This is a genomic window from Actinomadura sp. CNU-125, assembly GCF_001942465.1.
GTDB lineage: Bacteria > Actinomycetota > Actinomycetes > Streptosporangiales > Streptosporangiaceae > Spirillospora.
Genome location: NZ_MKJY01000565.1, coordinates 1 through 41,647, shown reverse-complemented (window position 1 = coordinate 41,647; position 41,647 = coordinate 1). Strand labels below are relative to the sequence as shown.

The 41,647-nt window shown below is 72.7% G+C and carries 39 protein-coding genes and 5 pseudogenes; 26 read left to right on the top strand and 18 right to left on the bottom strand.

Annotated elements, in window-relative coordinates:
- A partial coding sequence (locus tag BJF79_RS42245; RefSeq protein WP_187357139.1) for an acyl-CoA dehydrogenase family protein occupies window positions 1-155 on the bottom strand: 155 nt, incomplete at its 3' end.
- 188 nt (window positions 156-343) lie between these two features.
- Here BJF79_RS42245 and BJF79_RS42240 point away from each other — a divergent pair.
- The 6 genes and pseudogenes from BJF79_RS42240 (at window position 344) to BJF79_RS42220 (ending at window position 7,087) form a co-directional block, all read left to right on the top strand.
- A pseudogene (locus tag BJF79_RS42240) lies at window positions 344-1,621 on the top strand (UDP-glucose dehydrogenase family protein).
- An 85-nt stretch (window positions 1,622-1,706) separates the two neighbouring features.
- Window positions 1,707-2,255 (top strand): TetR/AcrR family transcriptional regulator, encoded by a 549-nt coding sequence (locus tag BJF79_RS42235; RefSeq protein ID WP_075905882.1) that lies wholly within the window; start codon window positions 1,707-1,709, stop codon window positions 2,253-2,255.
- Between the two features lie 123 nt (window positions 2,256-2,378).
- Window positions 2,379-2,627, top strand: coding sequence for a hypothetical protein (locus BJF79_RS64255; protein WP_262403404.1), 249 nt, complete (start codon window positions 2,379-2,381; stop codon window positions 2,625-2,627).
- 23 nt (window positions 2,628-2,650) lie between these two features.
- On the top strand, window positions 2,651-4,543 hold the full coding sequence (locus BJF79_RS42230) for an MMPL family transporter (protein ID WP_262403403.1): 1,893 nt from the start codon (window positions 2,651-2,653) through the stop codon (window positions 4,541-4,543).
- A gap of 161 nt (window positions 4,544-4,704) precedes the next feature.
- Window positions 4,705-6,056 (top strand): annotated as a pseudogene (locus BJF79_RS67905) (hemolysin family protein).
- Window positions 6,053-7,087 (top strand): CNNM domain-containing protein, encoded by a 1,035-nt coding sequence (locus BJF79_RS42220; protein WP_075905880.1) that lies wholly within the window; start codon window positions 6,053-6,055, stop codon window positions 7,085-7,087. Before BJF79_RS67905 ends, BJF79_RS42220 begins: the two are co-directional and overlap by 4 nt.
- 71 nt (window positions 7,088-7,158) lie before the next feature.
- On the opposite strand, the gene BJF79_RS42215 is transcribed toward BJF79_RS42220, so the two are convergent.
- From BJF79_RS42215 to BJF79_RS42205, 3 genes are read right to left on the bottom strand one after another with little or no spacing between them, the layout of a single operon-like run.
- Entirely contained in the window at window positions 7,159-7,932 is a 774-nt protein-coding gene (locus tag BJF79_RS42215; RefSeq protein ID WP_410050214.1) for a 2-keto-4-pentenoate hydratase, read from the bottom strand.
- Between the two features lie 4 nt (window positions 7,933-7,936).
- Entirely contained in the window at window positions 7,937-8,128 is a 192-nt protein-coding gene (locus tag BJF79_RS42210; RefSeq protein ID WP_075905878.1) for a tautomerase family protein, read from the bottom strand.
- Window positions 8,129-8,142: 14 nt separating this feature from the next.
- Window positions 8,143-9,387 carry an MFS transporter gene (locus BJF79_RS42205; protein ID WP_075905876.1) on the bottom strand — a complete coding sequence of 415 codons (1,245 nt, stop codon included), beginning with the start codon at window positions 9,385-9,387 and terminating at the stop codon, window positions 8,143-8,145.
- A gap of 158 nt (window positions 9,388-9,545) precedes the next feature.
- Between BJF79_RS42205 and BJF79_RS42200 the strand changes: the two genes are divergently transcribed.
- Window positions 9,546-10,229 carry a cupin domain-containing protein gene (locus tag BJF79_RS42200; protein ID WP_075905874.1) on the top strand — a complete coding sequence of 228 codons (684 nt, stop codon included), beginning with the start codon at window positions 9,546-9,548 and terminating at the stop codon, window positions 10,227-10,229.
- 172 nt (window positions 10,230-10,401) lie between these two features.
- The gene (locus BJF79_RS42195; protein WP_075905872.1) at window positions 10,402-11,055 is read left to right on the top strand and encodes an IclR family transcriptional regulator; all 654 of its coding nucleotides are present in this window, start codon (window positions 10,402-10,404) and stop codon (window positions 11,053-11,055) included.
- A gap of 4 nt (window positions 11,056-11,059) precedes the next feature.
- Here BJF79_RS42195 and BJF79_RS42190 read toward each other — a convergent pair.
- Window positions 11,060-11,805, bottom strand: a pseudogene (locus BJF79_RS42190) (SDR family NAD(P)-dependent oxidoreductase).
- A gap of 53 nt (window positions 11,806-11,858) precedes the next feature.
- Between BJF79_RS42190 and BJF79_RS42185 the strand changes: the two are divergent.
- From BJF79_RS42185 to BJF79_RS42160, 5 genes are all read left to right on the top strand, one after another.
- Window positions 11,859-12,194, top strand: a complete 336-nt coding sequence (locus BJF79_RS42185; RefSeq protein WP_075905870.1) for an ArsR/SmtB family transcription factor — start codon at window positions 11,859-11,861, stop codon at window positions 12,192-12,194.
- 271 nt (window positions 12,195-12,465) lie between these two features.
- Complete coding sequence (locus tag BJF79_RS42175) at window positions 12,466-12,723, top strand: hypothetical protein (protein ID WP_075905866.1); 258 nt, start codon at window positions 12,466-12,468, stop codon at window positions 12,721-12,723.
- A 222-nt stretch (window positions 12,724-12,945) separates the two neighbouring features.
- Complete coding sequence (locus BJF79_RS42170; protein WP_075905864.1) at window positions 12,946-14,103, top strand: sensor histidine kinase; 1,158 nt, start codon at window positions 12,946-12,948, stop codon at window positions 14,101-14,103.
- On the top strand, window positions 14,100-14,753 hold the full coding sequence (locus BJF79_RS42165) for a response regulator (RefSeq protein WP_075905862.1): 654 nt from the start codon (window positions 14,100-14,102) through the stop codon (window positions 14,751-14,753). The genes BJF79_RS42170 and BJF79_RS42165 overlap by 4 nt, the downstream gene beginning before the upstream one ends.
- A 115-nt stretch (window positions 14,754-14,868) precedes the next feature.
- On the top strand, window positions 14,869-15,291 hold the full coding sequence (locus tag BJF79_RS42160) for a CoA-binding protein (RefSeq protein WP_075905860.1): 423 nt from the start codon (window positions 14,869-14,871) through the stop codon (window positions 15,289-15,291).
- 8 nt (window positions 15,292-15,299) lie between these two features.
- On the opposite strand, the gene purE is transcribed toward BJF79_RS42160, so the two are convergent.
- Window positions 15,300-15,791: a 5-(carboxyamino)imidazole ribonucleotide mutase gene (gene purE, locus BJF79_RS42155; protein WP_075905858.1), complete on the bottom strand. Its 492-nt coding sequence runs from the start codon at window positions 15,789-15,791 to the stop codon at window positions 15,300-15,302.
- Entirely contained in the window at window positions 15,788-16,975 is a 1,188-nt protein-coding gene (locus BJF79_RS42150) for a 5-(carboxyamino)imidazole ribonucleotide synthase (RefSeq protein WP_262403401.1), read from the bottom strand. The genes purE and BJF79_RS42150 overlap by 4 nt, the downstream gene beginning before the upstream one ends.
- A 230-nt stretch (window positions 16,976-17,205) precedes the next feature.
- Here BJF79_RS42150 and BJF79_RS42145 point away from each other — a divergent pair, with 230 nt between their 5' ends.
- Window positions 17,206-17,766, top strand: coding sequence for a GtrA family protein (locus BJF79_RS42145; RefSeq protein WP_083734647.1), 561 nt, complete (start codon window positions 17,206-17,208; stop codon window positions 17,764-17,766).
- Between the two features lie 33 nt (window positions 17,767-17,799).
- Here BJF79_RS42145 and BJF79_RS42140 read toward each other — a convergent pair whose 3' ends face one another.
- From BJF79_RS42140 to glgX, 6 genes and pseudogenes are all read right to left on the bottom strand, one after another.
- Window positions 17,800-19,071 (bottom strand): ATP-binding protein, encoded by a 1,272-nt coding sequence (locus BJF79_RS42140; RefSeq protein WP_075905856.1) that lies wholly within the window; start codon window positions 19,069-19,071, stop codon window positions 17,800-17,802.
- Between the two features lie 94 nt (window positions 19,072-19,165).
- Entirely contained in the window at window positions 19,166-19,837 is a 672-nt protein-coding gene (locus BJF79_RS42135; RefSeq protein WP_026402549.1) for a response regulator transcription factor, read from the bottom strand.
- A 125-nt stretch (window positions 19,838-19,962) separates the two neighbouring features.
- Window positions 19,963-20,322 carry a DUF3459 domain-containing protein gene (locus BJF79_RS66155; protein WP_316043557.1) on the bottom strand — a complete coding sequence of 120 codons (360 nt, stop codon included), beginning with the start codon at window positions 20,320-20,322 and terminating at the stop codon, window positions 19,963-19,965.
- Entirely contained in the window at window positions 20,256-21,785 is a 1,530-nt protein-coding gene (treZ, locus tag BJF79_RS42130) for a malto-oligosyltrehalose trehalohydrolase (RefSeq protein WP_316043556.1), read from the bottom strand. Before treZ ends, BJF79_RS66155 begins: the two co-directional genes overlap by 67 nt.
- A 16-nt stretch (window positions 21,786-21,801) precedes the next feature.
- Window positions 21,802-24,135 carry a malto-oligosyltrehalose synthase gene (treY, locus tag BJF79_RS42125; protein ID WP_143220857.1) on the bottom strand — a complete coding sequence of 778 codons (2,334 nt, stop codon included), beginning with the start codon at window positions 24,133-24,135 and terminating at the stop codon, window positions 21,802-21,804.
- Window positions 24,128-26,284 (bottom strand): annotated as a pseudogene (glgX, locus tag BJF79_RS42120) (glycogen debranching protein GlgX). The gene treY and the pseudogene glgX overlap by 8 nt, the downstream one beginning before the upstream one ends.
- A 184-nt stretch (window positions 26,285-26,468) precedes the next feature.
- Here glgX and BJF79_RS42115 point away from each other — a divergent pair.
- Window positions 26,469-26,858: a bacterioferritin-associated ferredoxin gene (locus BJF79_RS42115; RefSeq protein WP_075905854.1), complete on the top strand. Its 390-nt coding sequence runs from the start codon at window positions 26,469-26,471 to the stop codon at window positions 26,856-26,858.
- Window positions 26,859-26,989: 131 nt separating this feature from the next.
- Window positions 26,990-27,487 carry a bacterioferritin gene (bfr, locus tag BJF79_RS42110; protein ID WP_075905852.1) on the top strand — a complete coding sequence of 166 codons (498 nt, stop codon included), beginning with the start codon at window positions 26,990-26,992 and terminating at the stop codon, window positions 27,485-27,487.
- A 3-nt stretch (window positions 27,488-27,490) separates the two neighbouring features.
- On the opposite strand, the pseudogene BJF79_RS42105 reads toward bfr, so the two are convergent.
- Window positions 27,491-28,499, bottom strand: a pseudogene (locus tag BJF79_RS42105) (adenylate/guanylate cyclase domain-containing protein).
- Between the two features lie 90 nt (window positions 28,500-28,589).
- Complete coding sequence (locus BJF79_RS42100; RefSeq protein ID WP_262403400.1) at window positions 28,590-29,450, bottom strand: biotin--[acetyl-CoA-carboxylase] ligase; 861 nt, start codon at window positions 29,448-29,450, stop codon at window positions 28,590-28,592.
- 49 nt (window positions 29,451-29,499) lie between these two features.
- On the opposite strand from BJF79_RS42100, the gene BJF79_RS42095 reads away from it, so the two are divergent.
- Entirely contained in the window at window positions 29,500-30,276 is a 777-nt protein-coding gene (locus BJF79_RS42095) for an enoyl-CoA hydratase/isomerase family protein (RefSeq protein WP_075905848.1), read from the top strand.
- A gap of 276 nt (window positions 30,277-30,552) precedes the next feature.
- On the opposite strand, the gene BJF79_RS42090 is transcribed toward BJF79_RS42095, so the two are convergent.
- A complete protein-coding gene (locus BJF79_RS42090) occupies window positions 30,553-30,909 on the bottom strand; it encodes a hypothetical protein (RefSeq protein ID WP_143220856.1) in 357 nt (118 codons plus the stop codon).
- Window positions 30,910-30,950: 41 nt separating this feature from the next.
- Complete coding sequence (locus BJF79_RS42085) at window positions 30,951-31,616, bottom strand: TetR/AcrR family transcriptional regulator (protein ID WP_075905844.1); 666 nt, start codon at window positions 31,614-31,616, stop codon at window positions 30,951-30,953.
- 150 nt (window positions 31,617-31,766) lie between these two features.
- Here BJF79_RS42085 and BJF79_RS42080 point away from each other — a divergent pair, with 150 nt between their 5' ends.
- Genes BJF79_RS42080 through BJF79_RS42070 form a run of 4 tightly spaced genes read left to right on the top strand, consistent with a single transcriptional unit; the run spans window position 31,767 to window position 35,113 of the window.
- Complete coding sequence (locus BJF79_RS42080) at window positions 31,767-33,329, top strand: bifunctional 3-(3-hydroxy-phenyl)propionate/3-hydroxycinnamic acid hydroxylase (protein ID WP_075905842.1); 1,563 nt, start codon at window positions 31,767-31,769, stop codon at window positions 33,327-33,329.
- Complete coding sequence (locus BJF79_RS64250) at window positions 33,326-33,886, top strand: hypothetical protein (RefSeq protein ID WP_262403399.1); 561 nt, start codon at window positions 33,326-33,328, stop codon at window positions 33,884-33,886. Before BJF79_RS42080 ends, BJF79_RS64250 begins: the two co-directional genes overlap by 4 nt.
- A complete protein-coding gene (locus BJF79_RS64245) occupies window positions 33,769-34,251 on the top strand; it encodes a VOC family protein (protein WP_262403406.1) in 483 nt (160 codons plus the stop codon). The genes BJF79_RS64250 and BJF79_RS64245 overlap by 118 nt, the downstream gene beginning before the upstream one ends.
- A complete protein-coding gene (locus tag BJF79_RS42070) occupies window positions 34,232-35,113 on the top strand; it encodes an alpha/beta hydrolase (protein WP_316043558.1) in 882 nt (293 codons plus the stop codon). The genes BJF79_RS64245 and BJF79_RS42070 overlap by 20 nt, the downstream gene beginning before the upstream one ends.
- Here BJF79_RS42070 and BJF79_RS42065 read toward each other — a convergent pair whose 3' ends face one another.
- The gene (locus BJF79_RS42065) at window positions 35,114-37,696 is read right to left on the bottom strand and encodes a phosphoenolpyruvate carboxylase (RefSeq protein WP_075905884.1); all 2,583 of its coding nucleotides are present in this window, start codon (window positions 37,694-37,696) and stop codon (window positions 35,114-35,116) included. It abuts the gene before it with no gap.
- A gap of 133 nt (window positions 37,697-37,829) precedes the next feature.
- Here BJF79_RS42065 and BJF79_RS42060 point away from each other — a divergent pair, with 133 nt between their 5' ends.
- The 5 genes from BJF79_RS42060 to BJF79_RS42045 form a co-directional block, all read left to right on the top strand.
- Window positions 37,830-39,422, top strand: a complete 1,593-nt coding sequence (locus BJF79_RS42060; RefSeq protein ID WP_075905840.1) for an acyl-CoA carboxylase subunit beta — start codon at window positions 37,830-37,832, stop codon at window positions 39,420-39,422.
- A 79-nt stretch (window positions 39,423-39,501) separates the two neighbouring features.
- Window positions 39,502-39,846: an acyl-CoA carboxylase subunit epsilon gene (locus BJF79_RS42055; RefSeq protein ID WP_262403398.1), complete on the top strand. Its 345-nt coding sequence runs from the start codon at window positions 39,502-39,504 to the stop codon at window positions 39,844-39,846.
- Window positions 39,847-39,875: 29 nt separating this feature from the next.
- A complete protein-coding gene (locus BJF79_RS42050; RefSeq protein ID WP_262403397.1) occupies window positions 39,876-40,649 on the top strand; it encodes an NYN domain-containing protein in 774 nt (257 codons plus the stop codon).
- Window positions 40,604-40,945, top strand: a complete 342-nt coding sequence (locus tag BJF79_RS67900) for a hypothetical protein (RefSeq protein ID WP_262403396.1) — start codon at window positions 40,604-40,606, stop codon at window positions 40,943-40,945. Before BJF79_RS42050 ends, BJF79_RS67900 begins: the two co-directional genes overlap by 46 nt.
- Before the next feature lie 158 nt (window positions 40,946-41,103).
- Window positions 41,104-41,647 (top strand): hypothetical protein (locus tag BJF79_RS42045; protein ID WP_262403395.1); only part of this gene is annotated, 544 nt, incomplete at its 3' end.

The following is a 41,647-nucleotide window of genomic DNA, read 5'->3' as shown; positions in this document are numbered from 1 at the left end:
GCCACCAGCGCATCCAGCGCCTCGCGCGGGAACCGGGACTCCTCGTCCACCTCCGCCGCGAACGGAGCGATCTTCGCGTCGGCCAGCTCGCGCACCGTGCTGCGCAGCAGCTCATGCTCCTCCGACGGAGCGTACGTGGGAAAATCAGAGCTCATGCGCTCGATGTTACCGGCAAGTACGATTCGCCCGGCCGTGCAGTGACCGACGACACGGGGAATGCCCGTAAGGTCCGAAAATCGCGCTGTGGGTATGTCCGTAAGGTCCGACCTGAGAGGAGCCCGCCTTGGCCCACCGGCTGACCGTCATCGGAACCGGTTACCTCGGTGCCACGCACGCCGCCTGCATGGCGACCTGGGCTTCGACGTGCTCGGCCTGGACGTCGACGAAGGCAAGATCGCGCGGCTGGCGAGCGGCGACCTGCCGTTCTACGAGCCCGGCCTCGAACCCGTCCTGCGCCGCAACCTGGAGAACGGGCGCCTGCGCTTCACCACGTCCTTCCAGGACCTCGCGGACTTCGGCGACGTCCACTTCCTCTGCGTCGGGACGCCGCAGCAGGCCGGCTCGTACGCCGCCGACCTCGGCCACCTGGACGCCGCGGTCGAGGCGCTCGCGCCGCTGCTGCGCCGCCCGTGCCTGGTCGTCGGCAAGTCGACCGTGCCGGTCGGCACCGCCGGACGCCTCGCCGACCGGCTCGCCGGGCTCGCGCCCGTCGGTGGCGACGCGGTGCTCGCGTGGAACCCCGAGTTCCTGCGGGAGGGCTTCGCCGTCCGGGACACGCTGCGCCCCGACCGGATCGTCGCCGGGCTGCCCGCCGAACAGGGCGCCGCCGAGCACGCCGAGAAGGTGCTGCGCGAGGTCTACGCGGCGGCGCTCGCGGACGGCGTCCCGTTCGTCACCGCCGACCTGCCCACCGCCGAACTCGTCAAGACGGCGGCGAACGCGTTCCTCGCCACCAAGATCTCCTTCATCAACGCGATGGCCGAGGTGTGCGAGGCGGCCGGCGCCGACGTGACGCGGCTCGCCGCGGCGCTCGCCCACGACGACCGCATCGGCGGCCGGTTCCTCGGGCCCGGCCTCGGCTTCGGCGGCGGCTGCCTGCCCAAGGACATCCGCGCCTTCATGGCCCGCGCCGACGAGCTGGGCGCCTCGCACGCGCTCACGTTCCTGCGCGAGGTGGACGACATCAACGGGCGGGGGCGCCGCGTCCGGACGGTCGACCTCGCCCGCCGCGCCCTCGGCGGCTCGTTCGCCGGACGGGCTCGTCGGCGTGCTCGGGGCCGCGTTCAAGCCCGACTCCGACGACGTCCGCGACTCGCCCGCCCTCGACGTCGCCGCGTCGATCCGGGCGGAGGGCGGCGCCGTCACCGTGCACGATCCGAAGGCGAACGCGAACGCCCGCCGCGCGCAGCCGTCGCTCGCCTACGCCGACTCCGCGCTGGACGCCGCCCGCGGCGCCGACGCCGTCCTGCTGCTCACCGAGTGGCGCGAGTTCCGCGCGCTGACGCCGTCCGAGCTGGCCCCGGTCGTCGCCGGACGCGTCATCGTCGACGCCCGGGGCGTGCTCGATCCGGACGCCTGGCGCGCCGCCGGCTGGACCTTCTGCGCGCTGGGCCGCCCCTGACGAAGGGCCGCGTGACGAAGGCCGCGTGACGAAGGACACTGTCCGATCGGTCAGGGCTGACCGATCGGACAGTTACCGTTGAGGCATGACACGTCCGTCCAGCGGGTTGCACGACCGGATCCTCGGCGCGGCGCTGCATTTGTTCGTCGACCACGGGTACCGGGGAACGTCGCTGCAGGACATCGCGACCGACGTCGGCTGCTCCAAGGCGTCGCTGCTCTACCACTTCAGCAACAAGGAGGCGATCCTCACCGAGCTGATGGTCCCCGTGCTGCGCGAAGCCGTGGAGTTGGACGCGCGGCTTGAGAAGCTGGACGGCGCCGACGCCGCCATCACCGCGGTCACGGAATTCGCGACCCTCGCCATGCGGTTCCGGCGCGAGGTCAAGCTGCTGTTCGACAACCTCGCGGAGGCCACCACCCTCGACGCCGGCTTCCCGGAACTCGACGGCTTCGGCGAGGGGCTGGTCGACGCGCTCGCGGGCCGCTCGTCCGCGCCGGCCGACCAGGTGGCCGCCCGGATGGCCCTCGGCGGCATCTTCCTGACCGCCGCCGACCTGTCCCTGGACGACTCGATGCTGCGCGAGGCGCTGGTCACCACCGCCTTGCGGACACTGGGGCACACCCCCGGCTGATCCTCGACCGAGCACGACCGACCCAGCACGACCTCCCTACCTCGACCGAACCCCCACCGGCGAGACGCCGCACCCGCGGCCGTTTCGTGCTGCCCTCCAATCGACTGAAAGGTCTGTTCCCTCATGGCGACCTTGCTCTACCGGCTGGGCCGCTGGTGCTTCGGGCGCCGCGGCACCGTCGTGGCGATATGGCTGCTGCTCCTGGGCGTGCTCGGCGGCGCCGCCGCCGCGTTCATGGGCCCGACGTCCGACCAGTTCAAGATGCCGGGCACCGAGTCCCAGGAGGCCATGAACTCCCTGCAGAAAGACTTCCCGCAGGCCACGGGCGCTCCGGCACGATCGTCATCGCCGCGCCGGAGGGCTCCAAGCTGAGCGCGGGCGAGGTCGCGCCCGTCGTGCGCGAGGCCGCGGCCGTCCCCGGGGTGATCTCGGCCACCGACCCGTTCCAGAGCAGGTCGGTCTCGCCGGACGGGCGGTACGCGCTCGTCCAGGTCCAGTTCGAGGACGAGGCCGCCGAGCTGACCGACGCGCAGCGCGAGGCGTACGGCGAGGTCGGGCAGGACATCGACGGCCTGCGGGTGGAGGCGGGCGGCGAGCCCGCCACGTCCGTCCCGGCGATGGGCAGCGCCGAGATCATCGGCGTGATCGTCGCCGCGGTCGTCCTGCTGATCACCTTCGGTTCCCTGGTCGCCGCCGGAATGACGCTGCTCAACGCGCTGATCGGCGTCGGCGTCGGGATGGCCGGGCTGTACGCGCTGACCGGCGCGATCGAGCTGAGTTCCACCACGCCCGTCCTGGCGCTGATGCTGGGGCTCGCCGTCGGCATCGACTACTCGCTGTTCATCACGTCCCGCTACCGGCAGAACCTCCTCGACGGGCTGGAGGCCCGGGAGGCCGCCGGACGGGCGATCGGCACCGCCGGATCGGCGGTGGTGTTCGCCGGTGTCACCGTGGTCATCGCGCTGGCCGGGCTGTCGGTCGTCGGCATCCCGTTCCTGTCCGCGATGGGCCTCGCCGCCGCCGCGACCGTCGCCGTCGCCGTGCTGGTCGCGCTGACGCTGCTGCCCGCCGTCCTGGCGTTCGCCGGGTCCAAGGTGCTGCCGCGCGGACGGCGCGACGGTGCGGGCGCGGCGAAGAAGCGGGAGAACTTCGGCTACCGGTGGGGACGCGGCGTGCTGAAGGCGCGCATCCCCGTGCTGATCGTCGGGATCGTGGGGCTGGGCGCGCTCGCCCTGCCCACCCTGGACATGCGGCTGGCGCTGCCGGACGCGGGCACCTCCGCCGAGGAGTCGTCCCAGCGGCAGGCGTACGACATGATCAGCGAAGGGTTCGGCGAGGGGTTCAACGGCCGGCTCATCACCGTCGTCTCCGGGCCGGACCAGGCGTCCACCCAGGCCGCCGCGCAGCAGACCGCCCGGCTCATCGGGGGCATGGACGGGGTGACCGCGGCCGCGCCGCCGCAGTTCAACCAGGCCGGGACGACCGCGCTCGTCGCCGTCATCCCCGAGACCGGGCCGACCGACGCCGCCACCGAGGACCTCGTCCACGAGATCCGCGACCAGGTGGACGCCGTGCAGGGCGCCGACGTCGCGCTGACCGGCATGACGGCGATGGGCATCGACATCTCCGAGAAGCTCGCCGACGCCCTGCCGATCTACCTGGTGCTGGTGGTGGGCCTGTCGGTGCTGCTGCTGATGCTGGTGTTCCGGTCCCTGCTCGTCCCGCTCAAGGCCGCGCTGGGCTTCCTGCTCACGGTCGGCGCGACGTTCGGGATCACCACGGCCGTCTTCCAGCAGGGCCACCTGGCCGGGCTGGTCGGCGTCGACACCCCGGGCCCGCTGATCAGCTTCCTGCCGATCATCCTGGTCGGCATCCTGTTCGGCCTGGCCATGGACTACGAGGTCTTCCTGGTCTCGAAGATGCGGGAGGACTACGTCCACGGCGACACGCCGCGGCAGGCCACCATCAACGGGCTCGGGCAGAACGCCCGCGTGGTCACCGCCGCCGCGATCATCATGATCGCGGTCTTCGGCGGGTTCGTGTTCGCGCACGACCCGATCATCAAGTCGATCGGGTTCGCGCTCGCCGTCGGCGTCTTCATCGACGCGTTCATCGTGCGGATGACGATCGTCCCGGCCGTCATGTCGCTGCTCGGGCGCGGCGCCTGGTGGCTGCCCCGGTGGCTCGACCGGGCCATGCCGAACCTGGACATCGAGGGCGAGAAGCTCCGCGGTGCCGCGCCGGTGCCCGCGCCGCAGGCCGAGCCGGAGTACAGCGGCCGACGCTGACCACTTTTGCGACAAGAAACCGTCAAGGGCGGGGAGGTCCGGTGACCTTCCCGCCCTTGTGGCAATGATCACGTCACCGGCGGAACCCGGCCGGGCGTCCCGTCGTTGGAACCGGTGAGTCACATGTACGAACATCATTCTTCTTCGCCGGCCGGCCGCCGTTGATCACTCTGCTGTCGCTGGTGCTCGGCGTCGTCGTGATCCTCCTGATCACCGCCCTCACCGGTTACTTCGTCGCGCAGGAATTCGCCTTCATGGCGGTGGACCGGTCCCGCCTCCAGGCCCGCGCGGGCTCCGGGGACGGCGCCGCGGGCCGCGCCCTCACCGTCACCCGCCGCACCTCGTTCATGCTGTCGGGCGCGCAACTCGGCATCACCGTCACCGGACTGCTCGTCGGCTACGTCGCCGAACCGCTGGTCGGCGAGGCCCTCGGCGACATCCTCGGGTTCGCCGGGGTCCCCGCCGCGGTCGGCATCGCCGTCGGGACCGTCCTCGCCCTGGTCCTGTCCACGCTCGTGCAGATGGTGTTCGGGGAGCTGTTCCCGAAAAACCTCGCCATCGCCCGGCCCGAACCGGTCGCGCGCAGCCTGTCGCGGTCGACGCTCCTCTACCTGAAGGTCTTCGGGTGGCTGATCTGGGTGTTCGACCAGTCCTCGAACCTGCTGCTGCGGGCCCTGCGGATCGAACCCGTCCACGACGTGGAGCACTCCGCCACCGAACGGGACCTCGCGCACATCGTCGCCGACTCGCGGCGCAGCGGCGACCTCCCGCCCGACCTGTCGTTCCTCCTCGACCGCATCCTCGACTTCCCCCGCCGCGACGTCGAGCACGCCATGATCCCCCGCCCGCAGGCCGACACCGTCGACGACAGCGCGACGATCGCCGAGGTCAGGACCGAGATGAGCACCGGCCACTCCCGCTACCCCGTGCTGGACGACGAGGAGCGCGTGATCGGCGTCGTGCACCTCGACGACGTGCTGGCCGCCGACCGCGGCACCGCGCCGGTGTCGACGATCATGCGTCCGGTCACCGTCGTCCCGACCCTCATGCCGCTGCCCGCCGCCCTCAACCACCTCGCCGAGGACCGCGCCGAACTCGCCTGCGTCATCGACGAGTTCGGCGGCTTCACCGGCATCCTCACCCTGGAGGACCTCGCCGAGGAACTCGTCGGCGAGATCACCGACGAGCACGACACCGCCGCCGACGAGCCCGCGATCGTCCGCGACGGCGACGCCTGGATCATCCCCGGCGCGTCCACATCGACGAGGTCGAGCGGGCCGTCGACCACCGGCTGCCCGAGGGCGGCTACGAGACCCTCGCCGGGCTCGTCATCGCCGCCCTCGGCGACCTCCCGGAACCCGGCACCGAACTCGACGTCGAACTGCCCGCCGACCCCGCGGACCTCGCCTACGACGAGGAGCCGCCGGTCCGGTTCGTCCACGTGGAGGTCCTCGAAGTCGACAACCACGTGCCGTCGTCGGTCCGGCTCGCGATCGTCGAGGGGGGCCGGTGAGCAACCCGTGGGCGGTCGCCGCCGCCACCGTCGCGATCATCGTGCTCAGCGCGTTCTTCGTCGCCGTCGAGTTCGCGCTCATCGCCGCCAAGCGCCACCGGCTGGAGGACGCCGCGCCGTCGAGCCGCTCCGCGCGCGCCGCACTGCGCAGCTCGTCCGAGCTGACGGTCCTGCTCGCGGGCGCCCAGCTCGGCATCACGGTCTGCACCCTGGCGCTCGGCGCGATCACCAAACCGGCCGTGCACCACTGGCTCACGCCCCTGTTCACGTCGTGGAACGCCCCGCTGTGGCTGGCGGACGCCGCCGGGTTCGTCCTCGCGCTGATCCTCGTGACGTTCCTGCACCTGGTCGTCGGGGAGATGGCCCCCAAGTCGTGGGCGATCGCCCACCCGGAACGCTCGGCCACCCTCCTCGCGCTGCCGATGCGCGGCTTCATGTGGCTGACCCGGCCGCTGCTGCGAGCGCTGAACGAATCGGCGAACTGGTGCCTGCGCAAGGTCGGCGTCCAGGCCGCCGACCAGGTCGAGTCCGGCCAGGACCCGGACGCCCTGCGCCACCTCGTCGAGCACTCCGCGAACGTCGGCGCGCTCGACGCCCGCTACTCCGCGCAGCTCTCCGAGGCCCTCGACCTGCGCAACCTCAAGATGGGCGACCTGGTCAGGCGCGACGCGGCCCCCACCGCCGTCGCCCCGGACGCCACCGTCGCCGACGTGCAGGCCGCGGCCCGCGCGTCCGGCCACCTGCGCATCCTGATCACCGGCCCCGCCTGGAGCGTGGTGCACGTCCGCGACACCCTCACCTCCCCCGACACGGCCCCCGCCGCGCCGCTGACCCGCCCCGCGTACCTGATCGAGGCGGGCACGCCCGTCTACACGGCCCTCACCCGGATGCGCGAGTCCGGCAACCAGCTCGCCCTCGTCACCGACCGCGACACGGTCCTCGGCGTCGTCACCATCACCGACATCCTCCGCCGCCTCTTCCACCGCACCCCCGCCGTCCCCACCGTCTCCACCGCCCCGACCGACCGCTGACAGCGCACCGGCCCCGGCCCCACCGCCCAGCGCGGCCACGGCCCCGGCCTCGATCGCGGCGTTCGGCCGGGTCAGCGGCAGTGCAGGGTCACGGCGCCGAGGCCGGCGAAGGCGGCGGTGATCGTGCGGCCGGGGGCGGCGAAGACGGCGTCGGTGAGGCCGCCGGTGAGGACGATCCAGCCGGGTTCGAGCGCGATGCCGCGGCGCGCGAGGGTGTTGGCGGCGAGCGCGAGGGCCTCGGCGGGGTGGCCCTGGACGGCCGCGCCGGTGGCGGAGTCGACCTCCTCGCCGTCGATCTCCAGGCGGCAGGGTTCGGCGGCCAGGTCGAGGTCGGCGGGGTCGCGCCAGCGGTCGCCGACGACGTAGCGGGCGGACGAGGCGTTGTCCGCGACGACGTCGGGGAGCGCGAACTTGAAGTCGGTGTAGCGGCTGTCGATGACTTCGAGTCCGGCGCGACCCGGGCGACGGCGGCGAGCGCGGACGCGGCGGTGACGTCCGGGCCGGCGAGGCGTTCGCCCATGATGAAGACGATCTCGGGTTCGACGCGGGGGTGGATCAGGCCGTCCATGTGGAGCGGGGCGCCGGGCGGGAGCGGCATGTCGTCGGTGAGCCAGGCGGTGAGCGGCGAATCGATGCCCATGCGCTCCTGCTTGGGCGCGGAGGTGAGGCCGAGCTTGACGCCGACGACGCGGCGCCCCTCGGCGACCTTGCGGCGCAGCACCTCGTCCTGGACGCGGTAGGCGGTGTCGAGGTCGAGTTCGGGCCACTCGGCGGTGATCGGGCCCCGGTCGGCGCGCAGGTCCTCGGCGCGGCGCAGCGCGACGGCGGCCCGGTCGACGGTCCATTCGGTCACGGGTTCTCCTCGTTCTTCAGCCGGTCGCCGACGGCGAACCGGGACGGCGGGACCTCGTCGACCACGACGCGGATCGCCGACATCGGGGCGTCCAGCTCGCGGTGGACGGTCCGGGCGACCTCGCGCATGCAGCGTTCGATCGCGTCCGGGTCGCGTCCGGCGACGAGGGTCATGCGGATGATGGGCATACGTGCTCCTTGGGCTATGCGAGGGCCTTGCCGCGGGTTTCGGGGAGCAGCACGGCGACGGTGAGGGCGGCGAGGACGAAGAACGCGGTGGTGATGCCGAGCCCGGCGGACGCGCCGAACCGGTCGGCGACGACGCCGATGGTGGCGGGTCCGGCGGCGCTGATCGCGCGGGAGCCGTTGTAGACGACGCCTTGCGCCGTCCCGCGGATGTGGGTGGGGAACAGCTCGGCGAACGCGGGCCCGAAGCCGCTGTAGAAGCCGGTTCCGAAGAGCGAGACGACGATCCCGACGACCAGCAGCACGGCGGGCCGGTTCACGGAGACGAACACGGGGACCAGCGCCGCGGCGAGCACGAAGTAGGTGATGAACGCGAGCTTGCGGCCGATGCGGTCGGCGACGTATCCGAACGAGACGAAGCCGATCACCGCGCCGACCTGCATGAGGACGAGCCAGGTCGTCGAGTGGACGAGGTCCATGCCGACGCCGCCGTCCTCGACGGGCGTGGCCAGGTAGGTGGGGATCCACGTGAAAAGGCCCCAGTAGCCGAGCATCGCGAAGCTCGTGAACGTCATCGCGACGGCGAACGGCCGCGTGTGCTCGGTGAGGAGCGTCCGGACGGCGCCACCGAGCGACACGCGCTCGCGCCGTTCCAGCCACATCTTCGGCTCGGGCGTGTGGCGGCGGATCCACAGCGCCGACAGGGCGGGCAGCACGCCGACGAAGAACACCCAGCGCCAGCCGCCGATCGGCAGGACGATCGCGGCGACGAGCGCGGCGAGCGCGTAGCCGACGCCGAACGCGCTCTGCACCCAGGCGAGGACCTTGCCGCGGTGCCGCTCCGGCCACGTCTCGCTGACCAGCGCCGTCCCGGCGGACCATTCGCCGCCGAGGCAGACGCCGACGACGACGCGGAAGACCAGCAGCATCGTCAGGGAGGTCGAGAACCCGCACAGCAGCGTGCCCGCCGAGTAGCCCACGATGCTGAACACCATCGAGCGCGTCCGTCCGAACCGGTCGGCGATGAACCCGAAGAACAGGCCGCCGACGGCGGTGGCGACGAGGGCGGCGGACGCGACGAACCCGGCGGCGCTCTGGTCGAAGTCCAGGTCGGCGGACACGTCGCTGATGACCATCGCGAAGAGCATCAGGTCCATCACGTCGAGCATCCAGCCGAGGTACGCGCCGGTGAACGTGCGCCACTGGTCCTTGGTGGCGCCCCGGTACCAGGCGGGGGCCCGTCCGGGGGTCGTCTGTGTCATGCGCGCTCCTTCGGGGTGGACGGCTGCGGCGATGAGCGTCCTGTTAAGCGAGACGTAGGTCTTGGCCAACGTGACAATAGTCGGCACTCTACCTCTGTCAAGAGGTATGGTTCACTCAACCGATACGCGAGTATCGCTCACCGATACAAGGAGGGTCCGTGACCGACGACTTCCCCCGCCGCACGTTCCGGCTCTACGAGGACGTCCTCCCCGCCGGAGCCCCGCCGGTGTTCCTCCCGTCCGCCGACCGGGCCCTCTACCCGGTGAGCGGCGGCGTCACCGCCGAGTACGCGGACGGCGCCCAGTCCGTCCCGGCGGGCACCGGCTGGACGGGCGGCGGCGAGCTGACGCTGCTCCCCGGCGAGGCGGACGCCCGCGTCTGGCGCTGGGAGCTCCTCCCCGAGGGCCGCGCCGCCGACGGGACGCTGCGCGCCGCGCCGCGCACGTCCTCGCGCCTGCTCCTCGAACACGAGGTGGCGCTCGACCCGGGCTTCGGCTGGCTGATGCGCTGCGACCGCGTCTCGTTCCCGCCCGGCGGGACGGCCTGGACGCACGTCCACCAGGGCCCCGGCATCCGGGTCTGCCTCGACGGCGAGATCACCATCGAGACCGAGGGCCGCACGACCGTCTCCGGACCCGGCGAAGCGTGGTTCGAGCTCGGCCCCGCGCCCGTCCTCGCCCCGACCACCGACCGGACCGCGACCACGTTCGTCCGCTGCTTCCTGCTGCCCCGCGCCCTGCTCGGCCGCAGCTCCCTCCGGTACGTCCTGCCCGAGGACACCGACAAGCCGAAGACCCAGCGGTACCACGTCTTCAGCGAGCGCGTGCTGGACCTCGGCTGACTACAATGACCCGAATGGGCGAGGGGCGGTCGGCGGACGGATCGGACGTGCGGCGACCCGCCGAGGCGTCCACGACCCTCATCTCCCTCGGCATCATCCACGGCCTGCTCGAACTGGGCGGCGAGGGCGGCGTGTCCGCGGTCGCGCCCGGGTCGGGCTGCCCAAGGCCCGGGTGCACCGCCACCTCGCCGTCCTCAAGGACGCCGGCTACATCCTGCAGGACCCCGCCACCAAGCAGTACCGCGTCGGCTGGCGCCTGTACCTGCTCGGCCAGAGCCTCGTGGGCCGCTTCGACGTCCCCGGCCTCGCCCGCCCGGCCATGGAGGAGCTCCGCCGCCGGGTCGGCCAGACCGTCGTGCTCACCACGTTCACCGACGAGGCCGTCGTCGTCCTGGAGGTCCTGTCCGGGCAGGCCCCCGTCGACATCGTCCTGCACCCCGGCGTGCAGTTCCCGTACCACGCCGTCGCGCAGGGCAAGGTCGGCCTCGCCTACGGGCCCGGACGCCTCCGCGAGACGGCCCTCGCGCACCTCGAATCCCGCACCTCCCGGACGATCACCGACCGCGAGGCCCTCGAAGCCGAACTCAAGACCGTCCGGGAACGCGGCTGGGCGGACGCGCCCGAGGAGATCTTCACCGGCGTCAACGCGATCGCCGCGCCCGTCGTCACGTCCGAGGGCGAGGCGCTCGGCGCGATCGCGGTCGTCGGCTCGATCCACTACCTTCCGGCGGAGGCCGCGCCCGACGTGACGTCCGCCGTCGTGACGGCCGCCCGGTCGGTCTCCCGCGACCTCGGCTACGAAGGCCCCTACCCGCCCGCTCCCTGACTGCTCAGGTCAGTTCGAGGCCGCCGTCGACGGTGAGGACCTGGCCGGTGATCCAGGTGGCGTCCGGGTCGGCGAGCCGCACGACCCAGTCCGCAACCTCCCCGGGCTCGCCGCGGCGGCCCAGCGGGATGCGGGCCGCCTCGTCCCGCTTGATCCGCTCCACCGCCGCGTCGGGCAGGCCGGACGCGGCGAGCGCCTCGCTCTCGGTCGGGCCCGGGGCGACGGCGTTGACGCGGACGCCGTCAGCCGCGAGCTCCAGCGCCCAGCTGCGGGTGAGCTGTTCGAGGGCGGCCTTTGACGCCGCGTAGTGCGCGCGCCCGGCAGCGGACGGTGCCCGTAGGTGCTGGACACGTTGACGATCGACCCCCGCGTCCGGGCCAGGTGGGGCAGCGCCGCGCGGGCCAGCAGGCTCGGCGCGACGACGTTGAGGTCGAACACCGCGCAGACGCCCTCGGCCGTGGTGTCGGCCAGCGGCATCATCCTGGTCGCCCCCGCGTTGTTGACCAGCACGTCCAGCCGGTCCCAGCGGCCGATCGCGGCCTCGACCACGGCGTCGGCGGCGCCGGGCGCGCACAGGTCGGCCGGGTGGACGGCGATCCCCGCGACCCCGGCGGCCGTCCCGTCCAGCGCGTCCGCGCGCCGTCCGACGCCGAGCACCCGCGCCCCGGCGCGGGCGAACGCCCGCGCGGCCGCCCGTCCGATGCCCGATCCCGCGCCGGTGACGACGACGACCCGTCCGGTGAGATCCATCCGAAGCTCCTTGTTCGATGTTCGTAGAACATCGAACAAGGTAACATCTCACCATGAGGCAGGCGGAACACCCCGATCGCGACGACATCGCCCTGACCGGGGTGATGGGGGCGCTCAGCGACCCGATCCGGATCGGGCTGGTGCGGGTGCTCGCGGACGGTCGCGAGCGCGGCTGGGGCGAACTGCGCGCCCCGGTCGCGAAGTCGACCCTCAGCCATCACCTGCGCGTCCTGCGGGACGCCGGCGTCACCCGCACCCGCCAGGAGGGGACCCGCTGCTTCGTCGAGCTGCGCCGCCCCGACCTGGACGCCCGTTTCCCCGGCCTGCTCGACGCGCTGCTCGGCGCCGCCGAAGCCGACGCGGTCGGCTCCCAGGTCGACGCCGCCTGACCGGCGCCCGTCGCGTCCGGGCCCGTGTTCACACCGGGTGCGACTCGGCCCGGCGGGTGCGGTCCGGTTCGCGGCCGCCGGAAGGAGGGCCAGGGCGAGGACCACGCCGGTCAGCGGGATCAGGTCCTTCGCCAGGACGGTGAGCAGGATCCCGGCCAGTGCGGCGGCGGGGCTCCACCAGGGCAGGCGGCGGACGGACGCGAGCACGACGAGCTGGGCGATCAGGCCGAGGAAGAAGAACTGCGGCACGACGGTGTAGACGAGCGGTTCGATGCCGGGCGCCCCGCTGATCTGCTCGAAGTGCGAGCCCATCTCCGGGCGGCTGGTGGAGGAGAAGCCGACGGAGATGTCGATGGCGAACTGCACCGCGAGCGCCACCGCGCCCACCAGGGAGAACAGTGCGGGGACGAGCGCGAGTGCGGGGCGGTCGGCGGCGCGGCGGCGCAGGTCGAGGATCACCGGGACGAAGAACGCCAGGCCCGCGAGGAACGCGACGTGGCCGAGGGTCCACGCGCCGCCGGGACCGTAGCGGTCGTCGAGCCCGTCGTAGAGCCGGATGAGTCCGTAGGCCAGCATGAGGGCCGGCCCGAGCAGGTAGGTCTTCATACCGGACGAGCCTGCCGATCGGCGCCCGGAAAAGGATCGCCGCCCGGAGCGATCGTCGTCCTCGCCGGTGCGGGCGAGTACGCCGCCCGAAGTTCACTCTCACCGGCGAGTTCCCCGCCGTCCGGCGCGGGATAACTTGTCCGTCATGTCCCTCCAGACCCGGCCCCTCCGGGCGTTCCGCGCGTTCCGGAGACCGCCGGACGCCGCGGTCGACGCGGCCCTCGCCGCGGCGGTGTTCCTGGCGCAGCTCGCGCCGTTCACCACCATGCGCGAACCGTGGTCGCCCGCCCTGTACGCGCCGATCCTGGGGGCGTCGGCGCCGCTGCTGTTCCGGCGGCGCGCGCCCCTCGCGGTCATGGTCGCCGTCCTGGTCGCCGTCCCGGTCTACGACCTGATCGGCGGCGGGCCGAGCCAGCCGATCTGGTACGGCTGGCTCGTCGCGGTGTACACCGTGGCGGACCGGTCGCCGCGCGCCCACCGCCTCGCGGGCTGCGGGATCACCGTGCTGAGCACGTTCCTCATCGTGCGTCCCGGGTCGCTGGACACGGCCGTGCGTGGGACGGCGATCTGGCTGGCCGCGTACGCGCTGGGGCGCGCGGCGGCGCTGCGCCGGGAGCGGGCCGCCGACCTGGAGGAACGGGCCGTCCGGCTGGAGCGGGAACGCCGCCTGGAGGCCGAACGGGCCGCGGAACGGGAGCGGACCCGGATCGCGCGGGACATGCACGACATCCTCGCCCACGCCGTCAGCCTGATGGTGGTGCAGGCCGAGTCGGGGCCGCTGGTCGTCCGGTCGGACCCGGACCGGGCCGAGGCCGCCTTCGACGCCATCGCCGCGTCCGGGCGGGACGCGATGGGGCAGCTCCGGCGGATGCTGGGCCTGCTCAAGGACGGCGAGCACGCCCGCGACCCGCAGCCGACCCTCGGGCGGCTCCCCGAACTGACCGGACGCGTCGGCGAGACCGGCCTGCGGGTCTCGCTCACCGTGACGGGCGACCCCGCGACGCTGCGTCCCGACGTCGACGTGGCCGCCTACCGGATCGTCCAGGAGGCGCTGACCAACACGGTGAAGCACGCCGGGGCGGAGCGGGTGGACGTGGCACTGACCTGGGAGGACGACGTCCTGCGGATCACCGTGACCGATGACGGGCGGGGCCCGGGGGCGGCGGGCCGTCCCGGGGGCCGCGGGCTGGTCGGCGTCCGGGAGCGGGCCGCCGCCTGCGGCGGCGACGCCGCGTTCGGACCGGCGCCGGGCGGCCGCGGGGCGCGGGTCGAGGCGCGGCTCGGGCTGGGGGCCGGGGCATGACGGTCAGCGTGGTGGTGGCGGACGACCAGGAGCTGGTGCGCAGCGGGTTCGCGCTGATCCTCGACACGCAGCCCGACATCGAGGTGGTGGCCGAGGCCGCCGACGGCCGCGCCGCGATCGACGCGGTGCGGGCGCACGCCCCCGACGTCGCGCTGCTCGACGTCCGCATGCCCGGGACGGACGGCATCGCGGCGGCCCGCGAGATCTGCGCGCGGACGGACACCCGGGCGCTGATGCTGACCACGTTCGACCAGGACGACCACGTCTACGACGCGCTGCGGGCGGGCGCGAGCGGGTTCCTGCTGAAGGACGTGCGCCGCGACGACCTCGTGCACGCCGTCCGGGTGGTCGCCGCCGGGGAGGCGCTGCTCGCGCCGACGGTGACGCGGCGGCTGATCGGCGACGTGCTGCGCGGCCGTCCGCGCGAGCGGGCGGCGCCCGTCCTCGCGGCGCTCACCGAGCGCGAGCGGCAGACGCTCACGCTCGTCGGGCGCGGCCTGTCCAACGCCGAGATCGCGGCGGCGCTCGTGGTCAGCGAGCACACGGTCAAGACGCACGTGAGCAACCTGCTGGCGAAGCTCGGCGCGCGCGACCGCGTGCAGGCCGTGATCGCCGCCTACGAGTCGGGCCTGATCCTCCCCGGCGCCTAGCCGCCCCTCCTGACGTTGATCTGCGGCGTGTTGCCCTTATGGGCGCCCGAGTTCGGGCAACACGCCGCAGATCAACGGAGGGAACGATCAGGCGGCGCCGGGTGTTGTGCCCGGTATGGATGCTTCCTTCGCCGACCCGGACGTGATCACCCGGCTGCTGGCCGAGTCCCGCACGTGGGCGTTCGTCGGGCTGAACGACCGTCCCGAGCGGGTCGTGTACGAGCAGGCGCAACTGCTGCAGGTGCGGGGGAAGCGGATCTTCCCGGTGCACCCGTCGCGGGCCGAGGTGCTCGGCGAGCCGGGCTACGCGACGCTCGCCGACCTGCCCGAGAAGGTCGACGTGGTGGGCGTGTACCGGCGCTCGGAGCACGCGGGCGCGGTGATCGACCAGGCCGTCGCGGCGGGCGCCGGGGCCGTCTGGCTGCCGCTCGACGTGGTCGACGAGCAGGCGGGGCGCCGCGCCCTCGACGCCGGTCTCGACGTCGTCATGAACCGCTGCCCCGCCATCGAGTGGAGCAGGCGCCACCCGGCCCGCTGACAGGCAGGTCAGAGGCTTTCGCGGAGGCGCTTGCCTTTCGCCTTGGCCTGGCCGTAGAGGTCCTGCTGGAAGACCTTCATCTTCGCCCGCAGGTCCTCGTCGGCGGCGGCCAGGATGCGGACGGCCAGCAGCCCGGCGTTGCGGGCGGCGCCGACGGCGACGGTCGCGACGGGGACCCCGGCGGGCATCTGGACGATCGACAGCAGCGAGTCCATCCCGTCGAGGTACTTGAGCGGGACGGGCACGCCGATGACCGGGAGCGGGGTGACCGAGGCGAGCATGCCCGGCAGGTGCGCGGCGCCCCCGGCCCCCGCGATGATCGCCTGGAGGCCGCGCCCGGCGGCTTCCTCACCGTAGGCGATCATGTCGTGCGGCATGCGGTGCGCGGAGACCACGTCGGCCTCGAACGGCACGCCGAACTCCTCCAGGGCCTCGCCCGCGGCCCGCATGACGGGCCAGTCGGAGTCGCTGCCCATGACGACGCCCACGCGCGGGCTCATGCGTTCTCCTCGGTGTCGGGCTTCATCTTCGGACCCCAGCGCAGGTAGTCGGCGGCGTGCCGGGCGCGCTCGCGGACGTCCGCGAGGTCGGCGCCGAGGGCGGTGACGTGCCCGATCTTGCGGCCGGGCCGCGACTCCTTGCCGTAGAGGTGGACCTTGACGGCCGGGTCGTGCGCCATCACGTGGATGTAGCGGGAGTAGACGTCCGGGTCGTCGCCGCCGAGGACGTTCGCCATGACGGTCACGGGCGCGGTGGGCTCGGTGGACCCGAGCGGCAGGTCCAGGACGGCGCGCAGGTGCTGCTCGAACTGGGACGTGCGCGAACCCTCGATCGTCCAGTGGCCGGAGTTGTGCGGGCGCATCGCGAGCTCGTTGACGACCAGGCCGGACGCGGTCTCGAACAGTTCGACCGCGAGGAGGCCGACGACGCCGAGTTCGTCCGCGATGCCGAGGGCGAGGTTCTGCGCCTCGACGGCGAGGTCGTCCGGCAGGCCCTGCGCCGGGGCGATGACCTCGGTGCAGATGCCCTTCTCCTGGACGGTCTCGACGATCGGGTACGCGGCGCCCTGCCCGTACGGGGAGCGGGCGACGAGCGCGGCGAGCTCGCGGCGGAACGCGACGTGCTCCTCGACCATGAGGTCGAGGCCCTGCCCGCGGAGATCGGCGACGAGCCGCACCGCGTCGTCGTCGAGGGAGTCCAGGACCCACACGCCCTTGCCGTCGTAGCCGCCGCGCACGGCCTTGACCACGACGGGGAGGCCGTGCTCGCGGGCGAACGCCTCCAGGGCGGGGACGGGCTCGGCGGCCGGCAGGTGCGCGTACGCGGGGCACGGGGCGCCGAACCCGCCGAGCCGCTCGCGCATGACGAGCTTGTCCTGGGCGTGCGCGAGGGCGGCGGACCCGGGACGGCAGGCGACGCCGGAGGCTTCGAGGTCGCGGATGTGGTCGCCGGGGACGTGCTCGTGGTCGAAGGTGAGCACGTCGCAGCCCTTGGCGAACGCCCGCAGATCGTCGAGCGCGCGGTCGTCGCCCACCTGCACGTCGGCGACGACCTGCGCCGCGGACTCGTCCGGTGCGCCGGCGAGGACGCGCAGCGGGACGCCGAGCGCGATCGCGGCCTGTTGCGTCATCCGGGCGAGCTGACCGCCGCCGACCATGCCGACGACGGGGGTATTGAGGGTCACCTCAGCAGGTTATCGGCCGCGCATCGTGAACGAACCAGGTGTACTGTGCGTCGGATTCGGTGTGGGTCCCCGGGGTGCGGGCCAGGGGACGTCGACGGAAGAACGCGAAACTTCATGTTCCGACGTCTCCGGCACCGCGTGCGTCTATCCTCGTTGTGCTCCCGCATCGGCCGCCCGTCGTGGCGCGCCATAGCCGAGGTCCGGAAGGACGGTTCCACTTCGTGAGCCTGATGGCCAGTCTTCAGCGGCAGTTCGAGCACGTGGTGCGCGAGCTCGCCAAGTTCGGCAGCGTGGGCGCGATCGCGTTCGTCATCACGATGATCGTCAGCAACGTGCTGCACGCCGGGCTCGATGTGGGGCCGATGACGTCGTTCCTGGTCGCCACGGTGGTGGCCACGACGTTCTCCTATCTGGCGAACCGGTACTGGACGTTCCGGCACCGCGACCGCAGCGGCGTCGGCCGGGAGTACGTGATCTTCTTCGCGCTGAACGGCGTGGGGCTCGTGATCACTCAGCTGTTCATCGGTTTCACGATCTACGTGCTGCGGCTGGAAGGCCCGATCGCCTACAACTCCGCGATGATCGTCGGGACGGGCGCGGCGACGCTGTTCCGCTTCTGGGCGTACAAGAAGTGGGTGTTCCTGCCGACCGACGCCCCGCCGGTCGACCCGGCGTCCGGGCTGCCCGAGCCGGTCGACGGCGACGGGCCGGGGGCGCACCGCGCGGACGTCGCGGCGCCGCGGCTCGGCCACCAGGTCGATACCCCGACCGAGGACTACGCCGCGCACTGACCCCGTCACCGGGTTCCTCGTCCCCCGGGTTCCTCAGGTGGGGCCGATGACGACCCGTTCCGCGGCCAGCTTGGCCTGTTCGGCCTGCCGGAGGAAGACTCCGAACACGGCCGGGCGGGCCTGGACCAGCTCCAGCCGCCCGCCGTCGACGACGGCCAGGGAACGGGCCAGGTAGAGGCCGAGCCCGGTGCCGCGGCCGCCGCTGACGCTGCGTTCGAAGATCCGCGCTTCGAGTTCGGGCGGGATGCCCCCGCCTTCGTCGCCGACCTCGACCACGACCGAACTGCCGCCCGGCTTGGTGTGGATCGTCACGGTTCCGGCGCCGTGCATGAGCGAGTTGTCGAGGAGCGTCGCGATGATCTGGGAGAGCCCCTCGGGGTTGGTCATGCCGACGAGGCCCTGCTCGCCGATGATCCGGACGTCGCGTCCGGCGCGGCCGAAGATCGGCCGCCACTCCTCGACCTGCTGGGCGATGATGTCGTCGATCTGCGCGGGGACGGCGCCGCCGGTGCGGTCGTGCCGGGCGCGGGCGAGGAGCTGCTCGACGACGGCGACGAGGCGTTCGGTCTGCGCGACGGCCGCCGCGCCCTCCTCGCGGACGACGTCGGGGTAGTCGGCGGCCTCGATCATCTCGTCGAGCCGCATGGACAGGGCGGTGAGCGGGGTGCGCAGCTGGTGGCTGGCGTCGGAGGCGAACTCGCGGCTGGAGGCGAGCAGGTCGGCGATGCGGACGGCGCTGCGGTCGAGGACCTCGGCGACCCGGTCGACCTCGGGGATGCCGTAGCGGCGGCGCCGCGGGCGGGCGTTGCCGGTGCCGAGCCGGTCGGCGGTCTCGGCGAGGTCGATGAGCGGGAGGGTGAGCTTGCGGGCCTGCACCATGGCGAGCCCGACGGTGACGGCGACGCCGAGCAGGGCGAGGCTCCCGATCAGCAGGAGTAACCGCAGCTCGGCGTCCTGGACCTGCGACGCGGGCCGCGACACCCGGACGCGGACGCCCCCGGCGGACGTCGCGGCGGTGAGCATCCGCGCGTCCGGATCGGGCCCGGCGGTGACCGTGCGGCCGTCCGGCAGGGTGATGAAGATGTGGCGGCCGGGATACTCCCGCGCGATCGTCGCGCCGTGGAGCGGCCGTCCGGTCTGGAGGCTGTAGCCGACGCCGCCGAGGATGGTGGACGCCTCGCGTTCCAGCGACCGGCGGGCCTCCTCGTGGACGAGCTTGTGGGCGGCGTAGGCGAGGGGGATGCCGAGCAGCAGGATCGCGACCACCGCCACCGCGAGCGTCGACAGCAGGAGTCGGCGCCTCATCAGGGCTCCTTAGGGGTGAAGCCACGGCCGCACCGGGCTCTCCCCCGGCCTCTCGGGAAGGCGGGGAAGTGCCGCGCGACCGTGGCGGCCGGTGCTAGTCGCCGCGTTCGAACCGGAAGCCGACGCCCCGCACCGTGGTGATGTAGCGGGGACTGCCGGCGTCGTCGCCGAGCTTGCGGCGCAGCCAGGAAATGTGCATGTCGAGGGTCTTCGTGGAACCCCACCAGTTGGTGTCCCATACCTCGCGCATGATCTGTTCGCGGGTGACGACCTTCCCGGCGTCCCTGACCAGGACGCGCAGCAGGTCGAACTCCTTGGTGGTCAGCTGGAGCTCCTGTTCGCCCATCCAGGCCCGGCGCGACTCGGCGTCGATCCGGACCCCCTGGACGATCGGGGTCTCGGTGCTGCCCCGGCGCAGCAGGGCCCGCACCCGGGCGAGCAGTTCGGCGAGCCGGAACGGTTTGGTGACGTAGTCGTCGGCCCCCGCGTCGAGCCCGACGACGGTGTCGACCTCGTCGGCCCGGGCGGTCAGGATCAGTATCGGGACTCCGTGCCCCTCGGCACGTACCCTGCGGGCCACCTCAAGGCCGTCGAGTTCCGGCAGGCCGAGGTCGAGCACGATGAGGTCCACACCGCCCCCGAGGGCCCGCTCCAGCGCCTGCGGGCCGTCCGGGCTGACTTCGACGGTGTACCCCTCGCGACGCAGCGCGCGGGCGAGAGGCTCGGAGATGGACGTGTCGTCCTCGGCGAGCAGTACTGAGGTCATGAACCGATCGTATGACCAATCTTGAACGTTTCTCGGCCGCCACCGCGCTCTTGACCTGCGGTTTGCCACTCATAGTAGAACCGCGAACACACATCTTTGCCGGGATTCAGGCGAGTCCTGGCATCTCACCCACGAAACGGGCACCACAGGACGGCCGCGGAGGCCGCCGGAAGGCTCAGCAAGCTGGTTGAAGAATCGCCGCTAGAGTCCGTTTCGAGTTTTACGTCCTGATCTGACGCGAGGACGAGACGGGACGCGGGCGTCGCGATCTCCGCGGAGCGGTCCGCGAGGTTCGCGACGAGTCGGATGCGGCCCCGCCGGATGGTGACAAGTCGGTATTCGCCGTCTTCGCGGGTCTCCACTCGCGTTTCGGAGAGGCGCGGGTCGTTGAGGTCGGGGATCGCGCGGCGGAGCGCGATCAGCGACCGGTGCCAGTCGAGCAGTTCCCGATGGGGCTCTTTGTCCGGTTCGCCCCAATCGAGCACCGAGCGCCGGAACGTCTCGGGCGCTGCGGGTCGGGGACGCCGTCCCCGGTCCAGCCGTGGCGGGCGAACTCCCGGCGGCGGCCCTCGCTCACCGCCCGTCCGAGATCCGGGTCGACGTGGTCGGTGAAATAACACCACGGTGTGGTCGCGCCCCATTCCTCGCCCATGAACAGCATCGGCGTGTACGGGGCCAGGAGGAGGAGGGCGGCACCCACCTTCTGCATGGGCACGTCCAACGTCGCGCTTATGCGGTCCCCGGACGCGCGATTGCCCACCTGGTCGTGGTTCTGCAAGAACCCCAGGAAACGGTGCGCGGGCGTAGTACGGACGTCGACGGGACGACCGTGGTGCCGTCCCCTGTAGTTCGACATCGTGCCGTCGTGGACGAACACTTTCGTCAGGGCTTTCTTGAGTGTCTCCAGTGAACCGAAGTCGCAGTAGTAACCCTGGCGTTCACCCGTGAGGGCGGCGTGCAAAGCGTGGTGGAAGTCGTCGCTCCACTGGGCGTCGAGCCCGTATCCGCCCGCTTCCCTGGACGTCACGAGGCGCGGGTCGTTCAGGTCCGATTCGGCTATCAGGAACAGGGCCCGGCCCAGATGCGCCGACAGTCCCGCCACCGCGACCGCCAGTTCCTCCAGGATGTGCACCGCGCGATGGTCGGTAATGGCGTGGACGGCGTCCAGGCGGAGGCCGTCCAGGTGGTAGTCGCGGAGCCACATGAGCGCGTTCTGGACGACGAACGCGCGCACCTCGTCCGAACCGTCCTGGTCGAAGTTCACGGCGTCGCCCCAGGGGGTCGTGTGGGCGCCGGTGAAGTACGGGCCGTAGGACGCCAGGCGATTCCCGTCCGGGCCCAGGTGGTTGTAGACGACGTCGAGGACGACCGCGACGCCGCGCGCGTGGGCGGCGTCCACGAACCGCTTGAGTCCGTCCGGGCCGCCGTAGGGCTCGTGCGGGGCCCACAGGTGGACACCGTCGTAACCCCACCCGTGGTCGCCGGGGAAGGACGCGACGGGCAGAAGCTCTACTGCGTCGATCCCCAGCGAGACGAGATGGTCCAAGCGTTCCGCAGCGGCGTCGAAGGTTCCCTCTGGGGTGAAGGTGCCCACGTGCAGTTCGTACAGGACGCTTCCGGGGAGCGGGCGACCGCGCCACCCTGCGTCCGTCCAGGCGAACCTGTCGTGGTCGTAGACGCGGCTCGGGCCGTGCACGCCGTTCGGTTGCCAGGGCGATCGCGGGTCGGGGAGCGTCTCGCCGTCGTCGTTGCCGTCGCCGTCGTCGTTGTCGTTGTCGTGGAGGACGAACCCGTAGTCCGTCCCGTGGGCCGCGTCCGGCACGTCCGTCGACCACCAGCCGGGACGTCCGGGCAGGCGGGACATGGGGTGCCGGACGGCGTCGGGCGGGGCACCGGTCGCGACCGCCGCGCGGCACGCGTCCGGCGCCCACACCCCGAACCGGGTCAACGCGGGTTCCCCCTGCTCACCACGGCGAGCCTCCGGTCACCTCGAAACCTCGCGGGGGATCAGCAGCGCCACCGGGAGCTGCGCGAACACCTCGGCGGCGTCCAGGTCGGGCCCCCAGTGCATCGCGCCGGTCAGGACGTCGTGCCAGCCCTGCCGTCCCGTGTCGATCGCCGTCGCGGACCAGCCGCCGCGCTCTCCAGCCCGACCGGGAGCCCGGCGAGCGCGAGCGCGTCGCCGCGCGCGAAGCCGACGACATGGTCGGCGGCGGGCCGTGGACGGCGCGCGGCTCGTACCCGGCGGCCGGGCCGAACCAGTCGGGCCGGGACCGGCGCAGCCGCAGCGTCCGCATGGTGACCAGCAGCTTCTCGTCGTCGACGTCCTTGGGGCGGCGGCCGGTGTCGAGCCGGTGCAGGTGCTCGCGGCGCAGCCCGTAGTCCACCGGGCGCCGGTTGTCGGGGTCGACGAGCGCGAGCCCGGTCATCTCGCACCCCTGGTAGACGTCGGGAACGCCGGGCATGGCGAGCTGCACGAGCTTCTGCCCGAGCGTGTTGACGCGCGCGTACGGGTGCAGGCGGGACACGAACGCGGTGACGTCCGTGATCAGGTCGGGGTCGGCGAGGACGCGGCGGACGTGCTCCAGGACGGCGCCCTCGTACTCGGTGTCCGGTTCGAGCCAGGACGTCCGGGTCTTGGCCTCGCGCATCGCCTTGGTGAGGAACTCGGTGAGCCGGGCCGGCTCCAGCGGCCACGCGCCGACGAGCGTCTGCCACAGGAGGTACTCCAGGTCGGGTTCCAGGGGCGATCGGGCCCCGCCCCACCAGTCCCTCCAGCGGTGCACGGCCTCGGACCACTCGTCCGGGAGTTCCGACAGGACGCTCAGCCAGGCCCGGACGTCCTCCTGGCGTTTGGTGTCGTGCGTGGAGAGCGTCGTCAAGGTCTGGGGCCAGTCCCGGGCCAGGCGGATGCAGTGCGTATGAAAGTCCACCGGGTCGACCGAGAAACGGTCTGGGTCGCCGCCCACTTCGTTAAGGGCGGCCATCCGGTTCCATCGGTAGAACGCGGTGTCCTCGACGCCTTTGGCCGCCAGCGGAGCCGTCGTCTGCTGGAACCGGATGATGAACTCGGGGTCGGTTTTCTCGCCCCGGCCCAGAGCGAGGTCCACGATGGTGTCCAGGTCGCCGTGCAGGTCTTCGGACAGCCGTGTGCGCGCGCGCCCGGCGGCCTCGTCCAGAATCGCGACGGCCTGGGGCGGGGCGTCCTCCCCCGGCACGACGTACGCGCGGTACACCGGCATCGCGACGAGCAGCTCGACCAGGGCCTGCCGCAAGCCCGGACGGTCGCCCGCGCTGCGGTGCAGGACGCGCGCCAGCCGGTCGACCTCGGGCTTCAGCCCGTGCTCGGCGGCGTACCTGCGGGCCTCGCGCGCCACCTCCGCGAAGCCCGCCGGGCCGCCGGTCAGGGACGTGTACAGGTCGGTGAGCGGCCGCTCGCCGGCCGGGTCGACGAACAGGCCGCCGATCATCGGCAGCGAGTCGTAGCCGGTGGTGCCCGCGCACGGCCAGTCCGCGGGGAGCCGCTCCGCGCCCTCGGTGACCTTCTCGACGACCAGCCACGCGTCCGAGGCGCGGGCCGCGAGGCGGCGCAGGTAGCCGCGCGGGTCGGCGAGACCGTCCGGATGGTCGACGCGCAGGCCGTCCACGAGCCCCTGTCCGACGAGGTCGAGCGGCAGGTCATGGGTGCTGTCGAAGACGTCCCGCTCCTCCTGGCGGAGCCCGATCAGCCCGGAGATGTCGAAGAAGCGCCGGTAGTTCGGTTCGCCCTGTGCGGACGGGTCGCCGGGCAGGACGATCCGCCCGCCGCCCGCGTCCCAGTCCACGTCGAACCAGCGGGCGAGGGGCGACGAACGGCCCTCGGCCAGGACGGCGGTCAGCGGCGCGTTCGCGTCGGGCGGATCCGGGATCGCCATGTGGTTCGGGACGATGTCGATCAGCAGCCGCAGGCCGTGCGCGCGGAACCGGGTCGCCATCGCGCCGAACGCCTCCGCGCCGCCCAGCTCGTCGGCGAGCCGCGAGTGGTCGACGACGTCGTAGCCGTGCGCGGACCCGGGCGCGGCCCGCAGGACCGGCGACAGGTACACGTGGGAGACGCCGAGGCCCGCCAGGTAGGGGGCGAGCGCCGCGGCCTCGGCGAAGCCGAAGTGCTCCTCGGGCGTCCCGCGGAGCTGGATGCGGTAGGTGCCGGACGGGGGTGCGGCGGGGCCGTCCGCCGGAATCTCCTCAGCCATGTCGTCCTCGGTGGGGTCGGGGGTCGATGCTGCGTGGGGCGGGACGTCGGGGGCGTGCTCAGGCACGGCGGAGCACCTGGATGGAGCGCGCGGCGACCGGCACGGTCTCGCGGGCCTTGACGGCGGGCGACTCGCCCTCCGCGAGCAGGGGGTCGGCGGTGTCGAGGACCTTGTTCCAGAGCTGGCCGTAGGGGGCGGGCGGCAGGACGAACGGCAGGTCGCCCTCGTAGCCGTTGACCAGCAGCATGAACGACGCGTCGCGGATCTGCCGGCCGCGCCGGTCGGGCTCGCCGATGGCGTCGCCGTTGAGGAACACGTTCAGCGACTTGTTGAACCCGGCGCGCCAGTCCCGGTCGGTCATCTCCTCGCCGCCCGGGCGGAACCACACCAGGTCGGGGAGGTTCTCCGGCTTCGCGCGCGCGCCGCGCGCCTTCCGTTTCCGCTGGTCGCCGCGGAAGAACCTCCTGCGCCGGAACACGGGGTGCTCTGTGCGGAGCTTGGACAGGCGCCGGACGAAGTCCAGCATCGGGTCGCGCTCGTCGTAGAACTTGTCGTCGTGCAGGCCCGTCCAGTCGACCCAGGAGAGTTTCGTGTCCTGGCAGTAGGCGTTGTTGTTGCCCTTCTGGGTGCGGCCCAGTTCGTCTCCGTGCGACAGCATCGGCACACCCTGCGACAGGAACAGCGTGGTGAGGAAGTTACGTTTCTGTCGTTCGCGCAGTGCGATGACGTCAAGGTCGTCCCTCGACACCGCAGTTCCACGACCGGTTGTCGTCCGTCCCGTCCCGGTTCGCCTCGCCGTTGGCCTCGTTGTGCTTGTGGTCGTACGAGACGAGGTCGTGCAAGGTGAACCCGTCGTGGCAGGTGATGAAGTTGATGGACGCGATGGGGCGGCGCCCGTCGTCGGCGTAGAGGTCGGACGAGCCGGTCAGCCGGGACGCGAAGTCGGGCATGCTGCCCTGGCGTCCGCGCCAGAAGTCCCGCATGGCGTCGCGGTACTGGCCGTTCCACTCCGTCCACAACGGGGGGAAGTTCCCAACCTGGTATCCGCCCTCCCCCACGTCCCAGGGTTCGGCGATCAGTTTCACTTGGGAGACGATCGGGTCCTGCTGGACGAGGTCGAAGAACGCGGACAGCCGGTCCACGGCGTGCAGTTCGCGGGCGAGCGTGGCGGCGAGGTCGAAGCGGAAGCCGTCCACGTGCATCTCGGTGACCCAGTAGCGCAGCGAGTCCATGATGAGCTGCAGGACGTGCGGGCTGTGCATCAGCAGGCTGTTGCCGGTGCCCGTCGTGTCCATGTAGTAGCGCGGGTCGTCCGCGGCGAGCCGGTAGTACGAGGCGTTGTCGAGCCCGCGGAACGACAGCGTCGGCCCGAAGTGGTTGCCCTCCGCGGTGTGGTTGTAGACAACGTCCAAGATCACCTCCACCCCGGCCTCGTGCAGCGCTTCACCATCGACTTGAACTCCAGCACCTGCTCGCCGCGGTGCCCGGACGACGAGTACTCGTTGTGCGGCGCGAAGAACCCGATCGTGTTGTAGCCCCAGTAGTTGCGCAGCCCCCGCTGCACGAGGGCGTCGTCGTGGACGAACTGGTGCACCGGCATCAGCTCGACGGCCGTCACCCCGAGCGACTTCAGATGGTCGACGATCACCGGATGGGCGAGGCCCGCGTACGTCCCGCGCAGGTCCTTCGGCACCCCCGGATGGCGCGCGGTCAGCCCCTTGACGTGCGCCTCGTAGATCACCGTCTCGTGGTACGGGATCCGCGGCGGACGGTCGTCGCCCCAGTCGAAGTACGGGCTGACGACCACCGACCGCATCGTGTGCCGCGCCGAGTCGGCGTCGTCGCGCGAGCACGGGTCGCCGAGCCGGTAGCCGAAACACGACCGGTGCCAGTCGACCGTCCCCTCGACGGCCTGCGCGTACGGGTCCAGCAGCAGCTTCGCGGGATTGCAGCGGCGGCCGCGGCGCGGCTCGTACGGGCCGTGCACCCGGTAGCCGTAGCGGCGGCCCGGCATCACGCCCGGCAGGTACGCGTGCCAGACGAACGCGTCGGCCTCCTCCAGCGGGACGCGCGTCTCCGCGCCGTCCCGGGCGGGCCCGTCGAACAGGCACAGCTCGACGCGCTCGGCGGCCTCGGAGAACACCGCGAAGTTCGTCCCGGCGCCGTCGAACCTGGCGCCCAGCGGATACGCCTCGCCCGGCCACACCTGCGGCATGTCCCGCCCTCCCGTCGCTGCGCTGGAAGCCCTTCCCAGTGAGGGCTGGATCACACCGATCGGGAGTCCTCTGGTCAGAACGGACATCCGTGGGCTACCTTAGGGGAGCCTTACCTTAATGAGGACCCCCTAAGGGCCCCGGGTCGGGCGCCGGAAGTGAAGTCGGACGGAAAGGCCGAACCGGATGTACGTCTGCATCTGCAACGCCGTCACCGAAGACGACGTGCACGGCTGCATGGCGAACGGTACGTGCGCCACCGTCAAGGACGTCAAGTCCGCCTGCGGCATGAAGGCCGGCTGCGGCTCCTGCACCCGCCGGATCTCCACGATGGTCAGCGAGTACCGCACCGCGAGCGAACTCGCGGACGCCCTCACCGGCGGCGCGCTGCCGCCCGCCGCCGTCCCGGAGCCCGCGCCCGCGGTGGATCCCGTCACACTCCGGCCCGGCCCCGCCGCGAGCCCGTTCGCCCCCGAACCGTTCGCCGCCGACCCGCTCGCCGAGCGGCAGGCGCCGTCCGAACCGATGATGTCCGACCAGGTCGAGAGGGGGACCGCACCGCCCACGGCGGCCTGAGCCTTCCCCAACCGAACAGCGGACGCGCCCGCGGGCAAGCCCCCGGGACCGGGCGCGCGCGGACCGTGCGGAACGGCCATGCACCCATGCCGGTGCTGGGCCCATCCGCCCGGTCATGCAAGTATGTCCGTATGGAAGGCGACAAGGACATCATCAATCTGCTCAACGAGCAGCTCACCGCGGAACTCACCGCGATCAACCAGTACTTCCTGCACTCCAAGATGCAGGAGAACTGGGGTTTCACGCGGATCGCCAAGCACACCCGCGACGAGTCCATCGACGAGATGCGGCACGCCGAGCACCTCACCAACCGCATCCTGTTCCTCGAAGGGCTGCCGAACTACCAGAAGCTCGGCACGCTGCGCATCGGGCAGACCGTCATCGAGCAGCTCAAGGCCGACCTGGAGATCGAGAAGGAGGCCGTCGCCCGGCTCGTGCCCGGCATCGAGCTGATGCGCTCGCGCGGCGACATCACCTCCGCGCGGCTCTTCGAGCACATCCTCGAAGACGAGGAGCAGCACATCGACTACCTGGAGACCGAGCTGAGCCTCGTCGACGCCCTCGGCGAGCAGAACTACCTGCAGCGGCTCACCGGATCCCCGGGCGAGGACGGCCCCAGCTCCGTCTGACCGTCAGGCGTCCGGCGGCTTGCGGTTCCGGCGCAGCACGTACGGCTGGACGATGCCGAGGCCCTGGACCGGGCGCCGGACGATCCGGGTCACGTCGTAGTCCGGGTCCTTCTCCAGCTCGGCCGCCAGCTCCGCGTCGATCACCACCGACCCGGGGCGGGCCAGCGAGGTGAGCCGCGCCGCCAGGTTGACCGTGGTGCCGAAGACGTCGCCCATCAGCGGCAGAACGGGTCCGTGGGCCACCCCGACCCGGACGTCCGGCACCTCGGTCTCGTCCTGGATGGCGGACGCGACGGTCAGCGCGATCTCCGCGCGACCCGCGGCGACTCGGCGCTGAACAGCACCTCGTCGCCGAGCGTCTTGACCACCCGGCCGCCGCAGGCCGCGATGATGTCCGACGTCGACTCCTCGAACCACTCCACGACCCGCGCCAGCTCGATCTCGTTCAGTTCCCGGCTGACCTGCGTGAACGACACCATGTCGGCGAACCCGACGGTGGTCATCGGGCGTCCGGTGGAATCGCCGTTCTCCCGGGTGGCCGCCGCCGCCAGCGCGCGCGTCCCGGCCGAGGCGAGCTGCCGCCGCCACGCGTGCAGGACGAGCGGCTCGAACTCCCCGATGTGCGACTCGGCCATCCCGGCGATCGCGTTGACCGCCGCCGGGGACGGCGTCTCGTTCGGATCCTCGCTGATCATGCTGCGCAGCAGGCTGACCTGCCACTCCGCCAGGCGCGTCATCGTCTGCCCGAACGCCCGGACGAGCCGGATCACGCCCTCCTCGTCCAGCACGCCGTCCTCGACCAGCCGCCGCATCCGCGCCAGCGCGTCGACGTCCCCCTCGGTGTAGGCGACGGCGTCGTCCGGCATCGTCGGGTAGCCGAAGGCACGCCAGATCCGGCCGGAGAACTCGCGGGACACCCCCGAGAGCCGGACGCGTCCACGCGCGTGTAGCGCAGCTCGCCGCCGAGCAGGAGCTCCTCGATCTCCTTCGGATCCGGCAATCCGGGTGCCATCCTCCGCCCCTCAGTGCACCGGCGCGGTGGGCTCCGCCGGCGGCGTCGTGGTCCGGTACCAGGACATATCGTGGCAGATCATCCGACGGTTCACCCGTCCGTCCCCCGCACGTGGACCACATCCCCCGCACTGACCACTCGGTCACCCGAGGGCCCGGACACCACCAGCCGTCCCGCCTCGTCCACGTCCCGCGCGACGCCCGTCCACCGCTCGTCCGCGGGCATCTCCACCCGCACCTCCCGGCCGAGCGTCGCGCAGAGCTCCAGGTACGCGGGCCGCAGGCCGCTGCGCTCCGGATCCCCGCCGAGCGCGGCCCACTCGCGGTACCACGTCCCGAACTCCCGCAGGACCGCGCGCAGCAGCGGCGCCCGGTCGCTCAGCGGCGCCCCCTCGATCGCCAGCGACGTCGCCGTCGGCACCGGAAGTTCCTCCTGCCGCAGCCCCACGTTCAGCCCGACGCCCACGACCAGCCCGTCCTCGATCTTCTCCGCGAGGATCCCGGCCAGCTTGCGGTCCCCCACCAGCAGATCGTTCGGCCACTTCAGCCGCACGTCGACCGCCGCGTCCTCCGCCGGATCGATCTCGTGCGACCACGCGGTCATCCGCCGGACGGCCGTCGCCACCGCCACGCCCGTCAGCAGCGGCAACCACCCCAGCCGCTCCACCGGGACGCCCGGCCGCACCAGCATCGAGAACATCAGCCCCGACCGCGACGGCGCCGACCACGGCCGTCCCAGCCGCCCCCGCCCCGCCGTCTGCAACTCGGTGACCAGCACGGTCCCCTCCGGCGCGCCCTCCCGGGCCAGCGCCGCCAGGTCCGCGTTCGTCGACCCGGTCTCCTGCACCACCCGGACGTCGCGCCACAGGCCGTCCTCCCGGACGAGCGCACGCCGCAGCGCCGCCTCGTGCAGCGGCGGCCGATCCAGGTCCCCGTACGGTGAGTCGCTCACGTACCCATCCAACATCACCGCCCGGATCGCCGCCGTCTAGGGTGCGGGCATGGACGGGATAACCCTGGTGCGGGACCACGAGCACGTCGCCGAGATCGTGCTCGACAGACCGGACGCCCTCAACGCCCTCTCGACCGCGATGGCCCGGCGGCTCGCGGCCGTCTGCGCGGACGTCGCCGCCGACGCCTCCGTGCGCGCGGTCGTCCTCGCCGCCGCGGGCGAGAAGGCGTTCTGCGTCGGCGCGGACCTCAAGGAACGCAACTCGATGACCGACGCGCAGATCCTCGCGCAGCGCCCGGTCTTCCGCGCCGCCTTCGGCGGCGTCCTGCACCTCCCGCAGCCGGTGATCGCCGCCGTGCACGGCTACGCCCTCGGCGGCGGCTGCGAGTTCGCCCTCTCCGCGGACCTGATCGTCGCGGACGAGTCCGCGGTGTTCGGCCTCCCGGAGGTCGGCGTCGGCCTCATCCCGGCGGGCGGCGGCACGCAGCTCGCGCTGCGCCGCCTCGGCCCCGGCAAGGCCGCCGACCTGGTCCTCACCGGCCGCCGCGTCGGCATCGAGGAGGCCCTCGAACTCGGCCTCGCCGACCGCAAGGTCCCCGCCGGCTCCGCCCGCGACGAGGCCCGCACCCTCGCGGCCGCCATCGCGGGCAACTCCCCCGTCGCCGTCCGCGCCGCCAAGCGCGCCCTCCGCCAGGGCGCCGGCGTCCCCCTCGAAGCCGGCCTCGAAATCGAGGACAACGCCTGGCGCACCGCCGCCATGTCCCCCGACCGCGCCGAGGGCATCGCCGCCTTCAACGAGAAGCGCAAGCCCAACTGGCCGACGTAACCCCGCACGGCCTGCGCTCGCAGAGCTCGCTCCGGCCGCACGGGTAGCACGCCCCACCCGGGAAGGGCGCGCGGCCGGAGGGCGCGCGCCGCTCCCGGGGACGGGCCGGAAACCCGCGCGGACGAACGTCACGTCGCCCCGGCCGCTCCCGGGGACGGGCCGGAAACCCGCGCGGACGGACGTCACGTCGCCCCGCCCGCTCCTGCGGACGGGCGGGCGAACCCCGCGCGGGCGGAGGTCGCGCAGCGACCGTAGGCCGTGCGTCCTGCCGGTGGGTTAGAGGATCACGTCGAAGTAGATGAGGGCCATGAACAGGAACAGGGCCGTCATCATGTAGCCCATCGCCAGGCCGAACCAGGCGATGACGCGGGCGTCGACCATGTCGATGGACGCTTCGCCCTTGGCCGTGCGGTGCAGGGCCAGGTGGCCGCAGACGACCGACGGGACGCCGAGCGGGAAGAGCAGCATCGCGGCCAGGGCGAGCCGGGCCTTGCCCTTCGCGGGGCCGTCGGCGATTCCCGGTCCGGCCGCCGCCGGGCCGGGCGTCCCCCGGTGGACGTCCCTCGACACCTCGGTCGTGTAGTGCGGCGGGGGCGTCGGAGGGCCCAGCGGGCCGGAGGGATGACCTTTCACCTCCGCAGTATGACGTGCCGCGCGGGCGCTCGGGCCGTCCCTCAGGCCTGCGCGGCGGCGCGCAGTTCGGCCGCGCGGGCCTCCCCCAGCGCGGCCATGGCCTCGGCCAGCAGTGTCATCTGGTGCGCGATGCCCCGGCCGGGGTCGGCCTGCATCCCGATGAACGCGCCGTCGAACCCGGCGATGCCGAAGTAGTCCAGCTCGTCCGCGACGGCCTGGGCGATCGCGGGGCCCTCCGGGGCGAAGGACGCGGCGATCATCGTGTTCATGTGCGCCCGGCCGTCCCGCCGGACCTGCTCGATCATGGCGTCCATCTCGGCCTCGGCGACCTCGGCGCTCATGAGCAGGAGCAGGTGCAGGCGCAGGAACTCCGGGCGCGCGAGGAAGACCTCGCCGGTGCGCAGGAGGTACCACGTCAGCCGCTCGCGGGGCGTTTCCCCGGACGGCCCGCCGGCCTGCGCCTCCCGCATCGCCGCGTAGAACTCGTAGGCGCCGCGCGCCATGACCGCGGACAGCAGCCCGGCTTTCGACTCGAAGTGGTGGTACACCGCGCTTTTCGGGAGGCCGGTCTCGCGGCTCAGGACCGACAGCGAGGTGGCGGCGTAGCCGCGCTCGGCCATGATCCGGGAGGCGACGTCCAGGATCTCTTCCCGGGATCGCCGCCCGCGCCGGTTGCCGTTCTTCTCGCCGTCCACGCGTTGCAGCATAGATCCCTCCGGCCGTGGCCCGGCGCCACCCTTCTGACCTGCGGTTTCTGCAGTGCGGAATTTCCTGGACGAGCGTGGCGCGAGCATGTGACGGTAGCCACTATCGTACCGAACGATCGGTCCAAAAGTTTGCCCGGAACCGGAGTCCGCATGCCCCAGAACTTCGACGCCGACGTCGCGATCGTCGGCTACGGCCCCACCGGCGTGACCGCCGCGCTCACTCTCGCGAAGCACGGGATCTCGGTCGTCGCGGTCGAGCGGGACCGCAGCATCTACCCGCGCGCCCGCGCCGTCACCGTCAACGACTGGACGATGCGGATCTTCCAGAGCCTCGGCATCGACGAGCGGATCGCCCGGGTGATCGAGCCGCAGCGGGCGCTGCGCTGGGTCGCCTATGACGGCACGGAGATCATGCGGGTCGAGCATCCGCCGTCGACGCTGGGCGTCGGGCCCCGCTTCTACAACATCTACCAACCGGCGATGGAGGCGGAGCTGCGCGCGTGCGCGCAGGAGTACGACTTGATCACCGTCCGCTACGGCGCCGAGATGACCGGCCTGGAGCAGGACGCGGACGGGGTCACGGTCACGACGACGGACGTCGAGACCGGGGAGACCCGCACCCTGCGGGTCCGGCACGCGATCGGCGCGGACGGCGGCGGCAGCGCCACCCGGGAGCTGATCGGCGGTCGGCTGCTCGGCGACACGCTGGACGTGCAGTGGATCGTCGTCGACTGCCGCGTCAAGCGCTGGTGGCCGGACCGCGATCTCCTCACCTTCTGGTCCGACCGGGAACGCCCGGTCGTCGACATCGCTTTGTCCGCCGGGAACCACCGCTGGGAGATCCCGCTCAAGCCGCACGAGACCGAGGCCGACTTCGCGTCGGAGGACGACGTCTGGCCGCTGCTCAAGGCGATGGGCGTCACGACCGACGACGTCTCGATCCACCAGTGGGCCTTCTACCGGCACCACACCCGGACGGCCGACGCCTGGCGCGCGGGCCGCGTCTTCCTCGCCGGGGACGCCGCCCACCTGATGCCGCCGTGGGCCGGGGCCGGGATGCAGACCGGCATGCGCGACGCCCACAACCTGGGCTGGAAGCTGGCGCGCGTCCTCAAGGGCGAGCTGGACGAGAGCTGGCTGGACACCTACGAGACCGAGCGGCGCCCGAACGCCGCGTTCTACACGGATTTGGCCGTCCGGCTCGGCCGCGTCATCAAGCAGGAGGCCACGCCGGAGGAGATCGCGGAGCTGAACCGGGTCCCGGAGGGCACGGTCACCCCGTTCGAGCCGCCGCTGACCGCGCCGCCGGTGCTGGAGGCGGGCTGGATCCGCGGCCCGGTCGGGGACGCCGCCGTCGTCGGCCGCATGGTCCCGCAGCCCGTCGCGGGGGACACGACCGGGCGGATGGCGCGGCTGGACGATCTCCTCGGCGACGGGTTCGTCCTGCTCGGCGCGGACACCGACCCGGCCGGGCTGCTGTCGGCGGAGGAACGGGCGGGCTGGGACGCGCTCGGCGCCCGCTATATCGCGATCCGCCCGAAGACGGCGTACACGCGGGGCCCCGACGAGCTCGTCGACCTCGACGGCACCCTCCTGCCGTGGCTCGCACGGTACGGCGTCCGCGCGGTCGCGGTGCGTCCCGACCGGTTCGTCGCGGCCGCGGACGTCTCCGGCCTCGCCCGCCCCTCGATCGAAAGGAGCCGACCCCGATGACCGGGATCAAGGAACTGGCGTACGTCGTGTACGAGGCGAGCAGCCTCGACGACTGGGAGCGCTTCGGCGTGGACCTGCTCGGGATGCAGCTCGCCGAGAAGAGCGCCGACGCGATCGCGCTGCGCACCGACGCGAAGGCGCACCGCTGGCTCGTCCGGCGGGGCCCCGCGGACGACCTGGCGGCCAGCGGCTACGAGGTGACGGACGGCGCCGCGCTCGACGAGATCGTCGAGCGGCTGGCGGCCGCCGGGGCGGACGTCGCCGAGGGCGACGCCGCGCTCGCCGCCGACCGCAGGGTCGACCGCATCGCGGTGACGACGGACCCGCTGGGCAACCGCGTCGAACTCGTCACCGGCTTCGCCGACGCGCCGAGCCGTTCCGCTCGGACGTGCTGCTCGGCGGGTTCGTCACCGGGGCGGGGGGCGCGGGCCACCAGGTGCTGCTGTCCAAGGGGGTCGCGCGGGAGACGTACCTGGAGTTCTACGAGGGCCTGCTCGGCTTCCGGATCTCCGACGTCATCGTCGAGGAGCTCGCGCCGGGCGCCGTCGCCGACCTGATCTTCCTGCGCTGCAACCCGCGCCACCATTCGGTGGCGTTCGGGGACATGCCGCATCCGAAGCGGACCCACCACTTCATGGTCGAGGTGACCGACATCCGCGACGTCGGCAGCGCCTACGACCGCTGCATGGACGCCGGGCAGCCGTTCGAGATGACGCTCGGGATGCACCCGAACGACCACATGTTCAGCTTCTACGTGCGGACGCCGTCCGGTTTCAGCGTGGAGTACGGCTGGGGCGGCCTGCTCGTCGACGACGACACCTGGCAGGTCCAGACCCTGGACCGGCTGCACAGCTGGGGCCACCGGCCGCCGGAGGCCGTCGCCGAACTGCTCTCCCGCACTCCTGGAAAGGACGCTCTCTGATGCCGCTGACGCAGGCCGAAGCCGCACGTACCGTCCAGACGGAAGACTGGAAGCTCCGCTACTACGAGGCGGGCGCGGGCACCCGGTCGTCCTGCTGCACGGGAGCGGCCCGGGTTCCACGGGGTGGAGCAACTTCGCGGGCAACATCGAGGCGCTGGCCCGGCACTTTCACGTGTACGCGGTGGACATGCCCGGCTGGGGCGACTCCGACCCGGCGACCGTCGACCGGCTCGACCACGTCCGGGCCGCGATCCAGTTCCTGGACGCGCTCGGCATCGACCGCGCCGCGTTCGTCGGGAACTCGATGGGCGGGCAGACCGCGCTGCGGCTCGCCACCGAGCACCCCGACCGGATCACGCACCTGGTCACCATGGGCCCGCCGGTGGGGCGGATCCCGTCCCTGTTCGCTCCCGGCGACGGCCCGTCGGAGGGCCTGAAGGCCCTCATCGAGGCGTACCGCGCGCCGAGCCCGGAGACCATGCGCGGCCTCGTCGAGATCATGTGCTTCGACAAGGCCCGGTTCGCCTCCCCCGAGCTGTGCGAGGCGCGCTCGGAGGCGGCGCTCGCCCGTCCCGAGCACCTGCGCAACTACGTCGACGGGCTGCCGAAGGGCGCGCCGCTCCCGATCTGGGTCAAGCCGGAACTGCTCCCGAAGATCGAGGTGCCCACGCTCCTCATCCACGGACGGGACGACCGGGTGGTGCCGTTCGAGAACTCGCTGTACCTGCTCGCCGCCATCCCCGACAGCCGCGTGGTGCTCCTCAACCGGTGCGGGCACTGGGCGATGATCGAGCACGCCGAGGAGTTCAACCGGCTCGTGACCGACTTCGTCCGCAACGTCCCGGCCCCCGCCGCGGCGTGATCAGCCGGTGTTCTGCAGGCCCGCGGCGACGCCGTTGACGGACAGGAGGAGGAGTTCCTCCAGGTGGGCGCGCTCCTCCTCGTCCGTCACGCCCGCGCGCAGGGCCTTGAGGGCGCGGAGCTGGAGGTGCGAGAGCGCGTCCACGTAGGGGTTGCGCAGCTCGACGGCGCGGGACAGGACGCGGCGGTTCTCCAGCAGGCGCTCGTGGCCGGTGACCGCGAGGACGAGGGAGCGGGTGCGGTCGTACTCGGCGAGGACGGTCGCGGACAGTTCGGGCCGTCCGCCGAGGTCCAGGTACCGTTCGGCGATCGCGCGGTCGGACTTGGCGAGGCTCATCTCGGCGTTGTCGAGCAGCGTGTTGAACAGCGGCCACGCCTCGTACGCCTCGCGGAGCGCGGTGAGGTCGGCGCCGTCGGCGGAGACGGCGGCGAGGCCGCTGCCGAGGCCGTACCAGCCGGGGAGGTTGACGCGGGTCTGCGTCCACGCGAACACCCACGGGATGGCGCGCAGGTCCTCCAGGCCGCGGGCGGCCTTGCGGCGCGCGGGACGCGAGCCGATGCGCAGGTCGGCGATCTCTTCGAGGGGGCTGACGCGCGCGAACCAGGTCGCGAACCCGTCGGTCTCGATGAGGGTGCGGAACGCGGTCTCGGCGGCGGCGCCGATCCGGTCGGCGAGCGGACGGTACCGGGCGGCGGCCGCGCGGGCGCGGTCCTGGACCGCGTCGGTGGAGGCGAGCAGGACGGCGCTGGTGACCTGCTCGACGTGCCGCTTGGCGATCTCGGGGTGGCCGTACCGGGCGAAGATCACCTCGCCCTGCTCGGTGACCTTGAACCGGCCGCCGACCGAGCCGGGCGCCTGCGCGAGGATGGCGCGGTTGGCGGGCCCGCCGCCGCGTCCGAGGGAGCCGCCGCGGCCGTGGAACAGGGTGAGCGCGACGCCGTGCCGGGACGCCCACGCGGTGAGGGCCTCCTGCGCGTCGTACAGGCGGAGGGTGGCGCTGGCCGGGCCGAGCTGCTTGGCGGAGTCGGAGTAGCCGAGCATGACCTCCAGCCGGCGGCCGGTGTCGTCGAGGCGCCGCCGGACGGCGGGGATGTCGAGCATCCCGTCGAGGACGCCCGGCGCGTTGTCGAGGTCCTCGCCGGTCTCGAACAGCGGGATGACGTCCAGGACGGGCGCCTGCTCGCCGAGGGACGCGGCGAGTTCGTGCACGTTCGCGACGTCGGCGGCGGTGCGGGTGAACGACACGATGTAGCGGTGGCAGGCGCGGACGCCGAACCGCTGCTGGATCCACGCGACGACGCGGAGTGTCTCCAGGATCTCCTCGGTCATCTCCGACCGCTCGCCGCCCGCGCGGATCTCGGCGAGGGCCCGCTCGTGCAGCTCGGAGTGCTGCCGGATCTCCAGCTCGGCGAGGTGGAACCCGAACGTCTCGACCTGCCAGATGAGCTGCTGGACACGTCCGTACGCCTGCCGCTTCGCGCCCGCCCCGGCCAGGGACTCCTGCACGATGCGCAGGTCGGCGAGCAGGTCGTCCGGGGAGGCGTAGGCGAGGTCGGCGTCGCGGTCGCGGGTCGCGGCGATGCGGGCCGCGGCGTACAGCAGGAACTGGCGGTGCGGTTCGCCGGGCGAGCGCTTGGCCATCCGGCGGCTGCGGGACGGCTGCGCGGTGCGGGCCGCGGCGAGGGCGTTGCGCAGCGACGCCGACGGCGGCGTGGTGCTCTCGTGGACGGTCAGCTCGCGCCCGACGCGCGCGCACGTGGTCTCCAGGGCCGACAGGACGTGCTCCGCCTGGATCATGATCGCGTCGCGGGTGACCTGCGCGGTGACGTAGGGGTTGCCGTCGCGGTCGCCGCCGATCCAGCTCCCGAAGCGCAGGTAGGGGCGCGCGGCCGGGGGACGGGTGCCGGTCTCGTCGCCTTCGAGGGCGTGGTCGAGGGCCCGGTACACGTGCGGGACGACCCGGAAGATCGTCTCGTCGAACGCCGCCATGGCGGTGCGGACCTCGTCGAGGGGGTCCATCTGGGTGCCGCGGCGCAGCGCCGTGCGCCACAGGACGTCGATCTCCTCCCGGAGGGTCCGCTCGATCTCGTCCCGCTCGCCCGCGCCCGGCTCGGCGTTCAGCCGGGTCAGCAGGTCGCTGATCCGCTGGATGGACGTGACGACGGCGCGCCGCCGGGCCTCGGTGGGGTGCGCGGTGAACACCGGCCGGAACTCCAGGCCGTCGACCAGTTCGGCGAGGAACTTCCGGTCGGTGATGTCGGCGACGGCCGCGGCGACCGAGCCGGGGGCGGTGTCGCCGGTGTCGCGCTCGCGGAGGGTGCGGATGCGGTGGTGCTCCTCCGCGAGGTTCGTCAGGTGGAAGTACACGGTGAACGCGCGGGCGACCTCCTCGGCGCGTTCCAGCGACCAGCCGTCGACCAGCGCCGTGACCTCCTCGCCCGGCAGCTCGCCGCGGCGGGCGGCGATCACCGCGTGCCGGAGCCGTTCAACGTCGTCCAGCAGTTCCCGTCCGCCGTACTCGACGAGCCCGTCGCCGAGCATGCCGCCCAGCAGCCGGACGTCGCGGCGGAGCGGTTCGGGCATGTCCTGCCGGAGGATCTCACGCGTGTTCGTAGCCACTCGCCCAACCCTAACGAGCGCACGTCACGGCACGTTCATCCCGGTCAGCGGGCCCCGGCCGAATCGCGATCATCAGCGTGCGGTTACTCTGGCCCCCATGGCGACGGAAGCCCCTGAACCCGCCCTGGACTACGACATCCACACGACGGCGGGCAAGATCGCGGACCTGGAACGACGCCGCTACGAGGCGGTCCACGCGGGATCGGCGCGGGCCGTTGAGAAGCAGCACGCCAAGGGCAAGATGACCGCCCGGGAGCGGATCGACGCGCTGCTCGACCCGGGCTCCTTCGTGGAGTTCGACGAGATGGCGCGGCACCGCTCCACCAACTTCGGGATGGAGAAGAACCGCCCGTACGGCGACGGCGTCGTCACCGGGTACGGGACGGTCGACGGCCGCCCGGTCGCGGTGTTCAGCCAGGACTTCACGGTGTCCGGCGGCTCGCTCGGCGAGGTGTTCGGCGAGAAGATCTGCAAGGTCATGGACCACGCGGTCAAGACCGGCTGCCCGGTGATCGGCATCAACGACTCCGGCGGCGCGCGGATCCAGGAGGGCGTGGTCGCGCTCGGCCTGTACGCCGAGATCTTCAAGCGCAACGTGCACGCGTCCGGCGTGATCCCGCAGATCTCGCTGGTCATGGGCCCGTGCGCGGGCGGCGCGGTGTACTCCCCGGCGATCACCGACTTCATCGTCATGGTGGACCAGACGTCCCACATGTTCATCACCGGTCCGGACGTCATCAAGACGGTCACCGGCGAAGAGGTGACGATGGAGGAGCTGGGCGGCGCGACGTCGCACAACTCCAAGTCGGGCGTGGCGCACTACCGCGGCTCCGACGAGGAGGACGCGATCGAGTACGTCAAGGCGCTGCTGTCGTACCTGCCGTCCAACAACCTGGCGGACGCCCCCGCGTTCGACGCGCCGGTGGACGTGACGGAGACGGTCGACGAGCTCGACACCCTCATCCCGGACTCGCCGAACCAGCCGTACGACATGCACACCGTCATCGAGCACGTGCTGGACGACGGCGAGTTCCTCGAAGTGCAGCCGCTGTTCGCGCCGAACATGATCGTCGGGTTCGGCCGCGTCGAGGGCCGCTCGGTCGGCGTCGTCGCGAACCAGCCGATGCAGTTCGCGGGGACGCTCGACATCGACGCGTCCGAGAAGGCCGCCCGGTTCGTCCGGACGTGCGACGCGTTCAACGTCCCGGTGCTCACCTTCGTGGACGTCCCCGGCTTCCTCCCCGGCACCGACCAGGAGTTCGGCGGGATCATCCGGCGCGGCGCGAAGCTGCTGTACGCGTACGCGGAGGCGACCGTCCCGCTCGTCACGGTCGTCACCCGCAAGGCGTACGGCGGCGCGTACGACGTCATGGCCTCCAAGCACCTGGGCGCCGACATCAACTTCGCGTGGCCGACCGCGCAGGTCGCGGTGATGGGCGCGCAGGGCGCCGTGAACATCCTGTACCGCAAGGAGCTCGCCGCGGCCGACGACCCGGACGGGCGCCGCGCCGAGCTGATCACGCAGTACGAGGACACGCTCGCCAACCCCTACATCGCGGCGGAGCGCGGCTACTTCGACAACGTGATCAAGCCGTCGGAGACGCGCGGGCAGGTCGTCCGGGCGCTGCGGGCGCTGCGCGAGAAGCGCAAGACGCTGCCGCCGAAGAAGCACGGGAACATTCCGCTGTGACCGGACGGGCGCGGCGTGCGACACGCCCGGCGGTCGCCCGCCGCCCGTTTTCCGGGCGCCCGGAATTCGAGGAGGACGCGTGACCGCCGAAGCCAAGCCGTTCTTGCAGGTCGTGCGGGGCGACCCGACGCCCGAGGAAGTCGCCGCGCTCGTCGCGGTGCTGACCGCGCGGGCCGCCGCCGCGGCCGCCGCCGCGACGGCCGCGGGGACGCCCGTCCGTCCCGCTGGGCCGACCGGTCCCGGCTGGTGCGCGGCGCCGCGGGCACGGCCGTCCGGCCGACCGGGCCGGGCGCGTGGCGGGCGAGCGCACTACCGCGCTGACCTGCCGCGCGGTCTACCGCGCCGACGCAGTCGATCGGCCGCCGGCGGCGACGCTCCCGCCGACCGGCCGAAACGACATGTAACCGTGGTTCGCGCCCAGTGAGGCCCCCCACACGAATAAGGTGGAAGGCCATGGCCACCTCGGAGTTCGTCCCACAGCCCGCGCGCTACGCCATCTTCGTCGACGCGGGGTACCTCTTCGCGGCCTCCGGGGCCCTGCTGCTCGGCTGCGGTTCCCGGCGCGAGTACCGGGTCGCCGCCGAGAAACTGATCAAGGCTCTGACCAGCCATGCCGACGACAAACTGCTCGGCGAGCTGCTGCGGGTGTACTGGTTCGACGCGGCGCCGAAGAAGCAGCCGACGGTCGACCAGCGGGTCATCGCGAACCTGCCGCTGGTGAAGCTGCGGCTCGGCAACCTGAACGCGCAGGGCCAGCAGAAGGGCGTGGACGCCCAGTTGCGCGCCGACCTCGAAGCCCTCGCCCGGCACCGGGCGATCACCGACGCCGTCCTGCTCGCCGGGGACGAGGACATGCTCCCGGCCGTCGAGGCCGCCCAGCGGTACGGCGTCCGCGTGCACCTGTGGGGCGTGGAGCCGACGCACGGGTCGAACCAGGCCGAATGGCTCGTGTGGGAGTCCGACACCGTCGAGGTGCTGCCCGCCGACTTCCTCCGCCCGTACTTCACGAAGGCGAAGGTGCTGCCGGTGCCCGCGCCGGGCACGGCCGCCGCGGTCCGCGAGGCCGCCGAGCGCCGTCCCGCTCGGCCAGCCCCGTCCCGTCCCCGTCGCAGGTGTTCGCCGGGCGTCCCCCGGCGGTCAAGCCCGCCGCCGCGGCGGGCGTCCGCGCCGGGGCGGTCCCGGTGCCCGGCACGAACGCGACGCCCGCGACCGTCGCGTCGTCCATGAACTCCACGGCCGGGACGCAGTCGGACGGGCGGCTCGGCCCGGAACGCGACCACATGCTGGAGATCGGCGAGCACGTCGCCCAGAAGTGGATCTTCGAGCGGGGCCGGGACAACATCCGCGACCTGCTCCCCGGCCCGATCCTGCCGCCCGTCATCGACAAGGAGCTGCTGATCGAGGCCGAGAAGGAACTCGGCGGCTCGCTGCGGCCCTACCAGGAGGCCCGCACCTGGCTGCGGGACGGCTTCTGGGAGCGGGTGTACCGCGAGTTCGGCTTCGGCGTGGGCAAGTCGGACTGACCCACACCGACACCACGTTTCGCGATTGCGCGGACACGGCGTGTCGCCGCCCGGTACAGTCCCCGCCGGGGGTGAGGGCATGCTCGCACGGCGCTGGCGCCGCCGCGGCGCGCTGCCGCTGGCCGCCGCGATCGCGGTGCGTCCGGCATCGTCGCCGCGTGCCGGTCGCCGGTGCCGTTCCACCGCCCCGGCGAGGGCGGGCCGGACGCGCCGGTCGTGGGCTCGGCGGCGCCGCACCCTACGTGGAGCTGCGCACGCCCCGTCCCGTCCGGGACCCCGCGCCCGCCGGTGCCCGGGTGTACGCCGCCACCGGGCCCGGAATGCTCGCACCGGCCGCGCGCGACCTGCCGCGGCGCCTGTACGTGGCCACCGGCCGGTACCTCGACGTCATCGACCCGCTCCGGCTCCGGGTGGTCGACCGCCTCCCGGCGGGCGGCGCCGCACGCGTCGTCCCGTCGTGGGACATGCGCCGCCTGTGGGCCGCCGACACCCGGCGCGGCGCGCTCGTCCCCCGTGGGCCCCGCCGGGCGCGGACGGGCGGTGCCGGTGCCCGATCCCGCGAACCTGTACTTCACCCCGGACGGCGAGCTGGCGCTCGTCCTGTCCCGCCGCCCCCGCCGCGTCGCGTCCGCGACCCGCGCACGATGCGGCCCCGCGCCGCGATCCCCATGCCGTGCACGCCCGGCACGCCGACTTCTCGCC

What these genes read in the sequence shown, in the direction of transcription:
- BJF79_RS42235 (WP_075905882.1), top strand. Translation starts at nt 1,707, where the DNA reads ATGACACGTCCGTCCAGCGGGTTGCACGACCGGATCCTCGGCGCGGCG.
- BJF79_RS64255 (WP_262403404.1), top strand. Translation starts at nt 2,379, where the DNA reads ATGGCGACCTTGCTCTACCGGCTGGGCCGCTGGTGCTTCGGGCGCCGC.
- BJF79_RS42215 (WP_410050214.1), bottom strand. Translation starts at nt 7,932, where the DNA reads ATGGACCGTCGACCGGGCCGCCGTCGCGCTGCGCCGCGCCGAGGACCT.
- BJF79_RS42210 (WP_075905878.1), bottom strand. Translation starts at nt 8,128, where the DNA reads ATGCCCATCATCCGCATGACCCTCGTCGCCGGACGCGACCCGGACGCG.
- BJF79_RS42205 (WP_075905876.1), bottom strand. Translation starts at nt 9,387, where the DNA reads ATGACACAGACGACCCCCGGACGGGCCCCCGCCTGGTACCGGGGCGCC.
- BJF79_RS42185 (WP_075905870.1), top strand. Translation starts at nt 11,859, where the DNA reads ATGAGGCAGGCGGAACACCCCGATCGCGACGACATCGCCCTGACCGGG.
- BJF79_RS42175 (WP_075905866.1), top strand. Translation starts at nt 12,466, where the DNA reads ATGCCGGGCGCCCCGCTGATCTGCTCGAAGTGCGAGCCCATCTCCGGG.
- BJF79_RS42170 (WP_075905864.1), top strand. Translation starts at nt 12,946, where the DNA reads ATGTCCCTCCAGACCCGGCCCCTCCGGGCGTTCCGCGCGTTCCGGAGA.
- BJF79_RS42165 (WP_075905862.1), top strand. Translation starts at nt 14,100, where the DNA reads ATGACGGTCAGCGTGGTGGTGGCGGACGACCAGGAGCTGGTGCGCAGC.
- BJF79_RS42160 (WP_075905860.1), top strand. Translation starts at nt 14,869, where the DNA reads ATGGATGCTTCCTTCGCCGACCCGGACGTGATCACCCGGCTGCTGGCC.
- purE (WP_075905858.1), bottom strand. Translation starts at nt 15,791, where the DNA reads ATGAGCCCGCGCGTGGGCGTCGTCATGGGCAGCGACTCCGACTGGCCC.
- BJF79_RS42145 (WP_083734647.1), top strand. Translation starts at nt 17,206, where the DNA reads ATGGCCAGTCTTCAGCGGCAGTTCGAGCACGTGGTGCGCGAGCTCGCC.
- BJF79_RS42140 (WP_075905856.1), bottom strand. Translation starts at nt 19,071, where the DNA reads ATGAGGCGCCGACTCCTGCTGTCGACGCTCGCGGTGGCGGTGGTCGCG.
- BJF79_RS42135 (WP_026402549.1), bottom strand. Translation starts at nt 19,837, where the DNA reads ATGACCTCAGTACTGCTCGCCGAGGACGACACGTCCATCTCCGAGCCT.
- BJF79_RS42115 (WP_075905854.1), top strand. Translation starts at nt 26,469, where the DNA reads ATGTACGTCTGCATCTGCAACGCCGTCACCGAAGACGACGTGCACGGC.
- bfr (WP_075905852.1), top strand. Translation starts at nt 26,990, where the DNA reads ATGGAAGGCGACAAGGACATCATCAATCTGCTCAACGAGCAGCTCACC.
- BJF79_RS42095 (WP_075905848.1), top strand. Translation starts at nt 29,500, where the DNA reads ATGGACGGGATAACCCTGGTGCGGGACCACGAGCACGTCGCCGAGATC.
- BJF79_RS42085 (WP_075905844.1), bottom strand. Translation starts at nt 31,616, where the DNA reads ATGCTGCAACGCGTGGACGGCGAGAAGAACGGCAACCGGCGCGGGCGG.
- BJF79_RS42080 (WP_075905842.1), top strand. Translation starts at nt 31,767, where the DNA reads ATGCCCCAGAACTTCGACGCCGACGTCGCGATCGTCGGCTACGGCCCC.
- BJF79_RS64250 (WP_262403399.1), top strand. Translation starts at nt 33,326, where the DNA reads ATGACCGGGATCAAGGAACTGGCGTACGTCGTGTACGAGGCGAGCAGC.
- BJF79_RS42065 (WP_075905884.1), bottom strand. Translation starts at nt 37,696, where the DNA reads ATGCCCGAACCGCTCCGCCGCGACGTCCGGCTGCTGGGCGGCATGCTC.
- BJF79_RS42060 (WP_075905840.1), top strand. Translation starts at nt 37,830, where the DNA reads ATGGCGACGGAAGCCCCTGAACCCGCCCTGGACTACGACATCCACACG.
- BJF79_RS42050 (WP_262403397.1), top strand. Translation starts at nt 39,876, where the DNA reads ATGGCCACCTCGGAGTTCGTCCCACAGCCCGCGCGCTACGCCATCTTC.